Origin of the sequence: Pseudorhodoferax sp., from assembly GCF_047601025.1 — a bacterium.
Lineage (GTDB): Bacteria > Pseudomonadota > Gammaproteobacteria > Burkholderiales > Burkholderiaceae_C > Pseudorhodoferax.
This window is the reverse complement of sequence record NZ_JASGJZ010000001.1, coordinates 1676070-1732917: the sequence shown is the minus strand read 5'-3', so window position 1 is coordinate 1732917 and position 56848 is coordinate 1676070. Positions and strand designations below refer to the sequence as shown.

Genomic DNA, 56848 nt, shown 5'->3' with positions numbered 1-56848 from the left:
GGCCTCGAATCCCTTGACCAGCTCGGCGCGCAGCATGGGGTAGCCGTCGAGCCCGATCGCGCGGGCGAACCGGTTGGCCGTCGCTACCGACACGCCCACCGCCGCGGCCAGCTCGTCGATGGGCATGGTCGCGGCCTGCAGCGGGTGCCGCAGCACGTAGTCCGCCACCTGCACGTGCGAGCGCGTGAGCTGCGGGCGGGCGCGGGCGATGCGCGCGGCGATGGGAAGCGGCTTGCGTTCTCCGCCGGGCGGGGGTGTTCTGGCGGGGGGCGACACGCGGATGATATGAAAGTTCCCGCCAGTCTATGTCAATGAAAATTTTTCATCAAGACACGCGCGCGCCGCCCCCCGGAAACGGCGACGGCCGCGAGAACGCGGCCGTCGTGCCCCAGGGCGATGGGCGGATCAGCTGAACTTCGGCAGGTTGAACTGCGGCGGCACGCCCATGCGCCGGTTGATCAGCCATTGCTGGGCGATCGACAGGATGTTGTTCGTGATCCAGTACAGCACCAGGCCGGACGGGAAGAAGAAGAACATCACCGAGAACGCCAGCGGCATGATCCACATCAGCTTGGCCTGCATCGGGTCCGGCGGGGCCGGGTTCAGCGCGGTCTGCAGCAGCGTGGTCAGCGTCATGATGACCGGCAGCAGGTACCAAGGGTCGGGCGCGGACAGGTCCTTGATCCAGCCGATCCACGGCGCGCCGCGCATCTCCACGCTGGACAGCAGCACCCAGTACAGCGCGATGAACACCGGGATCTGGATCATGATCGGCAGGCAGCCGCCCAGCGGATTGATCTTCTCCTCGCGGTAGATCTTCATCATCTCCTGCTGCATCTGCTGCGGCTTGTCCTTCAGCCGCTCGCGCATTTCCGTGATGCGCGGGTTGATGGCCTTCATCTTGGCCATGCTGGCGTAGGCCTTGGCGTTGAGCCAGTAGAAGGCCACCTTCAGCAGCACCACCAGCGCCACGATGGACCAGCCCCAGTTGTGGATCACCGCGTACAGCTTCTCCAGCAGCCAGTACAGCGGCTTGGCCAGGATGTGCACCCAGCCGTAGTCCTTCACGCGCTCCAGGCCCGGGTAGACCCGCTCCATCATGGTCTCGATCTGCGGGCCGACGAACAGGCGCGACTCGACGGCCTGCGTCGCGCCCGGCGCCAGCGGCGCCAGCGTGCTGATCATGCCGATCGCGTACAGGTTGGTGCCGACCTTGCGCGCGAAGATGTCGCGCGCGGTGCCGTCGCCCAGCAGCCAGGCGCTGGCGAAGTAGTGCTGCACCATGGCCACGTAGCCGTCGCTCGCGCTCTTGACGAACTTGGCGTCGTTTTCCTCGATGTGCTTGAAGTCCACCTTCTGGAACTTGCCCTCCTCGGTGTAGACCGCCGGGCCGGTGAAGGTGAAGTAGAACGAGGACTCGCCGGGCGGCTTGTTGCCGTCGCGCACCAGCTGCATGTACAGCTGCGGCGTGACCGTGGTGCTGCCGGCGTTGACGACCTCGTGCTTCACGCCGATCGTGTAGGAGCCGCGCTCGAGCACGTAGGTCTTGACCAGCTTCACGCCGCCCTGCACCGGCGACTCGAACTGCACCTCCAGCCGGTCCGTGCCGTCGGCCAGCGCGCGCGGGCCGGGCACGGGCTGCATCGGCGTCGTGTGGTTGGGCAGGTCCGGCGCGCCGATCAGGCCGGTCTGCGCCAGGTAGACGCGCTCGGCGCTCTGGTCCAGCAGCACCAGGTGGCGGTGCGGGTCGGTCAGGTCGGCGTTCTTCAGCAGCTCGGCCCTCACCAGCGAGCCGCCGGCGCTGTCGAAGCTGAGCTTGTAGACGTCGGTCGTGACCTCGACCAGCTCCTGCGCGGCCGGCGCCGCGGCGGTTGCGGAGGCCGGGGCGCCCGGCACCTGGCCGGCACCCGCCGCCGAGGCCGGCGTGGCGACCGCCGGCGGAACGCCGGTGCCGGCCGGCGCCGAGGCGGCCCCTTCGGCCGGCGCGGCGGCCACCGTCGGCGTCGGGAAGAAGGTGGCGGGGTGTCCGTTGTGGACCTGCCACTTGTCCCACAGCATCACCAGGGAGAACCCAAAGATCACCCAGAGGATGGTTCGGCGAATGTCGTTCATGGAAGACTAGTCGGAGGAAAACGGGAACAGCCGCCGGCCGAAGAGGCGGGGCCGCTGCGCAGGCACGGGGTCGTGCCCGCCATCGCACCAGGGATGGCAGCGCGCGAGCCGGCGCAGTGTAAGGTAGCTGCCCGGGCCGGCCCCGTGGCGCGACAGCGCCTCGATCGCGTACAGCGAGCAGGTCGGCTCGAAGCGGCAGGCCGAGCCCAGCCAGGGGCTCAGCAGCAGCCGGTAGCCGCGCACCAGCCCGATCAGCAGGCGGCGCATCATGCGGCGGTGGCGGCGCGGCGCATCAGCTGCTCCAGCTCGCTGCGCACGGCCTGCTTGAGCCGGTCGGAACTGGCGCTGACGAACTGCTGCCGGTCGAAGCCCGTGCGCAGCCGCACCACGTGCGCCGCGCGCGGCAGCGCCGCCGCGTGCGCACCGGCCACGGCGTAGATCTGGCGCCGGATCGCATTGCGCGTGACGGCGCGGCGCGCCCAGCGCTTGGGCAGCACGGCGCCGATCCAGACGTCCTCGGCCGCGAACAGCGGGCGCGCACCGGCCTGCGCAGTGGCAGCCGGCGGCGGCAACGCGATGCGGTGCAAGGCGAAGTGGGCGGTCCGGGAGACGGGAGCGCCGGCCATCACGGCCTGGAACTGCGCGCGCGTCCTGAGTCGCTGCACAGCGGCGCTGGAAAGAGGGGTGTGGCCATCGGGCGCGCCGGCATGGCGCGGCGCGCCCGCCGGGAACTCAGACCGACAGGCGCTTGCGGCCCTTGGCGCGGCGCGCGTTGATGACGGCGCGGCCGCCGCGCGTCTTCATGCGGGCCAGGAAACCATGCACGCGCGCGCGACGGATCTTGGAGGGCTGGTAGGTGCGTTTCATGTCAGTTCCTTGGAAATCGGTTCGGCGGGCGGCGCCCGCAAGCAGTGGGCCGGTCCGCTGCCGCGGCCTGCCCCAAATCCTCACCCGGGCGCCTGCGGCATCCGCGGCGCCACGCCCTGGCGTCCATGGTGCCGGGTAGGCCAAACCCCGGAGAACCCGCGATTATCGCCAAAAATCGATGGAGGACAAGCCATTGCACGCGCCGGGGCGTTCGGCGCCATGCCGCGCGCAGTGCCCCGCCATCCCGTGCGAGCTTGTGGACAACTATCCCCGCAACTAGAATGCGGGGTGCTTCAAGAAACCTTTTATCCACAGGAGCGGGGCGGCGCATGATGGAGGGGAGCCACGCCAGCGGCGCTGCCGGCGACAGCCTGTGGCAGGCCTGCATCGAGCAGCTCGCCCAGGAACTTCCCGAACAGCAGTTCAACACCTGGATCAAGCCGCTCGTCGCGCAGGTGAGCCCCGACTTCAGCAAGGTCACGGTGTACGTGGCCAACCGCTTCAAGCTCGACTGGATCCGCGCCCAGTATGCCGGGCGCATCACCCAGATGCTGGAGAGCCTGTACGGCCAGGCCATCGTGCTCGAGCTGGCGATCACCCCGCGCGAAGCCGTTGCCCGGGTGACGCCCCTGCAGCTCGCGCGCGAAATGGCCGCGCAGGCCGAACCCGCCGCCGAGCTGGCCGAGGAGAACGGCGCCGGCCCGCACAAGAGCCGCCTCAACCCCGCGCTGACCTTCGCCAGCCTGGTCGAGGGCACGGCCAACCGCATGGCGCGCGCCGCCGCCATGCACGTGGCCGGCTCGCCGGGGCAGCTGTACAACCCGCTGTTCATCTACGGCGGCGTCGGCCTGGGCAAGACCCACCTGATGCACGCCGTGGGCAATCGCCTGCTCGAAGAACGCCCCGGCGCCAAAGTTCTCTACATCCATGCCGAGCAGTTCGTCTCGGATGTGGTCAAGTCCTACCAGCGCAAGACCTTCGACGCGTTCAAGGAGCGCTATCACTCGCTCGACCTGCTGCTGATCGACGACGTGCAGTTCTTCGCCAACAAGGACCGCACGCAGGAGGAGTTCTTCAACGCCTTCGAAGCCCTGCTGGCCAAGAAGTCGCATATCGTGATGACTTCCGACACCTACCCCAAGGGCCTGCCGGACATCCACGAGCGCCTGGTCTCGCGCTTCGACTCTGGGCTCACGGTGGCGATCGAGCCGCCCGAGCTGGAGATGCGCGTGGCGATCCTGATCAACAAGGCGCAGTCCGAGGGCACCGAGATGCCCGAGGAAGTGGCCTTCTTCGTCGCCAAGAACGTGCGTTCCAACGTGCGCGAGCTCGAAGGCGCGCTGCGCAAGATCCTGGCCTACTCGCGCTTCAACCAGAAGGAGATCTCGATCCAGCTGGCGCGCGAGGCGCTGCGCGACCTGCTGTCGATCCAGAACCGGCAGATCAGCGTCGAGAACATCCAGAAGACGGTGGCCGACTACTACAAGATCAAGGTCGCCGACATGTACAGCAAGAAGCGCCCGGCCAGCATCGCGCGGCCGCGCCAGATCGCGATGTACCTGGCCAAGGAACTGACGCAGAAGAGCCTGCCCGAGATCGGCGAGCTGTTCGGCGGGCGCGACCACACGACCGTGCTGCACGCCGTGCGCAAGATCGGCGGCGAACGCCAGCAACTGGCCGAACTGAACCAGCAGCTGCACGTGCTGGAGCAGACGCTGAAGGGATGAGGCCGGCGCCGCCCCCGCCCCGTGCGCCGCACGGGGCGGTCATCCGATTGGGCGAGAATGCAACACTTTTGCATCCGTTCCGCACAAGAACCATCGAGAAGAGGTTGACATGATCGTCCTGAAGGCTCCCCAGAGCACCGTGCTGTCGGTTCTGCAGTCGGTGTCGGGCATCGTCGAGCGCCGGCACACGCTGCCGATCCTGGCCAACGTGATGCTGCGCAAGGCCGGCGGCAGCGTGCAGTTCACGACCAGCGACCTGGAGATCCAGATCCGCACCACGGCCGAGCTGGGCGGCGACGAGGGCGGCTTCACGACCACCGTGGGCGCGCGCAAGCTGATCGACATCCTGCGCACCATGCCGGCGGACCAGACCGTCTCGCTCGAATCCAGCCAGAACAAGCTGATCCTCAAGGGCGGCAAGAGCCGCTTCACGCTGCAGACGCTGCCGGCCGAGGACTTCCCGCTGGTGCAGGAGTCCGCCGACTTCGGCCCCGCCTTCAGCGTGCCGCAGAAGACGCTGAAGGAGCTGCTCGGCCAGGTCGCCTTCGCCATGGCCGTGCACGACATCCGCTACTACCTGAACGGCATCCTGTTCGTGGCCGAGGGCAAGCAGCTGAGCCTGGTCGCCACCGACGGCCACCGCCTGGCGTTCGCCAGCGCCACGCTGGACGTGGAAGTGCCCCGCCAGGAAGTGATCCTGCCGCGCAAGACCGTGCTGGAGTTGCAGCGCCTGCTGTCCGACGCCGGCGGCGAGGAGCAGCCCATGATCGAGCTGCAGTTCGCCAACAACCAGGCGCGCTTTCGCTTCGGCGGCATGGAGTTCGTCACCAAGCTGGTCGAGGGCAAGTTCCCCGACTACAACCGCGTGATCCCCAAGAACCACAAGAACGCCGTCACGCTGGGCCGCCAGGCCCTGCTGGCCAGCCTGCAGCGCACCGCCATCCTGACCAGCGAGAAATTCAAGGGCGTGCGCCTGAACCTGGACCCCGGCAGCCTGCGCGTGGCCTCCAGCAACGCCGAGCAGGAAGAGGCCCAGGACGAGCTGGACATCGACTACGGCGGCGACAGCATCGAGATCGGCTTCAACGTCACCTACCTGATCGACGCGCTGGCCAACATGCAGCAGGACATGGTCAAGATCGAGCTGTCCGACGGCAACAGCTCGGCCCTGATCACCATCCCCGAGAACAACAGCTTCAAGTACGTCGTGATGCCGATGCGCATCTGACCCTGCCAGCGCGGCGCCCGCGCCGCCTGCCGCGACCCGCGCCCGCCGCGCGGGTTCGCCGTTTCCGAGTTTGACGAAAGTACGCCATGACCGACGAAAGCCTGCCCGTTCCGCCGAACGCCAACGACGGCGCGCAGACGCCCCGCACCGCCGCGGCCAACGCCAGCGAAGGCTATGGCGAAGGCGCCATCCAGATCCTCGAAGGCCTGGAGGCCGTGCGCAAGCGCCCCGGCATGTACATCGGCGACACCAGCGACGGCACCGGCCTGCACCACCTGGTGTTCGAGGTCGTGGACAACTCCATCGACGAGGCCCTGGCCGGCTACTGCGACGAGATCCTCGTCACCATCCACACCGACAACTCCATCAGCGTCGTCGACAACGGCCGCGGCATCCCCACCGGCGTGAAGATGGACGACAAGCACGAGCCCAAGCGCTCGGCCGCCGAGATCGCGCTGACCGAGCTGCACGCCGGCGGCAAGTTCAACCAGAACAGCTACAAGGTCTCCGGCGGCCTGCACGGCGTCGGCGTCTCCTGCGTGAACGCGCTCAGCAAGTGGCTGCGCCTGACCGTGCGGCGCGACGGCAAGACCCACGCGCTGGAGTTCTCGCGCGGCGTGGTGCAGAACCGCATCGTCGAGACCGCCAACGGCGCCGAGGTCTCGCCCATGAAGATCCTCGGCGACACCGAGAAGCGCGGCACCGAGGTGCACTTCCTGCCCGACGTGGAGATCTTCAAGGAGAACAGCGACTTCCACTACGAGATCCTGTCCAAGCGGCTGCGCGAGCTCTCCTTCCTGAACAACGGCGTGAACATCAAGCTCAAGGACGAGCGCACCGGCAAGGAAGACGACTTCTCCGGCGCCGGCGGCGTCAAGGGCTTCGTGGACTTCATCAACAAGGGCAAGACCGTGCTGCACCCCAACGTGTTCTACGCGTCGGGCGAGCGCGCGGCCGAGACCTACGGCGGCATCGCCGGCACGCAGATCGGCGTGGAAGTCGCCATGCAGTGGAACAGCGGCTACAACGAGCAGGTGCTGTGCTTCACCAACAACATCCCGCAGCGCGACGGCGGTACTCACCTCACCGGCCTGCGCGCGGCGATGACGCGTGTGATCAACAAGTACATCGAGGAGAACGAACTGGCCAAGAAGGCCAAGGTCGAGATCAGCGGCGACGACATGCGCGAAGGCCTGACCTGCGTGCTCTCCGTCAAGGTGCCCGAGCCCAAGTTCAGCAGCCAGACCAAGGACAAGCTCGTCTCCAGCGAAGTGCGCGCCCCGGTGGAAGACATCGTCGGCCGCCTGTTGTCCGACTACCTGCAGGAGCGCCCGAACGACGCCAAGACCATCTGCGGCAAGATCGTCGAGGCCGCCCGCGCGCGCGAGGCCGCGCGCAAGGCCCGCGAGATGACGCGCCGCAAGGGCGTGCTCGACGGCATGGGCCTGCCCGGCAAGCTCGCCGACTGCCAGGAGAAGGACCCGGCGCTGTGCGAGATCTACATCGTCGAGGGCGACTCCGCCGGCGGCAGCGCCAAGCAGGGCCGCGACCGCAAGTTCCAGGCGATCCTGCCGCTGCGCGGCAAGATCCTGAACGTGGAGAAGGCGCGCTACGAGAAGCTGCTGACCAGCAACGAGATCGTCACGCTGATCACCGCGCTGGGCACCGGCATCGGCAAGGCCGGCGGCAGCAACGGCGCCGACGACTTCGACGCCGCCAAGCTGCGCTACCACCGCATCATCATCATGACCGACGCCGACGTCGACGGCGCCCACATCCGCACCCTGCTGCTGACCTTCTTCTACCGCCAGATGCCCGAGCTGGTCGAGCGCGGCCACGTCTACATCGCGCAGCCGCCGCTGTACAAGGTCAAGTCCGGCAAGGAAGAGCTGTACCTGAAGGACGCCGCCGCGCTGGACGCCTTCCTGCTGCGCATCGCGCTGGTCAACGCCGCCGTGCACACCGGCGGCGAGCACGGCACCACGATCGCCGGCGACACGCTGGCCGAGCTGGCGCGCAAGCACCAGATGGCCGAATCCGTGATCGGCCGCCTGTCCGCCTTCATGGACGCCGAGGCGCTGCGCGCCATCGCCGACGGCGTCGCGCTGGACCTGGACACCGTGGCCGAGGCCGAGCAGTCCGCCGTGGCGCTGCAGCAGCGCCTGCGCCTGCTGGGCAGCGGCGCCGAGGTCGCCGGCGAATTCGACGTGCGCACCGACAAGCCCGTGCTGCGCATCAGCCGCCGCCACCACGGCAACGTCAAGAGCAGCGTGATCACGCAGGACTTCGTGCACGGCGCCGACTACGCCGCGCTGGCCGAAGCCGCCGAGACCTTCCGCGGCCTGCTGAGCGATGGCGCCCGCGTCATGCGCGGCGAGGGCGAGCGGCAGAAGGAAGAGCGCGTCGCCGACTTTCGCCAGGCCATGCGCTGGCTGATCTCCGAGGCCGAGCGCACCACCAGCCGCCAGCGCTACAAGGGCCTGGGCGAGATGAACCCCGAGCAGCTGTGGGAAACCACGATGGACCCCGAGGTGCGGCGCCTGCTGAAGGTGCAGATCGACGACGCGATCGAGGCCGACCGGGTGTTCACCATGCTGATGGGCGACGAGGTGGAGCCGCGGCGGGACTTCATCGAGACGAATGCGCTGCGGGCGGGGAATATCGACGTCTGACGGATGTAGAGCGAGGCATAAGACGCGAAACGGAGGCCCATAAGGATAGCGATCCGTGGGGCTTACTCACCCTAGGGAAGCGCTGAACAATGCCCAACATGAGCGGCTAACTCGTATGTCAGGAGATGCGGGCGTGAGAACCCGGCCGATTCGAGCCTGACGAGCAGCGCCGCGCGCTCGTTTGCGGCCCTTTCCAGGCCGATTTGCTCGATCAAGACGCACCTCGGGCTTGGATGTCCAACAACGATCGCTTGGCAATCACCAGATTAGCCAAGCCGAACAGCGTGAACAGCTGCCCCTGGTTCTTGGCCAGCCCCTTGTAGCGAACCTTGCGATGGCCGAACAGGTTCTTCATCACATGGAACGGGTGCTCGACCTTGGCGCGCACGCTGGCCTTCAGTTGCTCGGCCTGCTCCAGCAACCGCGCCCACTTCCTCTTCAGTTCCAGCGCCCGGCGCTTGCCGGGCTGCATGGCAACGAACCAGACCGGCCCTTTGGCCTCGGGCCGCTTGTCCACGCCGCGGTAGCCGGCGTCACCGAAGGCCGAGGCCTCTTGCCCGTGCAGCAGTGCTCCGGCCTGCGTCACGTCGTTGACGTTGGCTGCCGTGGCGATGACCGTGTGCACCAAGCCCGACTCGGCATCCACCCCGATGTGCGCTTTCATACCGAAGTGCCACTGGTTGCCCTTCTTCGTCTGGTGCATCTGCGGGTCGCGCTCACCCTTGGCGTTCTTCGTCGAACTGGGCGCGGCGATGATGGTGGCGTCCACGATGGTGCCCGCGCGCATCAGCAAGCCTTGCTCGCCCAGGTGGGCGTTGATCTCGTCGAAAAGCGTCCTTGTCAGGTCGTTGGCCAGCAGCAGGCGTCGGAACTTCAGCAGCGTCGTGGCGTCGGGCACCGACTCGCGCGACAGGTCGATGCCCACGAAGTCGCGCATGGACTGGCTGTCGTACAGCGTGTCCTCCAGCGCCTCGTCGGCCAGGCCATACCACTGCTGCAAGCAGTACATGCGCAGCATCTTGGCCACGCCGATGGGCGGGCGGCCTACCCGGCCGCCGCGCGGGTACGAACGCGCAATGGCTGCTTCCAGACGGGCCCAAGGCACGAGGCGCTCCATCTCGTCGAGAAACCTCTCTCGCCTCGTGCGCTTCTTCTTCAAGGCGTACTCGGCGCTGGCAAAGCTGCGTTGGTTCATACCCTGATGCTGCCTTCGTGGTGTCAATCTCGCATCGCGGTCAGCACGGATAAATCAGCGCCTCCCTAGCTTCAAGCTGGCTGTACCAGTGGGTTGCTCTGAGAGTTCTTAGGAAGAGAAATGGCAAGCTTTGCGGCAGAGTTTCCGATTGATCCCCAGCGCTCCACTCACGACGTTATCCGCCTTGCGTGCCAGTGGATCACTGGTAGCCCCCATTCCGCTTTCGAGCATGACGCCTTGATCGGCCTCCCTCACAGCGGGGAGCAATCGGTAAGCGTGGGCGCGGAGCAAGTGACTCTTGCTCATTCGCCAACGTTGGATGGGGAGGTTGGAGGGCTTCGCTATGAACGCTCCGAAGAGTCTCTGGCATGGACCACGACCATCGTCTCGTTGAAGTCGAGCGGGAAGCACATCCTCCGCATGGAGGTGGTTTGTGAGGCACTTTCAACTCTCGCACGGCTGCCACCACCAAAGAAACCATACTTCATTAAACAGGCTCTCTCAGAACTCGGCGGTGGTAACGATGGGGAGATTCCAGTTACCGACCAACCCTTCCGACTCTCTGCTGGAGAAGAGTCAGCAGCCGCTAAATTGATCCTAGGAACTGCTCACAACTCTCTGCCGATTGTGTACGTAAGCGCAGGTTTTGGGGATCAATATCTTGTGGACCCTGCCGAGCTGGCTCGATTTGTTGGTGGCTTGGCACATGTCATTGTCGAACCGAACCGCGCATTTTCGCATATTGTCAAACGACTAACCAGGTCTCGAAACGTCTTCGGGGGCGCAATCGGTGTTTACTGGCCGAATTCGGAAAAGAGAATATCCTACTTCGGGGAAGAGAGCGCCAGAGCAGGTAAGGCGCTTGCCATCAAGATTGCTAAGGATATCCGAGTAGCACTCTCGAACAGACGACAGCGATCCAACTGCACCTGGGCTCATCTTAAAGAGGCTGTGGCAAAGAGTCGCTACGAGCAACTTAAAGCCGACGGTTCGACCGAGCTGAATCAATACGTCTCGGCGTTCGACGATGAGATTGCTGCGAAACAACAGGTCGTCATCGAACGCGATCAGGAGATTGCGCGTCTCAACTCGGAGATACGCCGTTTGAGCAGCATCGAGCAAGCGGCACAGGGTGGCCTAATTGAGCTCGGTGAAGAGCAGGATCTCTACCAAGGCGAAGTGCGCGACATAATTATTTCGGCACTACAGGATGCGGTAGGGCGAGTGGTGAAAAACAGCAGGCGGGAACATGTTCTCAGCGATCTGTTGAATACAAATGTCCCTGGCGGACGGGCCGAGGCAATGAGCGAAGAAATCAAAGCTCTTCTGAGGGACTACCGCAGCATGGATGCCAAAACACGGACTGCCCTGACTCGGCTTGGCTTTGAGCTTTCCGAAGATGGCAAGCACTGGAAGGCGATTTTCCAGGGAGACTCGCGTTATACGTTCTCATTCCCGAAGACCGGAGGTGACTATCGTGGTGGTCTCAATACGGTCAGGGACATCAACAATGCTTTGTTCTGAGGTTGTGCGGTTTCACGCTTCATGCGCGCGTATTTATCACCTTATGGCTGCCAGCCGGCTGTAAGCCGTTGATGCATGAAATAGAGGTTCTGCACTTTATAGGTCGCCCTACAACGGAGCGCCGGGTAGCGCCCGAGACCCTGGGCTCGGCGTTGTGGAGACGAGCGCCCAACCGCTGGCAGCCTGCCGCGCGGTTAAGGAGGCCTTAAGCAAAGAGGCAGAAGCTGGCCTCTCATGTCGATCACGTTTCGCAGGGGCGGCCCCGGTGGGCCTGCTCCTCTGGCTGCCGCCTGCTTCTCCGGTTTTCCAAGGGTCGCGGCCGACACAGGCTGCGCGGCCTGGCCCGGCCGTTCGGCCACGGGCGCGTGCGGCACGGCCGATGAAACGGCGCCCGCGCTGGGGGGGGGGCGTCCACGCCCGTCCGGCGCACGGCCCAGGTACCCTCTTCCTTGTGGCCCGGTGATGGCAGGAACGTCCATGGGCCCGGCCCGGTCCATCGAGAAACGGGCCCCGCTGTTCGGCGAAGGCAATCGGTTCGCCTGGTTGCTGGTGTGCCTTCTCGTCGCGGGCTTTGCCCTGCTCACCTCCGAAGTCCGCGAAGCCCTGGCGGGCGGGCAGGAGTGGATCGGCACCATCGACCAGCGGTTGCTCGCCTTCGTCGTCGAGCACCGCACGCGGTCCTTCAATCGGATCGCCGTCGATCTCACGGCCCTGGGCTCGGGTTCCGTCCTGTCGATCGTGACCGTGCTGTTTTGCGCCTTCTTCCTGCTCGATGGAAAACGGCTGCTGGCCCTGCATGCGCTGCTGGCCGCCGTGGGCGCCACGTGCCTGACGGGCGCCCTCAAGTCCGGGTTTGAGCGGTCGCGGCCCGACGTCGCGCTGCGGCTCGTGGACGCGCATGGGTTTTCCTACCCCAGCGGCCACTCGCTGGGCGCGGCCGCCATCTATTTCACCTGCGCGGTCCTCGTCGCCAGGCAGTTGCGCGGCGTCTCGTCGCGGTCCGCCATGTGGGTGTTCTTCTCGGCCGTGGTCGGCCTGGTCGGGTTCAGCCGCATCTACCTGGGCGTCCATTACTTCAGCGACGTCGTCGCTGGCATCCTGATCGGACTGGCCTGGGCTGCGCTGCTGGAGATTGCCATGGGGCATTTGGGCGGAAGAGTCCGGCGGGCGGCAGAGACCTGAATTTCTGGTGCCGCTTCGGTCGGCTTACGCTCGATGGCATCGGCATCGCGGAAAGAGAAGCGGCCAATACCACTGCCGACAATGATTTCGCCGGTCTCAACACTGTCTCCGCCGGCTCCTCCTGCCGGTACTTGTGGTGATTGAGCGGCGGTTTCACCATCACCTACAGTTGGGCCTGCATGGCTTCTCTCGCGTCGCTTGTTGTGTGGCCGCTTCAGGCTGGTCAGAGTCATTCGCACCGACAGGCTGAGCGACCGCTGCAATCATCAGCGGCCGTTCGTCATCGGCCACCTGGCCACTGCAGCGTCTCGGCCATACCGTGCGCCTGATGGCACTAAGGTTCGTCATTCCTTACCTCGCATTGGGGTGGTGGCCACCGCTGCGCCCCTGCCTGAACTAAGGTTTGGCCTGACCGGATGCCACAGTATGGGCGCTCCAGCCGGCCCACTGCCTAGCACGTTGCAACCGGCCGCCGGTGCCGGCCTTGGCTATCGCAGGAAGCTGACGCAGGTGGCCGCCACCTACAATCTAGGACAGTTTCCAGCTGGATGGCTATGGCAGACGACGGGCAACTTTTTGTCTTGTGCGACACCAATGTGGGCGCGCGCGATGCCCACCTTTTTCGCAAGAAGGGTGGGCCGCTTCTCATTGACATGCTCCGCGCCAAGAAGGCAAAGCTCTTGGTGCCCGATATCCTGCGCATCGAGTACATCAAGCAGTTCACCATCGCTGGCGACGAAGCTTTGCAGAAGATGGTGAAAGAGGTCGATAGGTTGAAAACGCTTTGCGGATTCGACCTATTCGGGTTGCTGCCAAAGTTGCAGTTTGGAGACGCTCAGGCCCGTGAGATATTGGATCAGCTTGAGGACGTCATCCATGTCGTATCCATGACGGATGCACTCAAGCTCGCCGCGTCCGACCGCTCCATGGAGGGTAGGCGGCCGACGTCGAAGTCCGACCACGGTTACAAGGATTGCCTCATCTGGGAGAGCGTTCTGACGCTGCCCCCGGGTTCCGAAGTGATGTTTGTGACTCGCGATGAGGTTGGCTTCTTCGAAAATGGTGTGCTCGCCCCCAGCCTTGCCAAGGAGGCCGTGGCCAAGGGGCTGAAGCTGACTGCGTTCAGAACTACCGAGGCGAATGGCGTGTCGCCAGTCGTCGATGCACTGAAGACTCGATTTGCAGACCTGGCTTCCATGCGCACTGCTGACGTGTTGATGGGAGACCATCCCATAGTCCAGGCGTACATGAGAAATGAGCGCGCCGCACCAGTTCTGCAGGTGCCGGCTGCCGTGGTGGTGCCGCAGCCGGAGGTCCAGCCCGGCGAGCTGGAGGCTTTGCTGACAGCTCATACGAGGCACCTGACCCTTCTGGACATCAAGGCCCTTGGGTTCGTCGGTTTTTTGGACCGGGCAGGTAAGCAGCAAGCCATCGACCTGCTCGTGCAGTCTGGCGCCACCGCAGACGCGGCGCGCAACGCGCTGGAACGCTTGGCGTTGGCCGGCCTGATACGGGACACCGGGCACAACTACTTGGCCGTCAAGGGCGAGCTGCTGGAGAAGGCTGTGCAGCAGGCTGAGGCTGAAATGATTGAGCTCACGGGCTTCGGAGGCTGAAGTGGTGGAGTCCTCTACCCGCATAAAAGTCCTTGAGCGCTTGGCTCGATCGACTACCCCTGCTGCCGATGAGGCGATCAAGCGCGCATGCGAGCAGGCAATTGCCAGCCTCGTAGACGGCGTCGACTACGAAGCTCTTGAGTTCAGTCTTGATGTGCTGCTCACGGTGGGATTTCGGCACAGCAAGGAAGTCGTAGTCGCCGCGGACGGCTTCCTGCGCACGGTTGAGAGCCGGGCGTTGGTGAATTCAGATGAGCATGGGGCACAGCTGGAGGCGCTATCCCAATATCGCAACGCTCATAGGTTGATGACCAAAGCCATCGACTTGCTCAACGCCTTGCGATACCTGGAGACACCAACTGTTGTGGACAGCCTGCTGTGGGCATCGAGGCATGATGAAGAATCGGTGCGCAAAGCTGCGCTCTCAGACCTGACGGGCCTGGCCAAGTACAACATCTCCGTGTACTTCGGCGACGGGGCAGCCAAAGGTATCGGCTCACGGCCTCAATTTCTAGTCATTGAGACCCTGGAGAACAAGTGTGACGACTACCTGAGACAATACTTGCGTGGCGTGCTGACGCTCTTAGAGGGCCTTCTGTCGACATCCATGGAATCGACGAAGTGGTCGTCTACCGGCGTGACGTTGTCTCAAGCAGTAGCTCCTGCTCACAAGGGTGTAGTCGAGGTCCGCACACGAAGCATTTCTCTGGTGAAGAAGCTCTACCGGCTCGTTGAAAGCAAGTCGCAGAAGCTGTCTGTCATCAGAGCGATGAATACAGCAGCCCGAGGTGATGGCAGGGGGGCTTTCGACAAAGATTTTGCAGAGATGATTTCCGTGAACGCTCAGGAGGTCCTGGGGTTCTTTGGCGATGTCGCCAAAGAGGAAGACGATCTGCAGATCATTCAGAAGGTCGAGCATGACAGCTACTGGATTCACTACCACACTGCATCGGTGGAGGTGAAGGCGACTGCGCTTGAGGTTAAGGCAATCATCGACGCTAACGCAGAGTACAGCGTCTACAAGACGCTCGTTGGCTTCGAAGGGATATTTGGCGATTGGGCGAAGGAGCATAGAGACGAGTCCTTCACGCTTGGTTCTCAGGAATCTAGAGCTAGACAGTCCAAGATTCTGGCCGCACAGGTTCCAGCTGATGGCTTTGATGTGTGGCGCGCTCGAATCTTGAGGTTCTCTCAGACCGAGTCCAACGACCTGGCCACTTTTCCCGTCTTCTATGAGTTCCTGGCCGAGGTTGCGGCGTCGTACCCCGACTTCGGCCTTGAACTGCTCACCGAGCACGCCGAAGCACTGTCTCAGTTCCTCATACCTTTGCTTCGGGGTGTCTGGGACGGAGACAAGAGGGCGCAGCTCCTCCCTCTGATGACAAAGTGGATAGACGAGGCTTCGGAGAAGGAGACTTCATTCCTGAGCGCCTGCGCAAAGGTCTTCCTGTCGACCAAGGATGTCGACTTCGAAATCCTCGAGAAGATTCTCGAAAAGGCGACTCGCCTTCGCGACGTTTTCGTTATCCGCCAAGTTGCAACGGTGGCCGTCGGTAGGTCCGATTCGGGAGCCTGGAAGGCGGATCTGAAGAAGCTCTTCCTGCGTGCCTTGCCGCGCTTGACCGAGCTTGGGGATGCGGGCTGGGTTCGAGAGATTTGGTACAGGGAAGAGGCGACGGAGATGGTCGGCGAGTTCTCTCCTGATGAGCGCCGTGAGGTGCTGAAGAACCTGCGCCTCTTGCCACAGATCGACTACCAGGCCGAGGACGTGCTGGCAGCTATTGCCGAGCGAGAGCCCAGTTTGGTTGTTGAGTACCTGTGCGACCGACTCTATGACCCCAATGTAGCTGTCGCGGCAGTTGCTGAAAAGGCGGGCTACGACTACGAAGAGCTGCCGTACCAGTTCCACACACTACAGGACAGCCTTTCCAGGGACCCAAAGGCGGTTGTCGCCGAGGTTCTGGACCGCTACTCAGCCGATGATTCGCTCTTTGAGTTCAGGGGTGCAAAGCTGCTGCAGGCCATCTTTCCTCAGTTCTCTGAGGGCTTCCAGGCAGAACTTGTTCGCCTCATTCGAGATGGCGGCGAAAAGGGTCTTGAATTTGTTGCTGGAGTGCTGCGAGCCTACGGCGGAGAGGCTTTCATCCAGCCTGTTGCCAAGGAACTCATCAAGCGGTTGCCCCGGAGCAGCCCGCTCATCAACGAGGTAGAGATTGCGCTGATGAGCACAGGTGTGGTGTCAGGCGAGTACGGGATGGCGGAGGCCTACGACAGGAAGCGTAGCGAGGTCCTTGACTGGCTTCAGGATCCCGATGAACGCGTCCGTACTTTTTCTGCTAAGTACGTTAACGAGCTCCAGGCTATGAGTGAGAGTGAGCGTCGTCGCGCAGACGAGTCCATTGCCGTTCGGAAGTTTGAGTACGGCGAAGAGTAGGAGTGGCGAGCGGCCGCCAAGCCACTTGGCCGGCTGCTTCACTCTCGACAACGGTCATCGCTGCCAGCGCAGAGACAGGCATGCCAATGACGGCTTCATGCCCCGGAGCGTGGATCCGGCAACTTGCAGCGGAAGACCGCACCCGCTGCGTAGCAGCCTTCAATGTAGCGCGCGCTCCTCGACCGCAGAGCCCAGATCCGGCTAGCGCTTTCTAGATAGACGGTTGCTTGGCAAAGCACCCACCGCACACCAGCACACAGTCAAACCGGACCAATCCCACAGCACTAAGCCCCCCGCCGCACCGCCTCCCAGCTCAGCCCAAACCTCAGCAAGTACTTCCGCAACCGATCCGCATCATTGACCACCGCGCGCTGGGTGCGCGAGCGGTCGAACAGCCGGCGGCCGGCTTCGGAGAGCGTCGACGACTCCCGGCAAACCCGGACCACGGCTTCGAGCTGCAGGCGGTCGAACAGGTCCAGTGTGGCCGCGGCATCCGCCGGCAGCAGAACGTCTGGCGCGGCGGTGTCGCGCGCCTGCGCCTCCGCCGCCTCCCCGGCCGGCTGCCACAGCCACTGCAGCCGCTGGATCTCGGCGTCGACCAGGTCCGTCGAGATGCGGCCGCCTTCGGACAGCGTCGCCATGCGCGTGATGCTGGCCGAGAGGTCGCGGAAGTTGCCGCTCCAGCGGGCTTCCGTCGACCGGGCGAACTGCAGGTAGCGCGCCTTGGCCTCGGCGTTGAAGCGCATGGCGCGGCCGGACTCCGCCGCGGCCCGCGCCAGCAGGTGGTCGACGTTGGGCTCGATGTCCTCGGGCCGCTGCGCCAGGCCCGGCAGCGTGTAGGCCCACAGGTTGATGCGCGCGAACAGGTCTTCGCGGAAGCGGCCCTGCGCCACGTCGATCCGCAGGTCGCGGTGGGTGCCGGCGATCAGCTGGAAGTCGCTGCTGACCTCGCGGTCGCTGCCCATCGGCAGGAAGCGCTTTTCCTCCACGGCCTTGAGCAGCATGGCCTGCTCGTCCAGGCCCAGCTCGCCGATCTCGTCGAGGAACAGCACGCCCTGGTGCGCCGTGCGCAGCAGGCCGGCCCGGTCGGCCGCCGCGCCGGTGAAGGCGCCTTTCTTGTGGCCGAACAGGGTGGAGGCCGCGCCGTCGCCGCGCAGCGTGGCGCAGTTGACCTCGACGAAGTCGCCCTGCACCTGGTGGCGCGATTTCTTGAGCTCGAACATCCGCCGCGCCAGGTGCGACTTGCCGGCGCCGGTGGGGCCGGTCAGGAGCACGGGGGCGCGCGAGCGCACCGCGACGCGCTCGATCTCCTCGATCAGCGCGTTGAAGCGCGGGTTGCGGGTCGGGATGCCGCTCTTCAGGAACTCCAGCGCGTCCGCGCGGGCCTGCCCGAAGCGCCGGGCCAGCACGTCGTAGCGCGAGAGGTCGAGGTCGATCAGCGTGTAGCTGCCCGGGTTGCCGCGCGCCTGTTTCTTCGGCGGCGAGGTCTGCAGTAGCACGCCGGGGATGAAGCGCGCCTCCACCAGCAGGAACAGGCAGATCTGCGCCACGTGGGTGCCGGTGGTGATGTGCGTCCAGTACTGCTCGCGGGCGGGGTCGAAGCGGTAGCTGCGCGCCCAGTCGTAGAGGGCCGCGTACATCTCGCCGAAGTCCCAGGGGTCGGCGACTTCCATGGGCACCAGGTTCACCGCCGTGTCGGGCGAGACGTTGGCGATGTCCCGCGCCAGGACCTGGGCCAGCGCCTCGTGCTTGCGCGCGTGGAACAGTTCCAGCCGGTCGATCAGCGTGTCCTCGTGCTGGACCAGCGAGATGGTCGGCCGCCACTTCTCCCAGCGGCCCGCGCCCTGGCCGGCGTCCAGCTGGGAGCCCAGGAAACCGATGACGACGTTCTTGCGGGTCATATCTGTTTGGATAGTTGGCTAGCGGAAATTCTAGTTTCGCGGCGACCCTTCCGCAGGGACCAGCCCACCGGAAAAGAGATTTATCCAGATGAATCAATGCATTGCGGTCGATTTCGCCAGCGGCGGCCCGGCTGGCACACCGGTTGCAAAGTGAAAGCACGAACGACAAGCCGAAGAAGACGACGAGGAGAACCCCATGGCCAACGCCCAGCTCTTTCCCACGATGCCGCGCACCCCGCTGCCCGCCGCCATGGCGCGCAACGCCGAGCAGGCGCCGGCCTACGCGTTCAGCGCCCGGCACCAGCTGGCCCAGCTGGCGATGACGGGCTGCCTGAGCCGCACCTTCTATGCCGATGCGCAGGACCAGCTCGACCAGGTGCTGGCGCTGGTCCGGCAGCTGGAGCCGGCCTTCGTCGCCAAGGCGGCGATCCACGGCCGCGAGGCCGGCCACATGAAGGACATGCCCGCGCTGCTGGCCGCCAGCCTGGCGGTGCGCGACGTCGCCCTGCTGGGCCAGGTGTTCTCCCGCGTCGTCGACAACGGCCGGATGCTGCGCAACTTCGTGCAGATCCTGCGCAGCGGCGCCGTGGGCCGCCGGTCGCTGGGAACGCGGCCGAAGAGGCTGGTGCAGCACTGGCTGCTGACGGCCACCGAGCAGCAGCTGCTGCACGCCGCCGTGGGCAACACGCCGTCGCTGGCCGACGTGGTCAGGATGGTGCATCCCAAGCCGGCCGAGGCCTGGCGCGCGGCCTGGTTCGCCTGGCTGATCGGCCGGCCGTTCGACGAGGCGGCGCTGCCGCCCGTCACCCAGGCGTTCGAGCGCTTCAAGCGCGACAGCGCCCGGGGCGAGGCGGTGGCGGTGCCCGCGGTGCCGTTCCAGATGCTGACCGCGTTGGCGCTGAGTCTGGCCCAATGGGCGCAGATCGCCCGCACCGGCTCGTGGCAGATGGTGCGCCAGAACCTGAACACCTTCGCCCGGCACGGCGTGTTCGGCCTGCCCGGCATGGCCGAGGTGGTGGCCGCCAGGCTGGCCGATGCGCAGGCGGTGGCCCGGGCGCGGGTGATGCCGTACCAGTTGCTGGCCGCCTACAAGGCGGCCGGCGAGGCGGTGCCCGCGCCGGTGCGCGCTGCGCTGCAGGAGGCGATGGAGCTGTCGCTGGCCAACGTGCCCCGCCTGGCGGGGCGGGTGGTGGTGTGCCCGGACGTGTCGGGCTCGATGGGCATGGCGGTGACCGGCCATCGCGGTTCGGCCACGTCCAGTGTGCGCTGCATCGACGTGGCCGCGCTGGTGGCTGCGGCGGTGCTCCGCAGCAACCCGCAGGCGCGCGTGCTGCCGTTCGAGCAGGACGTGGTGACGCTGCGGCTGAACGCCCGCGATTCGGTGCTGGCCAACGCCCAGGCGCTGGCCGGCATCGGTGGCGGCGGCACCAACTGCAGCGCGCCGCTGGCGTTGCTGAACCGGGAACGGGCGGCGGTGGACCTGGTGATCCTGGTCTCGGACAACGAGTCCTGGGTCGATGCCAACCGGCGCGGCGCGACGCAGACCCTGCGCGAGTGGGAAGCGCTGAAGCAGCGCAACCCGCAGGCGCGCCTGGTGTGCATCGACATCCAGCCGACCGCGACCACGCAGGCGGCGGAGCGGCACGACATCCTGAACGTCGGTGGCTTCTCGGATGCGGTGTTCGCCATGCTGGCGGCGTTTGCCGACGGCACGATGGACGCCGGGCACTGGGTGGGAGAAATCGAAAAGCTGTCGCTGGCCACGCAGTAGGGCCACGACGCACACCGTTGGATGGTGTCCCGGGCGAATGCCTGCAGGAGTACAGCACCTTTGGCCGCGCGGGCCGGCAAGCCCGCAACGGAGAACCCGTAGGCCGCTCTTGCAACCTTCGTCGCCCGGGGCACCGGCCTCCGACACGACATGCGTCGCCGCGCGGCGAATGCCGGTGGGACTACATCCGTAGAACGTGTCTCACCATCGTTTGTCGCCACGCGGGGGCATCCGGTTTTTGCGCGAATGCTGGCAGGACTACATCCGGAACGCCGGGGGGTTCGAGTCCCCAGCTGGGAAACCAGCATGGCGATGTCTTGCCGTCCCTCGTCGCGCAGTTTGTTTTTTGGAGAGGCCCTGCTGCGAATGCCGGTGGAACTACAGCCTGCAACGCTCGTGGACGCGGGTTCGAATCCCGCCGGTCCCGCCGATGGGGGACCGTAGCTCAGTGGCAGAGCACGATGTTTCACCAATACTCGCGCAGCGGGGCATCCCCTCTTTGTCGACAGATGAGAAGGAGAAGAAGCACATGTCGGACCTGAACTACGAGGTCGAAGAAGTCGCCGGCGGCGTGCCGGTGAAGATGTGGACCAAGGGCGTCCCGGTCGAGGCGGAGGCGCGCCAGCAGCTGGCCAACGCCGCCCGCCTGCCCATCGTCTTCAGGCACGTCGCGGCCATGCCGGACGTGCACCTGGGCATCGGCGCCACCATCGGCTCGGTGATCCCGACGCGCAAGGCCATCATCCCGGCCGCCGTGGGCGTGGACATCGGCTGCGGCATGATGGCCGCCAGGACCACGCTGCGCGCCGGGGACCTGCCCGACAACCTGGGCCCGCTGCGCGCCGCCATCGAGCAGGCCGTGCCGCACGGCTCCGCGCCCCGGCACCGCGGCCGCGACCCGGGCAGCTGGGAGAACCCGCCCGAGACGGTGGACCAGGCCTGGGCCACGCTGGCCGACGAGTTCGACGCGCTGTGCCAGCTGCACCCGCGCCTGAAGAACACCAACAACCGCAAGCACCTGGGCACGCTGGGCACCGGCAACCACTTCATCGAGGTCTGCCTGGACGAGGCCGGCTTCGTCTGGTTCATGCTGCACTCGGGCTCGCGCGGCGTGGGCAATGCCATCGGCACGCACTTCATCGAGCTGGCCAGGAAAGACGCCGAGCGCCACCAGCGCAACCTGCCCGACAAGGACCTGGCCTACTTCGAGGAAGGCGCCCAGTACTTCGGCGACTACGTGCGCGGCGTGTCCTGGGCGCAGAAGTTCGCGATGAAGAACCGCGCGGTGATGATGGCCAACCTGGTTGCCACGGTGCGCTCGGTCATCCCCAAGCCGTTCGAGGCGCAGGTGGAGGCCGTCAATTGCCACCACAACTACGTGCAGCAGGAGCGCCACTTCGGCGAGGACGTGTTCGTGACCCGCAAGGGCGCGGTGAGCGCGCGGCGTGGCGAGATGGGCATCATCCCGGGCAGCATGGGCGCGCGCAGCTACATCGTGCGCGGCCTGGGCAACCCGGAGAGCTTCGAGAGCTGCAGCCACGGTGCCGGCCGGGTGATGAGCCGGACCAAGGCCAGGAAGACGTTCACGGTCCGGGACCAGATCGAGGCCACGGCCGGCGTCGAATGCCGCAAGGACGCCGACGTCATCGACGAGATCCCGATGGCCTACAAGGACATCGATGCCGTGATGGCCGCGCAGAAAGACCTGGTCGAGGTGGTGCACACGCTGAAGCAGGTGGTGTGCGTGAAGGGCTGAACGGATGGATGGGCGCCCCCTGGCGCCTGCCCGTTCGCGACGGGATGAATGGAGGGAGGAAGAACATGCAGGAAGAAGCGGTGCTGAGCGCGCACCCCGTGTCTGACGGGATGCGCGCCACCGTGTGCGAGCATCTCGCCGCGCTGGAGCGGCGGCACCAGGTCAAGGTGCTGTTCGCCTGCGAATCCGGCAGCCGGGGCTGGGGCTTCGCCTCGCCTGACAGCGACTACGACGTGCGCTTCGTCTACGTCCACCGGCTGCCCTGGTACCTGGCGGTCGAGCCTGGCCGCGACGTCATCGAACAGCCCATCCGCAGCGACCTGGACATCAACGGCTGGGAGCTGCGCAAGACGCTGCAGTTGCTGCGCGCGTCCAACCCGACGCTGCTCGAATGGCTGCGCTCGCCCATCGTCTACCGGCAGGAGGCGCCGTGGGCGCAACGCCTGCGGGCGCTGGCCGAGGACGGCTTCTCGCCGGTGCGGGGCTACCACCACTACGTGTCGATGGCCAGGAAGAACCTGCGCGAGCACCTGTACGGCGACGTCGTGCGCTACAAGAAGTACCTGTACGTCCTGCGCCCCTTGCTGGCGGCGCGCTGGATACGCGAGGGGCGCGGCGTTCCGCCGATGCGCTTCGCCGCGCTGGCCGGCGCGACGCTGACGGACCCCGCGGTGCGGGCGGAAGTCAACGCGCTGCTGGAGGTCAAGATGCGCGCGGGCGAGGCGGCGACGAGCCCGCGCTGGGCGGGCATCCACGCCTTCATCGAGGCCGAGCTGGCCGCGGCGACGGCGCACGCCCCCGGCCCCGGGCCGCAGGCGGACGGGCGCCTGCTCGACCAGTACCTGCACGACGCCGTGCTGCACTTCGACCCGCCGGCCCGGCCCGCGGGAGGCGGACCATGATCGAGATCGACGGCTCCGCCGGCGAGGGCGGCGGGCAAGTGCTGCGCACCGCGCTGGCCCTGTCCATGTGCACCGGCCAGCCCTTCGCGCTGACCCGCATCCGCGCCGGCCGCGCCAAGCCCGGCCTGATGCGCCAGCACCTGACCTGCGTGCAGGCGGCCGCCCAGGTCTGCGGCGCCGCGGTCCAGGGCGCCGCGCTGAACGCGCACGCGCTGGCCTTCGCGCCGGGGCCGGTGCGCGCGGGCGACTATGCCTTCAGCGTCGGCACGGCGGGCAGCTGCACGCTGGTGCTGCAGACCGTGTGGCCGGCCCTGCTGATGGCCGATGCGCCGAGCCGCCTGAAGCTCGCCGGCGGAACGCACAACCCCATGGCGCCGCCGTTCCACTTCCTGGCGCGCAGCTACGCGCCGCTGGTGCGCCGGCTGGGCGCCGGCGTCGAACTCCAGCTGCGCCGGCTGGGCTTCTACCCGGCCGGCGGTGGCGAGATCGAGGCGACGATCCAGCCCGCCCCGGGCCCGCTGCAGCCCTTCGACCTGCATGAGCGCGGCGCCCGGGTGGACGGCTTCGCCGAATGCTTCGCGCCGGCGCTGCCCCGCGCCGTGGTCCGGCGCGAGCTCGAACTGCTGGGCGCCGCCCTCGGCTGGAACGGCCCCCAGCTGCGCGAGGCGCCCGGCCGCCAGAACGAAGGGCCCGGCAATGCCCTGCTGGCGACCCTGGCGTACCAGAACGTGTGCGAGGTGTTCACCGCCTTCGGCGAGAAGGGCGTCAGCGCCGAGACGGTGGTGCGCGACCTCGTGCGCGAGGTGCGCGCGTACCAGGTCGGCACGGCGGCGCTGGGCCCGCACCTGGCCGACCAGTGGGCCCTGCCGCTGGCCCTGGCCGTGTGGCAGAGCGGGCGCGAGGCCGCCTACACCTGCACCGAACTGACGCCGCACGCGAAGACCAACTTCGACGTGATCGAGCGCTTCCTGCCGCTGCGGTTCTCGACCGCGGGGGCGGACGGCTGCTGGACGGTACGGGTCCGGGGCGCGTAGGCCGTGGCGTGGGTCGCTCAGATGGGCTGGGCGGCCGGACCGGAGGGCGCGGCTGCCGGATCGGGACGCTCCGGCACCGTGTCGACCAGCGCCTCCCGGAGATGCCGGCTGAGGGTTCCGTCGGGCTCGCGGCCTGGCAATGCCACGAGCACCAGCCGCCAGATCTGGTCGCCGCTCTTGAAGAGGGTGGCATGTACCCGTCGGGTGGCGTTGCGCGCCATCGCTCCGTGGACCTGCAGCGTTTCCCGGCCGTGGACGGCGGCGGCGACCACGCGCTCGTCCATCAGCATGTCGGGCTGCACGGCCGCGGCCCAGATGCTCTGGTACTCCTGCAACGTCAGGTGGCCCATGCCTTCTTCCATCGCGAAGATGGCGACGACGCCGATCTTGTCCGAACTGAAGGTGTAGACGCTGTCGCCGGTATCGTTCTTCTGTTCGGCGTACAGCCAGCCCGGCGGGATGGCCGCGCTGGCGCCACTGACCGGGTTGCGCCAGCTGAAGCCCGCGTTGTAGTCGCGCCGGTCGGCGCGGATCTGCTGCATCAGCACCTGCTGGGTGAAGAACGCGGCAGCCACGACGGCCACCGCGCCCGTCATCCGCAGCCGGCCCAGCGGCAGCGCGTGGACCTGGAACGCCCCGCGGTCATAGCCCGTCGCGCGTCCGGCCTTCAGGTGCCGGTACTGGCGCCACATGGTGAACAGGTTGACGAGCGGCACGCCCATGGCCAGCGCCGACCAGTACAGGCCGAACAGGCGGCGCAGGTGCTGCTCGAAGGTCGGGCGCGCACCCGCCAGGGTGGCCACCTGCAGGCCCAGCAGCTTCTTGGCCGGCGTCGTGCCGAACAGTCCGGCGACCACGGCTTCCAGCGCCAGCGCGAACGGAAGCACGAACACGCCCAGGACGGGGCCGGCATTCGGCGAGCGCAGCCACATCGCGAATGCCGGGGACGCCCATTCCGCGACGGTGTGCATCACGTATCCGCCCACGACGCTGAAGAGGAGCAGGTCCGCGCCTCGCGCGAAGAAACGCCGCCACGGGCCGGCCAGGGGCAGCGTGGGCGCCGCCAGGGGAGGCGCACTTTCGGCGGCTGCAAATGGGGTGGCGGGCCCCGGGCCGCCGTCAAGCCGTGCGGGATCGGCGGCGCAGGCGCGCTCCGGCGGCGCGGCGAAGTCGGCCACCGCGTGCAGCGGCACCCACTCGGCGGCGGGGTCCGGCCCCGCGGAGCGCGCGATGGGCGTGGCCGGGCCGATGACGCCTTCGCGCAGCAGCGCCTGCATCTGCGCTGTGCTGAACGGGCCTCGTTGCTCTTGGTCTCGGCCGTACCACCACGCTTGGTCCATCGACTTCCCTTGGCTGCTGTGCGCCGGGGAATATAGCAACGCGGCCATGCGCTCCGGCTCCCGGCGGGGGCGCCATTTCGGTGGTGCTGCGGGCGCATGGCGTGCCGGCCGTCCCGCCGGTCTTCCGCCCGGCCCTGCGGGCCCGCGCGTGTCGGACAACGCCGCGTTCTGGCCGCGCCTGGCCGGTTCCGGCCGGGCGGCTGGCTATATTGGCTCGTTCCCCACCCGACGACACATGTCCACACTGGCACACACGCCCGCGCAGCCGCTTTCACCGTTCAGCGAAGAGGCGCGCTACCGGCTGCTGGTGGAGGCCGTCACGGACTATGCGATCTACATGCTTGATCCGCAGGGCCTGGTCGTCAGCTGGAATTCCGGCGCGCAGCGGCTCAAGGGCTATGCGCCGGCGGAGATCCTGGGCCGCAGCTTCGCCAGCTTCTACACCCCGGGCGACCGGGACGCCGGCGTGCCGCAGCGCGCGCTGGCGCAGTCGGCCGAGCACGGCCGCTTCGAGGCCGAGGGCTGGCGCGTGCGCAAGGACGGCAGCGAGTTCTGGGCGCACGTGGTGATCGACCCGATCCGCGGCGAGGACGGCCGCATCCTGGGCTATGCCAAGGTCACGCGCGACCTGACCGACCGGCGCCGCATCCAGCAGGAGCTGGAGCGCGCGCGCGAGGCCCTGTTCCAGGCGCAGAAGCTCGACGCCATCGGCCAGCTGACCGGCGGCGTGGCGCACGACTTCAACAACCTGCTGATGGTGATCCTGTCCAGCCTGACGCTGGCCCGCAAGCGCCTGCCCGACGACGACAAGCTGCGCCAGCTGGTGGACAACGGCCTGAACGCCGCGCGCCGCGGCGCCACGCTGACGCAGCGCATGCTGGCGTTCGCGCGCCGGCAGGAGCTCAAGCCCACGGTCGTGCACCTGCCGGCGCTGGTGCGCGGCATGGCCGACCTGCTGGCGCGCAGCCTGGGCAGCGCGGTGCAGGTGCACACGGAATTCCCGATCGCGCTGCCGCCGGTGCGGGTGGATGCCAACCAACTGGAACTGGCGCTGCTGAACCTGGCGGTGAACGCGCGCGACGCCATGCCGGACGGCGGCCGGCTGCTGATCCGCGCGCAGGAAGAGGCGGTGCCGGCCGGCCGCAGCGGGCTGCTGGCGCCGGGGCGCTATGTGCGCCTGTCCGTGGTCGACAGCGGCATGGGCATGGACGCCGCGACGCTGGCGCGCGCGACCGAGCCGTTCTTTACCACCAAGGGCTCGGGCAAGGGCACCGGCCTGGGCGTGCCCATGGTGCACGGGCTGGCCGCCCAGTCCGGCGGGCGCTTCGTGCTGGACAGCCGGCCGGGCGCCGGCACCACGGCCACGCTGTGGCTGCCGGTCGCCGACGCGGCGCCGCCGCAGCAGGCCGGGGACGGCGCGGCGCCGGCGCCGCAGGCCGCGCCGGGCGCGAACCTGCCGCGGCTGCGGGTGCTGGTGGTGGACGACGACCCGCTGGTGCTGTCCAGCACCAGCGCGCTGCTGGAGGAGCTGGGCCACAAGGCGCTGCAGGCCGGCTCGGCCGAGGAGGCGCTGCGCACGCTGCGCGGCGGTGCCGCCGTCGACCTGCTGCTGACCGACCACGTGATGCCGCGCCGCACCGGCGCGCAGCTGATCGCGGCCGTGGCGGCGCAGTTTCCGCTGCTGCCGGCGGTGCTGGCCACCGGCTACGCCGAGCTGCCGACCAGCCTGCCGGCCAGCGCCGTGCGGCTGGCCAAGCCCTTCGACCAGCCGGCGCTGGCCCAGGCGCTGGCCGAGGCGCTGCAGTGCAAGGGGCTGCTCCGGGGCTGATGCGGCGCTCCGGCGCCGTCCTACGCCCGGCCGCGGCGAATCTCGGCGCGCGGCGGGCCGCGGCCCGGCCAGGATGGTGGCCATGGAACGCAGCATGGCAGGTCCCGCGGCGCCCCTCGCCGCGTTTCTGGTCGAAGACAACGCGCTGATCCGCGAGCAGCTGATCCTGACGCTGGAGGAACTGGTCGACCTGCGCGTGGCCGCCTGGGCCGACAGCGAGGAGGACGCCGCCCGGTGGCTGCGCCAGCATCCCGACGGCTGGGAGCTGGCGGTGATCGACCTGTTCCTGCGCGAGGGCTCGGGCCTGGGCGTGCTGGCGGCCTGCCGCCGGCGCCGGCCGCGCCAGCGCGCCGTGGTGCTGACCAACTACGCCGACCCCGGCATCCGCGGCCGCTGCCTGGCGATGGGCGCCGACGCGGTGTTCGACAAGTCCACCGAGCTGGAAGCCTTCCTGGGGTTCTGCGGCGCCCCGGCAGTCTGAGGACGGGCGTTCAGCGCGGCCGGTCGAACTGCCGCCGCGCGAAGGCCCAGATCAGGCGCGAGGCATCCGGCCCGTGCGGGTCGCTGTAGGCCTCCTTGGCCGGGCCGCCGCTCCAGGCGTGGCCCAGCTGGGCGATCTCCACCAGCGTCGCCACGGTGCGGCGGCGCACCTGGTAGTCGGTGACCTGCATCGCGTAGCGCGTGCCGCGCTGCACCTGGCGCGGCGGCCGGGGCTGGGCGTCGGCCGCCGCGGCCCACAGCGCCGCGGCGTTGCGGCCGTTGGTGTCCTTCACCACCCGGTCGCTGCCGCCCTGCAGCACCAGCAGGGCCGGCCAGTGGTCGGCCATGGCGGCGGCGTCGGCCTCCAGCGGCGCGGTGCGGCCGCGCCCGTGCATGGCCGACAGCGCACCCAGGCCCGAGCGCGCGCTGCCCGGGGGCACGCCCGAATGCATGGCCAGGGCCTGGAAGCGCTCCGGATGGCGCGTGACCACCAGCGCCGCCATGCTGGCGCCGGCCGACAGGCCGGCGATGGCCACGCGTGTGCGGTCCGCGCGGTACAGCCGGCAGGCCTGCTCCACGGCCTGCATGATCAGGCCGACCTCGGCCTGGGCCCGGCCGTCGCGCGTGGCGAACCAGTTCCAGCAGCCGCTGGCGTTGGCCAGCCGGTCCTGTTCCACGTAGAGCACGGCGAAGCCCTGGCGCGCGCCGAGCTGGTGCATGCGCGTGCTGGCCGCGAAGCGCTCGATGTTCTGGTCGCAGCCGTGCAGCATCACCATCAGCGGCCAGCGCTGTCCTGCTGCGCGCCCGGCCGGCAGGAACAGCCGGTAGTGCCGCATGCCGGCCGGCCCGGCGGCCGCGCCGCGCACCCAGCGGCCGCCGGTGGCCGGGGTTGTCTTGGCGGCTCCGGTCGTCCTGGTGGTCTTCTTGGCGGCGGCTTTGGCGGCCCGTGCGGGGGCGCGCGCCGGCGCCGCCTTGGGCTTGCTGGCCTTGGCGCGGCGCGGCTTGGCCGGCAGCAGTGGCGCCAGGCTTTGCGACCACAGCCGGGTCAGGTTCTTCAATGTCTTGCGTCGGAGCATGCGGGCGGGCCGTGCAGGGGGCGTGCCAGGAAGGCGCCCAGTGTGCCAGCCGGCGCGCCCGCGCTGTCCTGCGGCTCCGCCGCCGTTCAGAAGCTGGGAAGGGATCGACCGTGCCCGCGACGGGAAGCGTCGGGCCCCAGGCACCGGCACAGGCCGCCACCCTGGCGGGTGCCAGGGCGAGGACTGCGACGCCCGCATGCGGCCTGCCGTGTCCCGGCCCGAAGGGCGCGGCCCCGGGCACGGCGGCGGCGATGTCCGAGTTCGCTTGTCAGGGGCCTCGCGTGGGTGCGAGGGATGCGTTCACCGCTTCTCAGGGCAGGCGCTGCTGCGTGCCCGCGTCGAACAGGTGCATCCGCGCGGGATCGATCGCCAGCTCGACCGCGTCGCCGGGCGCGACTGCCGTGCGGTCGTGCACCAGCACCTGCACGGCGTGGCCGGCCGCCTCGCAGGCCAGCAGCGTGTCGGCGCCGCTGAATTCGACGACCTTGACCTCGGCCCGCAGGCCGCCGCCGGCCTGCACGCGCAGGTGCTCGGGGCGCAGGCCCAGCAGCACCTCGCGGCCGTCGTGCGCGGCGGCCGGCGCCGGCAGCGCCAGGCGGCTGCCGCCGGCCAGCACGGCCTGGCCGTCCTGCAGCCGGGCCGGCAGCAGGTTCATCGCCGGCGAGCCGATGAAGGTCGCGACGAAGGCGTTGCCCGGCTGGTCGTACAGCGCCACCGGCGTGCCGACCTGCTCGACCCGGCCGTCGCGCAGCACCACGATGCGGTCGGCCATGGTCATGGCCTCGACCTGGTCGTGCGTCACGTAGATCGAGGTGGTCCCGAGCCGCTGGTGCAGCGCGCGGATCTCGGTGCGCATCTGCACGCGCAGCTTGGCGTCGAGGTTGGACAGCGGCTCGTCGAACAGGAACACCTTGGGGTCGCGCACCATCGCGCGGCCCATGGCCACGCGCTGGCGCTGGCCGCCGGACAGCTGGCGCGGCAGCCGGTCCAGCAGCGCGTCCAGGCCCAGCATGCGCGCGGCGCCGGCCACCCGGGCGGCGATCGCGTCGGCCGCGGTGCCGGCGATCATCAGGCCGAAGCCCATGTTCTGGCGCACCGTCATGTGCGGGTACAGCGCATAGGTCTGGAACACCATGGAGACCTCGCGCTGCTTGGGCGGCAGGTCGTTCACCACGGTCTCGCCGATGCGGATCTCGCCGGCGGTCGGCGCGTCCAGCCCGGCGATCATGCGCAGCAGCGTGGACTTGCCGCAGCCGCTGGGGCCGACGAAGACCGCGAACTCGCCGTCGCCGATGGCGATGTCGACGCCCTTGATGACCTGCGTGTCGCCGAAGGATTTGGTGATGCCCGAGAGGGTGACTGAAGCCATATCAACGATCGATGGCGCAGCACGCCAGTTGGACGAGACGGGAAGCCGCAGGGCGCGGCGCGGAGCCGGGGGGCGCGGAGCCGGCCAGGCCGGTGCGCCCGCGGCGTTGGCGCTGCCAGGCCGCTGGAGGCGCCCTTCTCGCGCAGCGCAGGGGGCGTGGCGGAGCGCGCCGCGCGGAAGCGGGGAGATTCACGGTGTCATCCACCCTTGACGCCGCCGGCCGTCAGGCCGCCGACGATCTCCTTCTGGATCACCAGCGTCAGCACCAGCACCGGCAGCGTGACCAGCAGCGCCGCGGCCGCCAGCGGCCCCCAGGCGATCTGCTCGAAGGTCAGCACGTTGTAGATCGCCACCGGCAGCGTGCGCGTCTCGCGCCCGGCCAGCACGGCGCCGAAGATGAAGTTGTTCCACGAGAAGATGAAGGCCAGGATGGCCGCCACCGTGATGCCCGGCCGCGCCAGCGGCAGCGCGATGTGGCGGAAGCGCTGCCAGGGCGAGCAGCCGTCCATCACCGCGGCCTCGTCCAGCTCCAGCGGCAGCGTCTCGAAGTAGCCGGCCACGATGTAGACCATGATCGGCACCGTGATCACCAGGTGCGTGATGACCACCGGCGCCAGCGTGCCGGTGAGGCCCAGCGCCTGGAACAGCGTGAACAGCGGGATCAGGAAGCTGATGGCCGGCGTCATGCGCGCGATCAGGATGGTCAGCAGCAGCTTCTTCGCCTTCAGCCGCGCGATGCCGTAGCCGGCCGGCACGCCGATGGCGAGCGCCAGCAGCGTGGCCAGCCCCGAGACCACGACGCTGTTGACGAAGTAGCGGAAGAACGGCCCGCTGTCGAACACCGCGTGGAAGTTGGCCAGCGTCGGCGGGCTGGGGATGAACACCGGCGGGTAGGCCAGGTTGTCGACTTCGTTCTTGAACGCCAGCGACAGCATCCACAGGAAGAAGCCGATCGCCGGCGAGACCAGCAGGAACACGCACAGCGCCAGCAGCGCCTTGTCCACGAGCCTACGCATCGTATTTGGACCGCTCGCGCAGCCAGAAGAGGAGCAGGCTCAAGGCCACCACCAGCACGAAGAACACCACGACCACCGCGGAGGCCTTGCCGATCTGGTAGAAGGAAAACGCCTGCAGGTACAGGTACAGGTTGATGGTCTCCGAGGCCGTACCCGGCCCGCCCTGCGTGATCACGTAGATGGTGTCGAAGGTCTTCAGCGCGTCGATCAGCCGCACCACGGCCGCGACCATGATGAAGGGCATCAGGAGCGGCAGCGTCACGTGGCGCAGCGTCTGCCAGCGCGTGGCGCCCTCCATGGTCGCTGCCTCGAACGGCTCGGTCGGCAGCGAGGCCAGGCCGCCCAGCACGATCAGCATGACCAGCGGCGTCCACTGCCAGATGTCCACCAGCACCAGGCAGGGGATGGCCAGCCGCGGCGAGTAGACCCATTCGCTCGGCGGGATCCCGACCAGCGACAGCAGGTAGTTCAGCACGCCCTGCTGCGGGTGGAACATCATGACCCAGACCAGCGCGATGGCCACCGGCGTGGCCATCATCGGCAGCACGAAGGCGCCGCGCCAGAAGCCGCGCCCGGCGAACTTGTGGTGGAACACCAGCGCCGCCGCCGTGCCCAGCACCAGCGGCAGCACGACGGCCAGCGCGGTGAACAGCAGCGTGTGCAGGATGGCTTCGAGGAAGCGCTGGTTGGTCGCCAGCTCCGCGTAGTTGGCCAGGCCGGCGAACACTGGCGCGGAGCCGATCTTCCAGTCGAACAGGCTCATCCACAGCGTGAACGCCCATGGGAACACGATGACCGCCAGCACCACCAGCACGGCCGGCAGGATGAACCACAGGAACGGCGAGACGCGGCGCTGCATCAAGCCATCCCGGTGTTCCACGGCGCTGGCGCGCCGCCCGCAGGGCATGCAACCGGGCCGCAGGCGGCGGCGCCGACGGCCGCGGAGCGGGCCATGCCCGCGCCCCCGCGGAACTGGCCTGGCCGGGCCACCGGGGACGCCCCCCGGTGGCGGGGATGGGATGTCCCCGCGCCGCGGGGGCATCCGGACGGCGGGCGTTCCATGCCTAGCCTTCGGACTTGGCCAGCACCGGGGCGAACTCGGCCGTCGCCTTCTTCAGCTCGGCCGCCACGTCGGCGCCGGTCAGCATGTTGTTCAGCGCGATGCCGTAGACGTCGCGGAACTCGGTCACCGGCTCGATGATGGGCAGGCCGGGCTTGGCGATGCGCAGCGACTCGGCCACGGCCGTGAGCCATTCGGCGGGCACCTTCAGGTTCGCGATCGCCTCCTTGTTCGAATAGGCCGACAGCCGCGTCGGCGCGCCCGAGCCGGTGGCCAGCATGCGCGCCTGCATGGCCTTGTTGGTGGCCCAGACGATGTACAGCCAGGCGGCCTCCTTCTTGCGGGAGTACGAGGAGATGCCGATGCCGTCGCCGAAGGTGGCCGAGACCTGGGCCTTGGGGCCGGGCGGCATCACGCCGTAGCCGACCTTGCCGACGACCTTGGACTTGGTGGGGTCCTCCAGCGGCGGCGCGAAGCCCGAGCCGTCGATCCACATCGCCGCCTTGCCCTGCAGGAACAGGCTCTGCGCCTCGTTCCAGTTGTAGCCGGCCACGCCGGCCGGGCCGGTGGCCTTGAGCAGGTCGCGGTACAGCGTGGCCGAGGCCACCGCTTCGGGCGTCTCGGTGGCGAGCTTGCCGTTGGCGTCGAAGAACTGCCCGCCCCAGCCGAGGAAGAAGCCGGTCCACAGCGGCACGTTGGCGTTCTTCAGCCCGCGGCCGACGAAGCCGGCGACGCCGCTGGCCGGGTCGTGCAGCTTCTTCGCGGCCTCCAGGATCTCGGCGTAGGTCTTGGGATAGGCCACGCCCTTGGCCGCGAACAGCTCCTTGTTGTAGTAGAGGATCCAGGGGTCCAGGTTCAGCGGCAGGCTGTCGATGCGGCCGTCGCTCTGCGTCGCGTAGAACATGCCGCCGGCCGAGTAGTCCTTCTGGTCGAAGTCCGGCGGCGCGGCATTGGCGAACAGGGGCCGCAGGTCCTCCATCCACTTGCCCTTGGCGAACTGGCGCTTCTGTACGTGGTAGGAGAGGTGCACCACGTCGAAGCTGGTGCGGCCGGAGTTGAACTCGATCACCGTCTTCTGGCGCGACTGCTGCTCGGGCATCTGCTCGGCGCCGACCTTGATGCCGGTGAGCTCCTCGAATTCCTTCTGGTGGCGCTGCAGCAGGTCGCCGCGCGGGCTCTTGATCAGGTGCACCTCGATGCTCTGGCCGGCGTGGCGCTTCCAGTCGAAGCCGCCCTGGGCGAAGGAGGCGGGCAGCGTGCCCAGCGCGGTGGCGCCGGCGGCGGCCTGCAGCAGGCCGCGGCGCTTGAAGAAGGGGGGATGCATGGGATGTCTCCGGGGAAAGGGTTGTCGGGTGCGGGCGAAGCCGTGGCCGAGCGCACGATACGCGCAGCGCCGGTCCCGCGCTTCGGTGTTATCCAGGGGCGCGGCCGCGGCGGCACCGGCAGTGTGCCGCGGCCGCGCGGCGCGCGGTCACTTCAGGACGCCCTTCTTGAGCAGGATGTTCGCGTAGGTGCGTGTGTCGCCCGTGGCCACCACCGCGAAGGCCTTGGCCGCCCGGTCGTAGAAGGCCTGGCGCTCCAGCGCGCCGGGCGCGCCGTGGCCGTACCGGGCCAGCACCTCGGTGAACTGCGCGACGGCCGGCGGCACCTCGGCCACGTTGCCAACCACCTGCATCGTGCAGCTGGGCTGGGGCACGAAGTCGTCCAGCGGCAGCACGGACAGCACGGCGTCCAGCGCCGCGTCGGCGGCGATGCCGGGCAGCCGCACCAGGCGCTGGGCCAGCGCCGCGGCGGGGAAGTAGGCGTCGGCCAGCACGATCTCGTCGCCATGGCCCATGGAGGCCAGCGCGTGCAGCAGGTCGGGCGAGAGCAGCGGCGAGAGGTTCTTCAGCATGGCGGGGCGCGATGCTGCGCGCCGGCCGCCGGGCCGTCATCGGCAGATGCCCGGTTGACGCGGGCGGCATGCCGGCCCTAGGGTCGGCGGTCTTTCGGTTCCAGGAGGAGACATGCCGATGTTCCCCGGCTGCGGCGACGGCGCGCGCCTGGCCCTGGGCGGTGCGCCGCTGGGCAACCTGTTCCAGGCCGTGCCCGAGGCGCAGGCGCAGGCCGTGCTGGCGGCGGCGCTGGCCGACGGCTGCCGCAGCTTCGACACCGCGCCGCACTACGGCAACGGGCTGTCTGAGCACCGCTTCGGCCAGGCGCTGCGCGCGCTGCCGCGCGCAGTGTTCTGCCTGTCGACCAAGGTCGGCCGCGTGCTGGCGCCCGACGCGCGGGCGCCGCGCGCGCAGCACGGCTACGTGCAGGTGCTGCCGTTCGTACAGCGCTGGGATTATTCGGGCGCCGGCACGCGCCGCAGCGTGGAGGACAGCCTGCAGCGCCTGGGCCTGGCGCGGCTGGACATGGCCTACGTGCACGACTGCGACGCCGCCACGCACGGCGAGGCCGCGCCGCGCGTGCTGGCCCAGGTGCTGGACGAGACGCTGCCCACGCTGCGCGCGCTGCAGCGCGAGGGCCTGGTCGGCGCCGTCGGGCTGGGCGTGAACGACGTGCGCATCTGCCTGGACGTGCTGGCCCGGGCGGACCTGGACTGCCTGCTGCTGGCCGGCCGCTACAGCCTGATCGACCACGCGGCGCTGGACGAACTGCTGCCGCTGTGCGCGGCGCGCGGCGTGCGCATCGCGCTGGGCGGGGTGTTCAACTCCGGCATCCTGGCCACCGGCGTGGGCGGCGGCGCCGAGCCGCGCTTCGACTACGCGCGTGCGCCGCAGGCCTGGGTCGCGCGCACGGCGGCGGTCGAGCGCGTCTGCGCCGCGCACGGCGTGCCGCTGCGCGCGGCGGCGCTGCAGTTCCCGCTGGCGCACCCGGCGGTCGACATCGTCGTCGCCGGCGCGCAGAGCGTGGCGCAGTGGCGCGACAGCCGCGCGATGCTGGCCCATCCCATCCCCGCGGCGTTCTGGCAGGCGCTGCGCGACGAACGCCTGCTGCCGCCGCAGGCGCCCACGCCGTGATCGACGCCCACTTCCACATCTGGCAGCTGGCGCGCGGCGACTACGGCTGGCTCACGCCCGCGCTCGGCCCCATCCACCGCGACGTGGCCCTGGCCGACTGGCGCGCCGTGGCCGGCCCCTGCGGCGTGCAGGGCGGCGTGCTGGTGCAGGCCGCGCCGACCGAGGCCGAGACCGACTTCCTGCTGCGCGCGGCCGCGCCATGCCCCGAGGTGCTGGGCGTCGTCGGCTGGGCCGACCTGCTGGCGCCGGACGCGCCGGCGCGCATCGAGGCGCTGGCGCGCCGACCCAAGCTGCGCGGCCTGCGCCCGATGCTGCAGGACATCGCCGATCCGGACTGGGTCCTGCAGGACGCGCTCCGGCCGGCGCTCGCGGCGATGGCGCGCTGCGGCCTGGCGTTCGACGCGCTGGTCCAGCCCCGGCACCTGCCGCGCCTGCTGCGGCTGGCCGCGCGCCATCCGGACCTGGTCCTGGTGATCGACCACGGCGCCAAGCCGGCGATCCCGGGCGACGCCGCGGGCTGGGCCGCCTGGACCGACGGGCTGGCGCGGCTGGCGCGCGAGACGGCGGCCTTCTGCAAGCTCTCGGGCCTGTGGACCGAGGCCGCCGCCGGCGCGCCGGTCGAGGCCCTGGAGCGCCATGCGCGCTGGCTGCTCGGCACCTTCGGCCCCGCGCGCTGCCTGTGGGGCAGCGACTGGCCGGTGCTGGAGCTGGCCGGCCGCTACCCGGCCTGGCTGGCCGCGGCGCGGGGCTGGGTCGCGCCGGCGGACCGGGCGGCCGTGTTCGAGGGCACGGCGCGCCGGGCCTACGGCATCGGCGCGGCGGCGCCCTGACGCTGCCGGTCGTCCGACAGGCGGACGCTCTCGCGGATGGCGCGCCCGGCCCGGTGCGGGGGCTAGAAACGAGGGGCTTGCCCGTCACCAGGAGAGGCCCATGAACGCGTCCACCACCCCTTCCCCCGCCGTCCCGGCCACCGACCCCGACCTCGCCGAGCAGGCCCGGCCGGGCCATGGCGTGCCCTCGCAGGACCCCTCGCCCGACGCGCAGTACGCGCTGCGGCCGGAAGAGGCCGCGCGCGAAGCCGGCTCGGCGCTGGTCGGCGGCGGCGCGATGGCCGGTGCGGCGGCCGGCGCCGCGGTCGGCGTGGCGGTGGCCGGGCCGGTCGGCGTGGTGGTGGGCGGCGTCATCGGCGGCGTGGCCGGCGCGCTGGGCGGTGCGGCCGCCGGCGCGGCGGTCCGCCCGGGCGCGGCCGACGGCCCGGTGCGCCTGCACGTGGAGGACGGCGGCGGCAGCGGCCGGCCGGTCGTGCTGATCCACGGCTGGCCCCTGTCCGGCCAGGCCTGGTCGCAGCAGACGCAGGTGCTGCAGGCGGCCGGCTGCCGCGTCGTGGTGTACGACCGGCGCGGCTTCGGCCGCTCCGACAAGCCGCCGCAGGGCTACGACTACGACACGCTGGCCGACGACCTGGCGCGCGTGCTCGACCAGTGCGGCCTGCAGGACGCCACGCTGGTCGGCTTCTCGATGGGCGGTGGCGAGGTGGCGCGCTACATCGCCCGCCACGGCGAAGCGCGGCTGCGCGGCGTGGTGTTCGCCGCCGCCGTGCCGCCGTACCTGCTGCAGGGGCCGGACAATCCGGAGGGCCCGCTGACGCCGGCCCAGGCGGGGCAGATGAAGTCTGCGCTGCAGGCGGACCGCGGCGCGTTCTTCGAGCAGTTCACCCACGGCTTCTTCTCGGCCCACGGCGTGCTGCAGGTCGGCGAGGAGCAGCGCAGCGAGGCCGTCGGCCTGTGCCACCAGTCGGCCCAGCACGCGGCGCTGGCCTGCATGGATGCCTTCGGCGGCACCGACTTCCGCGAGGACCTGCGCAGGATCACCGTGCCCACGCTGGTGCTCCACGGCGATGCCGATGCCATCGTGCCGATCGAGGGCTCCGGCCTGCGCACCCACCGGGCCGTCGCGCACAGCCGCCTGGTCACCATCGCCGGCGCGCCGCACGGGCTCAACGTGTCGCACTCCGAGGCCTTCAACGACGCCCTGCTGGCTTTCCTGCGGGAATGAGGCGCGGCCGTGGCCGGCGGGGGCGGGCTGTGATGCAATCGGCTTCTTTGCGCCCGCAGGAGCCCTTGCCATGAATGCCCGCGTCCCCGCCTCCGTGCTCGATGCCGCCGCCGCGCTGACCCACGTCACCCGCGCCTGGGACGACGACATCGTCCGCCAGCTGACCGACTACATCGCGATCCCGGCCAAGTCGCCCGCGTTCGACGCCGACTGGGCCCGGCACGGCCACATCGACGCCGTGCTGCGCAACGCCGCGGCCTGGGTCGAGGCGCAGAAGGTGCCCGGCCTGCAGCTGGAGATCGTGCGGCTGGAGGGCCGCACGCCGGTGCTGTTCTTCGAGATCGCGGCCAGCGGCAGCGCGGCCGCCGGCACCGCGCTGATGTACGGCCACCTGGACAAGCAGCCCGAGTTCGATGGCTGGCGCCGCGACCTCGGCCCCTGGACGCCCAAGTACGAGGACGGCCGGCTCTACGGCCGCGGCGGCGCCGACGACGGCTACGCGGTCTACGCCAGCATCGCCGCCGTGCAGGCGCTGAAGGCCCAGAACGCCCCGCACCCGCGCATCGTCGGCCTGATCGAGACCTGCGAGGAAAGCGGTTCGTACGACCTGCTGCCCTACGTGGATGCCCTGCGCGCGCGCCTGGGCGAGGTGGCGCTGGTGGTCTGCCTGGACTCCGGCGCCGGCAACTACGACCAGCTCTGGCTCACGACCAGCCTGCGCGGCCTGGCCGGCGGCGTGCTGAAGGTCGAGGTGCTGACCGAGGGCATCCACTCGGGCGACGCCTCGGGCCTGGTGCCGTCCAGCTTCCGCATCATGCGCCAGGTGCTGGACCGGCTGGAGGACAGCGCCACCGGCCGCCTGCTGCCCGCCAGCTTCTACTGCGAGGTGCCGGCCGAACGGCTGGCGCAGGCGCAGGCCACCGCCGCCATCCTGGGCGAGGAGATCTACAAGCGCTTTCCGTGGGCGCACCACGACTGCGGCGGCGCCGTGCAGACCGCGCTGCCCACGACGACGGACCCGGTGCAGGCGCTGCTGAACCGCACCTGGCTGCCGGCGCTGTCGGTCACCGGCGCCGAGGGGCTGCCCGCGCTGAAGAACGCCGGCAACGTGCTGCGCCCCTACACCGCGTTCAAGCTCTCGCTGCGGTTGCCGCCGCTGGTCGACGCGGCGCGGGCGGTGCAGCAGCTCAAGGCGCTGCTGGAGGACGACGCCCCCTACCAGGCGCGCGTGACCTTCGAGGGCGAGGGCGCGGCCACCGGCTGGAACGCGCCGGCCACGGCGCCGTGGTTCGAGGCGGCGCTGAACGCCGCCTCGCAGGCGCATTTCGGCGCGCCCTGCGGCTACATCGGCCAGGGCGGCACGATCCCGCTGATGAACATGCTGTCCGAAGGGTTCCCGAAGGCGCAGATGATGGTCTGCGGCGTGCTGGGCCCGCGCAGCAACGCGCACGGGCCCAACGAGTTCCTGCACGTGCCGTACGCCAAGCGGCTCACGGCCGCGGTCGCGCAGGTGATCGCGGCATTCCCGGCGGGCTGAGCCGCCCGCCGGCGGACCGGCGGTTCGGGCTCAGCGCCGCTGCCCGAACGCTTCCAGCATGCCGAACAGGCCCTCGTTGCCGGCGGCGCCCTCGCCGGGCTGCGGCAGCTGGCCCTGCGGCGTCATCTGGTCGACCAGGTGCGGCAGGATCTGCGTCAGCTCGCTCGCCAGGTCCTGGCCGCCCATACCCAGCTGGGCGCCCAGCTCCGACAGCCGGTCCTGGCCGAATACCTGGCCGAGCTGCTCGGCCGAGATCGCCTGGTTCTGGCCGGTGCCGACCCACGAGCCCAGTACGTCGCCCAGGCCGGCCTGCTGGAACTGCTCGAACAGCCCGCCGAGCGGGCCACCGGCGCTGCTGCCGCCGCCGGCCTGCGCCGAGCGCGTCTGGCCGCCCATCAGCAGGCCCATCAGCACCTGCAGCAGCTGCGGGTTGCTGGCCAGCGCGCCAAGCAGGCCGCCGAGGCCGCCCTGCTGCGCGGCCGGCGCTTGTTGGGGGGATTGGCCGCCGTTCAGGACGGAGCCCAGGATGGAGTCGAGCAGGCCCATGGTGATACCTCGCTGTAAAAGGGAACAGGGCAGGCATTGTGCGCTCCGCGGATGTTCCGAAATGTGAGGCGCGTGATCGATTTCTCGCAATGCCGGACCGAAACGCCCGGTTGCAGGCGCGCTGCTCAGGCCGCCAGGGCCAGCAGGCCGGCCAGGGCGGCCAGCGGGGCGGTTTCGGCGCGCAGCACGCGCGCACCCAGCGTGGTGGGCAGGAAGCCGGCGGCGCGTGCGGCGGCTTCCTCCTGCGCGGTCAGCCCGCCCTCGGGCCCGCCCAGCACGGTGACGGCGGCGCCGTGCGCCGCCGGCGGCAGGCGCAGCGGCCGGGCGTCCGGCGCGAAGGCCAGCAGCAGCCCGTGCCGGCCGGCTGGCTGGCCGGCCAGCCAGGCCGCCAGCGGCTGCACCGCGTGGACCGTGGGCACGCGGTTGCGGCCGCACTGCTCGCAGGCCGCGGCGGCCACGGCCTGCCAGTGCGCCTGCTTCTTCTGCGCGCGCTCGCCGGCCAGGCGCAGCACGCCGTGCGCGGTTTCCAGCGGCTGGATGCTGGCCGCGCCCAGCTCGGCGGCCTTTTCCACCAGCCAGTCCATGCGCTCGTTGGCCGGCATGCCGACGGCCAGGTGCACGGCCAGCGGCGGCTCGCGCTCGACCGCGTGGTGGGCGCCGACCTCGGCCCGCACCTCGCTGCGGCCCATGCGGACGATGCGGGCGTCGTACTCGCCGCCGCGGCCGTCGAACAGCGTCAGCGCGTCGCCGGGCTGCAGCCGCAGCACCTGCACGTGGCGCGCGGCGTTGGGCGGCAGGTCGATCAGCGCGCCGCTGGCCAGCGGCGCCGGGCAGTGGATGCGCGGCACGTGCCCTGGCTCACATCCGCCCGTAGGCGTAGCCGGTGACGGGCTGCGTGCCCTCGATCTGGTCCACGAGGCGCAGCAGCGGCGCCAGCTCGCAGTAGCGGCCGGCCGTGGAGCGGATGTAGGCGATGAAGCGCGGCGTGTCTTCCAGGTAGCGCGGCTTGCCGTCGCGCAGCGTCAGCCGCGCGAAGATGCCGGCCACCTTCAGGTGCCGCTGCAGGCCCATCCATTCGACGGCGCGGTAGAAGTCGCCGAAGTCCTCGCCCCAGCCGTGCGCGCTGGCGGCACCCAGCAGCCCGGCCTTGCGGGCCTGCTGCCAGTAGCGCACGGTGACGTCGAGCACGAAGTCCTCGTCCCAGCTCAGGAAGGCGTCGCGCATCAGGCTGGCGATGTCGTAGGTGACCGGGCCGTACAGCGCGTCCTGGAAGTCCAGCACCCCCAGGCGCGTGGCGTCGTCCGGCAGCAGCATCAGGTTGCGCGGCATGAAGTCGCGGTGCACGTAGACGGCGGGCGCGGCCAGGTTCTCGGCGACGATGGCGGCGAAGGCCTGGTCCAGCGTGGCGCGCTGCGCATCGGTGAGCCGCACGCCGCGGTGGCGCGCCAGGTACCAGTCCGGGAACAGCGCCAGCTCGCGCTCCAGCACGGCGCGGTCGTAGGGCGGCAGCACCCCGGGGCGCGAGGCCAGCTGCCAGGCGACCAGCGCGTCGATGGCCTGCCCGTAGCGGGCCGCGTTGGGCTCGGGCCGGGTGGGGTCCATGCCCTGCATCATGGTCTGCGTGCCCAGGTCGGTCAGCAGCAGGAAGCCGTCCTCGCGCTGCCATTCCAACACCTCGGGCACGACCAGCCCGGCGGTGCGCATCAGCGCGGCGATGCGCACGAAGGGCTCGCTGTTCTCCTTGTCGGGCGGCGCGTCCATGACGATGCGGGTGCCGCCGCCGGCGGTGGCGATGCGCAGGTAGCGGCGGAAGCTCGCGTCGGCCGAGGCCAGGCGCAGGCTGTCGGGCTGCAGCCCGTGGCGCGGCGCGACGGCGGCGAGCCAGCGGCCGAAGGCGGCCTCGCGCTCGGGGTCGGCCCAGGCCACGGGGCGTGCGGGGCGGGTGGCGGGGGCGGGATGCGGGCTCATGGATAATTGATTCTACGAAGCCGGGTTGCCGGCGAGCCCTGGGGTACGAGGCCGCCGCGCGGCCGTGCCACCGACCCGACCGTTGACCGCGCTCCCGGATGTCCGGACCGTCCCTGATCCCTTCGATGCCTCCCGCGAATTTTCTTGCGCCGCCGGGCCCGGGCCCCGCGGCCCGCCGTCCTGCGCTGCGCGAGGTGGCCGGCGCCTGCGCCGCCCTGGTCCTGGCGCTGGGCGCCGCCGACGGGCGGGCGCAGGCGGGCGCGGCCGCCGAGCCGCTGGCGCTGCGGCCCAGCGAGATGCTGCAGGAAAACCTGCCGCGCGAACTGCGCGGGCAACTGCCCACCTTCTTCTCCGGCCAGCGCAGCTCCGGCCGGCCCGACCTGGAGACGGTGCTCGAGGGCGACGCGATGATCCGCCGCGGCGACACCGTGATCCAGGCCGACCGGCTGGAGTACGACCAGGCCACGGACCTGGCCAAGGGCACCGGCAACGTGCGCATCAACCGCGCCGGCAACGTCTACGAAGGCCCGGCGCTGGAACTCAAGCTCGACGCCTTCGAGGGTTTCTTCCAGAGCCCGCGCTACCAGCTGCTGCGCGCCGGCGCCCATGGCCAGGCCAGCCGCGTGGACTTCCTGGACGAGCAGCGCTCGGTGCTGCACGACGCGAGCTACACCACCTGCCGGCGCCAGCCCGGCCCGAGCTGGCTGCCCGACTGGGTGCTGACGGCCACCACGCTGAACGTCGACAGCGAGGAGGACGTCGGCCGCGCCCGGGGCGGCGTGCTGCGCTTCAAGGACGTGCCGATCCTGGCGCTGCCCAGCTTCAGCTTCCCGCTGAGCGAGCGGCGCAAGTCCGGCTTCCTGCCGCCGACCGTGGCGCTGGACAACCTGGCCGGCCTGGAGCTGACGCTGCCCTACTACTGGAACATCGCGCCCAACCGCGATGCCACGCTGTACCCCACGGTCATGAGCAAGCGCGGCGTGCTGCTGGGCGGCGAGTTCCGCTACCTGGAGCCGACGTACCAGGGGCAGGTGCGTCTGGACTACATGCCCGACGACCGGCTGCGCGACCGCCAGCGCTGGTCCTACGAGGCCAAGCACGTCGGCGTGATCTCCACCGGCCTGCCGGTCCTGGGCAACCTCGGCTTCTCGCTGAACGCCAACCGCGTCAGCGACAACAACTACTGGCGCGACTTCACCAAGTCCACCACCGAGCTGACCGAGCGCCTGCGCACCACCGATGCCAACCTGAGCTGGGCACGGGGCGACTTCTCGGCCAACCTGCGGGCGCTGAAGTACCAGACGCTGCAGGACCTCAGCGCGCCGATCGTGCCGCCGTACGACCGGCTGCCGCAGCTCACCGGCCGCTATGCCCGCTACGACGTGGGTGGCTTCGACTTCTCGGTCGATGCCGACTACACGCAGTTCTCGGCCGACCGCAGCCTGACGCTGCAGCCCAACGCCAAGCGCAGCTACCTGCTGGGCCAGATCAGCCGGCCCTGGGTGCGCCCGGGCTGGTTCGTCACGCCCAAGCTGCAGCTGCACGCCGCGCACTACACGTTCGACGCGCCGCTGGCCGGCGGCCGCACCAGCGCCAGCCGCACGGTGCCGACCTTCAGCCTGGACAGCGGCCTGATCTTCGAGCGCGACGCGAACCTCTTCGGCCGCGCCTGGCGCCAGACGCTGGAGCCGCGCGCGTTCTACGTCAACACGCCGTACCGCGACCAGAACTACCTGCCGAACTACGACTCGAGCACGACCGACTTCAATTTCGCGAGCATCTACAGCGAGAACGCCTACGTCGGCAACGACCGCATCTCCGACAGCAACGTGCTGACGCTGGGCGTCACCACGCGCCTGCTGGAGCCGGACACCGGCGGCGAGGTCGCGCGCTTCGGGGTGGCGCAGCGGCTGCGCTTCAAGGACCAGCGGGTGTTCCTGCCCGGCGGCGCGGTCGTGGACGACCGCGTCAGCGACTTCCTGGCCGGCGCCTCGGTCAACTGGGCGCCGACCTGGTCGACCGACACCATGGTCCAGTACAACCCGAAGACGCAGCGCTCCGAACGCTTCACGCTGGGCGGGCGCTACAGTCCCGGCAACTACCGCGTGGTCAGCGCGGCCTACCGCATGCAGCGCGCCAGCAGCGGGCTGCCGCAGAGCGAGCAGATCGACCTGGGCTGGCAGTGGCCGCTGAACGACCTGTGGGGCGACCGCGGCAAGGACCTCGGCGCCGGGCTGGGCCAGGGGCCGGGCCGCTGGTACAGCGTGGGCCGGCTGATCTACAGCCTGGAGGACCGCAAGTTCGTGGACTCCATCATGGGCATGGAATACGACGGCGGCTGCTGGATCGGCCGCTTCGTCGTGCAGCGCGTGCAGCGCTCCGATGCCTCGGCCAACACCAAGTTCATGTTCCAGATCGAGTTCATCGGCCTGGCCCGGCTGGGCTCCAGTCCGTTGCGCACGCTGCGCGACAGCATTCCCCGCTACCAGTTCCTGCGCGAGCAGGTCACCACTTCGAGCCGCTTCGGCTCCTACGACTGATGTCCGAGTTCCCGCACCCCGGCCCCCGGGCCGCTTCCGTTCTGTCCGCCATGGCGCTGGCGCTGGCCGGCTGGTGCGCGGTGCCGGCCGCCGCCCTGGCGCAGCCGGCGGCCGCCGGCGCGCCGCAGCCGTCGGACTACATCGTGGCCGTCGTCAACTCCGAGCCCATCACCAACCAGGACGTGCAGCGCCGCCTGGTGCGCGCCGTGCAGCAGCTGCGCCAGCAGGGCGTGCAGGCGCCGCCGCACGCCGAGCTGGTGCGCCAGGTGCTGGAGAGTCTGGTCATCGAGCACGCCCAGCTGCAGCAGGCGCGCGAGCAGGGCATCAAGGTGGACGACGCCGCGGTGAACCTGGGCGAGCAGAACGTGGCGCGGCAGAACGGCATCGACGTGCCCGAGCTGCACCGCCGGCTGGCGCAGGACGGCCTCAGCCCGGCGCAGTTCCGCGACGAGATCCGCAACCAGATCATGATCTCGCGCCTGCGCGAGCGCGAGCTGCAGTCGCGCGTCAGCGTGACCGACGCCGAGGTCGAGCAATACCTGCGCGAGCGGGCCAGCACCGCGCCGGCCGCCCAGCCCAGCGAGATCAACCTGGCCCAGGTGCTGGTGGCCGTGCCCGAGGGCGCCTCGCCGCAGCAGGTGGCCGAGCGCGAGGCGCGCGCGCAGGAGGTCGAGCGCCGTGCCCGCGCCGGCGAGGATTTCGCGGCGCTGGCGCGGGCCTTCTCCGATGCGCCCGATGCCGCCGCCAGCGGCGGCGAGATGGGCCTGCGCAGCCCGGACCGCTATCCCGAGCTGTTCCTGCAGGCCACGGCCCAGCTGCCGGCCGGCGGCGTCAGCGCCCCGGTCCGCTCCGGCGCCGGCTTCCACGTGCTCAAGGTGGTCGAGAAGCGCCAGGCCGGCGGCGCGCTGCAGACCGTCACCCAGCAGCATGCGCGCCACATCCTGCTGCGCGTGAGCCCGCAGCTGACCGAGGCCCAGGCGCGCGAGCGGCTGGCCGCGATCAAGCGCCGGATCGAGGCCGGCCAGGCCGACTTCGCCGCGATGGCGCGCGCCAGCTCGCAGGACGGCAGCGCGGCCGAGGGCGGCGACCTGGGCTGGTCCAATCCCGGCCAGTTCGTGCCCGAGTTCGAGGAGGTGCTGGAGGCGTTGCGCCCCGGCGAGATCTCCGAGCCCATCGTCTCGCGCTTCGGCGTGCACCTGATCCAGCTGCTCGAGCGCCGGCAGTACCGGCTCAACCCGCGCGAGCAGCGCGAGGTCGCGCGCGCCATGGTGCGCGAGCGCAAGATGGAAGAGGCCTACCGCGCCTGGCTGCAGGAACTGCGCGCCAACGCCTACGTCGAGTTCCGCGAACCGCCGCAATGAAGCACGTCGCGCGCAAGCGCTTCGGCCAGCACTTCCTGTCCGATCCCGGCGTGGTCGACGCCATCGTCCGCGCGATCGCGCCGCAGCCGGGCGAGCCGATGGTGGAGATCGGCCCCGGCCTGGCCGCGCTGACGCAGCCGCTGGTCGAGCGCCTGGGCCGGCTGACGGTCGTCGAGCTGGACCGCGACCTGGCCGCGCGGCTGCGCGGCCATCCGCAGCTCACGGTGGTCGAGGCCGACGTGCTGAAGGTCGATTTCCGCGCGCTGGCGCCGCCGGGCCGGCGGCTGCGCGTGGTTGGCAACCTGCCCTACAACATCTCCACGCCCATCCTGTTCCGCCTGCTGGAGCAGGTGGACGTGGTGCAGGACCAGCACTTCATGCTGCAGAAGGAGGTCGTCGACCGCATGGTCGCCGCGCCGGCCACGGCGGCGTACGGCCGCCTGAGCGTGATGCTGCAGTGGCGCTATGCGATGGAGAACGTGCTGTTCGTGCCGCCCGCCAGCTTCGATCCGCCGCCGCGGGTGGACAGCGCCGTCGTGCGCATGGAGCCGCTGGCCGCGCCGCCGGCGCTCGATGCCGCCCTGCTGGGCGAGCTGGTGCAGGCCGCCTTCGGCCAGCGCCGCAAGCTGCTGCGCCACGGCCTGGGCCGCTGGCTGGACGCGCGCGGCTTCCAGGGCGGCTTCGACCTGCAGCGCCGGGCCGAGGAGGTGCCGGTGGCCGAATACGTGGCGCTGGCGCAGGCGCTGGTGCCATGAGAAACGCCCGTCGCGGGACGGGCGTCGTCGGGCGCAGCGCCGGGCGGGCCGTTCAGGCGGCCGTGAGCCAGTAGCCGGCGTTGAAGGGGCTGCTCATGCGCAGCGCCAGCGGCGACACGTCGACCAACTTGTCGGTCGGCATCTTCTCGCCCGTGTCCGTCGTGATGTCGATGCCCGACACGGCATCGCCCTGAGCCTCGTTCGCCCGTTCCGCTTGGCTGGTGTGTGCGGAACGGGCTACAGAAAAGAATAGAAACAGCGGAACGGTATTTTCCGGTCGCCCCAGTAGTCCGCCGCGTCGCGGAAGATGTCCAGCAGCTGCTCGCGCGCTTCCTTGTCGAACTTCGCGTTGGCCGGGATCTGCTCCAGCACGACGATGAAGCCGGGCTGCGGGCCCGACTTGTGCAGCGGGTCCGTCATGCAGTCGTACAGCGCGTCGAAGTTCTTGCCGAAATGCGTCGGGAACGTGAACTGCTGCGCGATCAGGTCCAGCACGTCCTGCTTGCTTTGCGCATTGGCCAGGTTGGCGTACAGGAAGTGGTGGCCCATGGCCTTGGCGGCTTCCTGCAGGTCGTGCACGCGGAACGCCCGGATCGACTGGACGATGTTGGTTCGCACCGTACGGAGCGGCGTATCCGGCTCCGCATTAACGTTGGTCATCAAGATACCTCGGTCTCACAAAAACAAATGCACCGCCGCCCTTACGGGGCGATCTTCCGAAAACTGGCGTAGTGGTCGCTGGTGTAGTAGCAACCGTCCGGCGCCGTGGGCTGCAGGCCGCCGCAGACGATGCGCCGGGCGCCGCGGCTGCGGGCGCCGGTCCGCGCCACGGTGTACTCGCGGTAGTAGCCGCGCTGCATCGGCGGCAGCAGGCGCTCGCGGTTGAAGAACACCACGCCGTCCTTCTCGAACGGAAACGGGCCGCCCCGCAGGATGCGCGCATAGGCGGTGCGGCCGTCGGCCGGCAGTTCCGCCAGCGCGATGGCCGCCGCGTCCGTGGACTGCCGGGCCTGTGCCGCCGGCAGGTTGCCCGCCAGCAGCGCCAGCGCCGCCATGCTCCGCACCACGCCCCGCGAGAGGCCGGCCAGCAGGGATCTGCCGGAAAGGTATTGGGTGGTGGGCGACATGGGAATGGGCTTGGCGCGCAGGCCCGCGGGTGTGTTGCGCGGACTCCGGGTTAACCCCCGGATCAAAGCGCGCTAGTGTGCCCCAAGGGGTCCGGAAAGGCAAGGCCCATGCCCAAAAAACGGGCATGGGCCAAGGGGTCTGTCGCGTATTTTGGGGCGGCGCCTGCCCGGGCGTGGCAGGCGCCGCTGCTTCAGCGCACCGCGTTGGCGTCGGCCACGGTCAGCGCGGTCATGTTCACGATGCGCCGCACCGTGGCGCTGGCCGTGAGGATGTGCACCGGCTTGGCCGCGCCCAGCAGCACCGGGCCGATCGCGATGTTGCCGCCGGCCGCGGTCTTGAGCAGGTTGTAGGCGATGTTGGCCGAATCGATGTTGGGCAGCACCAACAGGTTCGCGTCGCCGGCCAGCGTGGAGTGCGGCATCTGGCGGGCGCGCTGGCGGCCGTCCAGCGCCACGTCGCCGTGCATCTCGCCGTCGACCTCGAGCCACGGCGCCTGCTCGCGCAGCAGGGCCAGCGTGCGGCGCATCTTGACGGCGCTGGGATGCTCGCTGGTGCCGAAGTTGGAGTGCGACAGCAGCGCCGCCTTGGGCTTGAGGCCGAAGCGCATCATCTCCTCGGCCGCCATGGTCGTGATCTCGGCCAGCTCCTCGGCGGTCGGGTCGTAGTTGACGTGGGTGTCGACCAGGAACACCTGCCGGCCCGGCAGCATCAGCCCGTTCATGCAGGCGTAGATCGGCACGTCCTGCGGCGTGCTGTCGCTGCCGCCGGGGCGCTTGCCGATGACCTGGTCGATGTAGTGCAGGTGGTTCTGCGTGGTGCCCCAGGTGCCGCAGATCAGCCCGTCGACCTCGCCCTTGTGCAGCAGCATGGCGCCGATCAGCGTCAGCCGCCGGCGCATCTCGATCTTGGCGACCTGCTGGGTGATGCCCTTGCGCTCGGTCATGCGGTGGTAGGTCTGCCAGAAGTCGCGGTAGCGCGCGTCGAAGTCGGTGTCCACCACGTCGTAGTCGCGGTCCTGCTGCAGGCGCAGGCCGAACTTCTCGACGCGCTGGGCGATGATGGCCGGCCGGCCGATCAGCGTGGGCCGGGCGATGCCTTCGTCCACCACGATCTGGCAGGCGCGCAGCACGCGCTCTTCCTCGCCCTCGGAGAACGCCACGCGCTTGCGGGCGGCGTTCTTGGCGGCCGTGAAGATCGGCTTCATCGTCGTGCCCGAGGCGTAGACGAAGCTCTGCAGCCGGTCGCGGTAGGCGTCCATGTCGGCGATCGGGCGCAGCGCCACGCCGCTGGCGGCGGCGGCCGCGGCCACGGCCGGCGCGATCTTCATCATCAGCCGCGGGTCGAACGGCTTGGGGATCAGGTACTCGGGGCCGAAGGCCAGCTGCTCGCCGGCATAGGCCGCGGCCACCACTTCGCTCTGCTCGGCCCGGGCCAGGTCGGCGATGGCATGCACCGCGGCGATCTCCATCTCGTCGGTGATGGTGGTCGCGCCGCAGTCCAGCGCGCCGCGGAAGATGTACGGGAAGCACAGGACGTTGTTGACCTGGTTCGGGTAGTCCGTGCGGCCGGTGGCCATGACCACGTCGTCGCGCACCGAGCGGGCGTCCTCCGGCGTGATCTCGGGATTCGGGTTCGCCAGCGCGAAGATCACCGGCCGCGGCGCCATGGTGGCCACCATGGCCGGCTTGAGCACGCCGCCGGCCGACAGGCCCAGGAACACGTCGGCGCCGGCGATGACCTCGGCCAGCGTGCGCAGCTCGGTCGGCTGCGCGAACTGGGCCTTGTCATCGTCCATCAGCTCGGTGCGGCCCTGGTAGACCACGCCGGCCAGGTCGGTCACCCAGACGTTCTCGCGCTTGAGGCCCACCTTCAGCAGCAGGTTCAGGCAGGCCAGCGCCGCCGCGCCGGCGCCCGAGGCCACCAGCTTGACCTCGGCGATGTTCTTGCCCACGACCTGCAGGCCGTTCAGCATCGCGGCGGCCACGGTGATGGCCGTGCCGTGCTGGTCGTCGTGGAACACCGGGATCTTCATGCGCTTGCGCAACTCGCGCTCGACGTAGAAGCAGTCCGGGGCCTTGATGTCCTCCAGGTTGATCGCGCCGAAGGTCGGCTCCAGCGCGGCGATCACGTCGACCAGCTTCTTCGGGTCCTTCTCGTCGATCTCGATGTCGAACACGTCGACGCCGGCGAACTTCTTGAACAGCACGCCCTTGCCTTCCATGACCGGCTTGGACGCCAGCGGGCCGATGTCGCCCAGGCCCAGCACCGCCGTGCCGTTGGAAATCACGGCCACCAGGTTGCCGCGCGAGGTGTAGCGGAAGGCCGCGTTCGGATCCTTGACGATCTCCTCGCAGGGCGCGGCCACGCCGGGCGAGTAGGCCAGCGCCAGGTCGCGCTGGTTGACCAGCTGCTTGGTCGCGGCGACCGCGACCTTGCCGGGGGTCGGGAACTCGTGGTATTCGAGCGCTGCCTGGCGCAGTTCAGCGCGCTTGTCCGCGGTACCGGCGGAAGTGGAAGGGGGGGCCATGCGAGTCTCCTCAGGCGCGAGCGTCCGGCCTCGTCGCTCGGCGGAGCCCGCTGGTGCTTTTCAAGGGAGCGCGATTGTAGGCCGGGCGCGCGAGGCGATGCACGGGCCCGCGGTGCAGGCAGCCGGGCCCCAGGAGGTGCCGGCTGCGGGGCGTCGACGGCCTGTGGGAACATCCCGCCCATGGACGTGCCCCTTCTGGACATCGCCGGCCCCGTCGCCACCCTGACGCTGCGCCGCCCCGAGCAGGCCAACCGCCTGGAGCCGCAGGACCTGGACGTGCTGGCCGGCCACATCGCCACCGTGAACGCCCGGCCCGAGGTGCTGGTGCTGCGCCTGGCCTCCACCGGCCGCTACTTCTGCAGCGGCTTCGACATCGGCCGGATCGACCCGGCCCAGCCGCGCGCGTTCGAGGCGCTGGCCAACGCGCTGGAGGAGGCGCGCCCGGTGACGCTGGCGCTGCTGCAGGGCGGCGTCTACGGCGGCGCGACCGACCTCGCGCTGGCCTGCGACTTCCGGCTCGGCGCGCAGGGCATCGACCTGTTCATGCCGGCTGCGCGGCTGGGCCTGCACTTCTACGCGCGCGGGATGGAGCGCTACGTCAGCCGCCTGGGCCTGGACCAGGCCAAGCGCCTGTGCCTGACGGCCGAGCGCATCGGCGCCGAGGAGATGCGCGCGATCGGCTTCCTGACGCACCTGGTCGCACCCGAGGCGCTGGCGGCCGAGGCCGATGCGCTGACCGCGCGCCTGGCCGCGATGGCGCCGCTGGCCCTGCTGGGCATGAAGAAGCACCTGAACCGCATCGCGCGCGGCGCGGTCGACGCCCGGGCGCTGGAGGCCGACATCGCCCGCGCCGCCGCCTCGGCCGACCTGCAGGAAGGGCTGGCGGCCTGGGCCGGCAAGCGCGCGCCGCGGTTCAGCGGCCGCTGAGCCGCGCGCGGGCCGTCGCGGGCCGGCGCCGCGCCGCCCGCGTCACTTGGCTGTCGGCATCACGAACTCGGCACCCTTGCCGATGCTCTCCGGCCAGCGCTGCATGATGGACTTCTGCTTGGTGTAGAAGCGCACGCCCTCCTCGCCGTAGGCGTGCATGTCGCCGAACAGGCTCTTCTTCCAGCCGCCGAAGCCGTGCCAGGCCATCGGCACCGGGATCGGCACGTTGATGCCGACCATGCCGACCTGGATGCGCCGCGCGAACTCGCGCGCCACGTTGCCGTCGCGCGTGAAGCAGGCCGTGCCGTTGCCGAACTCGTGCCGGTTGATCAGGTCCACCGCCGCCGCGAAGTCGGGCACGCGCACGCAGGCCAGCACCGGGCCGAAGATCTCTTCCCTGTAGATGCGCATCTCGGGCGTCACCTTGTCGAACAGCGTGCCACCCGTGAAGAAGCCCTGCGCGTGGCCCGGCACCTGGAAGTTGCGGCCGTCCACCACCAGCTCGGCGCCTTCCTCGACGCCGGTCGCGATGTAGCCCTCGATGCGCTCCAGCGCCTGCCGGGTCACGATCGGGCCCATCTCGGCGTCCAGCTCCATGCCGTTCTTGACGACCAGCTTCTTCGCGCGCTCGGCCAGCAGCGGCACCACCTTGTCGGCCGCGTCGCCGACCAGCACCGCGACCGAGATCGCCATGCAGCGCTCGCCGGCCGAGCCGTAGCCGGCGCCGACCAGCGCGTCCACGGCCTGGTCGATGTCGGCGTCGGGCATCACCACCATGTGGTTCTTGGCGCCGCCCAGGGCCTGCACGCGCTTGCCGTGGCGCGCGCCGGTCTCGTAGATGTATTGCGCGATCGGCGTGGAGCCGACGAAGCTGACGGCCTTGACGTCCGGGTGCTCCAGCAGCGCGTCGACGGCGACCTTGTCGCCCTGCACCACGTTGAACACGCCGTCCGGCAGGCCGGCCTGCTGCAGCAGCTGCGCGATGAACAGCGAGGGCGAGGGGTCGCGCTCGCTGGGCTTGAGCACGAAGGTGTTGCCCGCGGCGATGGCCACCGGGAACATCCACATCGGCACCATCACCGGGAAGTTGAACGGCGTGATGCCGGCCACCACGCCCAGCGGCTGGCGCAGCGTCCAGTTGTCGATGCCGGTGGAGACCTGGTCGGTGAAGTCGCCCTTGAGCAGCTGCGGCACGCCGCAGGCGAACTCGATGATGTCGATGCCGCGCGAGACCTCGCCCTGCGCGTCGGTGAACACCTTGCCGTGCTCGGCCGTGATCATCGCGGCCAGTTCGTCCTTGCGCTGGTTGACCAGCTCCAGGAACTTCAGCAGCACGCGCGCGCGGCGGATCGGCGGCGTGTCGGCCCAGGCCGGGAAGGCGGCCTGGGCCGCCGCGACGGCGGCGTCCACGTCGGCGCGCTCGGCCAGGCGCAGGCGGCGCGCCTCGGTGCCGAGGGCCGGGTTGAACACGGCCTGCGTGCGCTGGCCCACGCCGGGGGTGGGCTGGCCGGCGATGAAGTGCGCCACTTCGGCGCTGTCGGTGTAGGCGGGGGTGGCGGGCAGGTCGCGCTGCATGGGTGTCTCGCTCGAAGGGGATGAGGCCGGCAGTCTAGGAACACGCGCCGGCCTTGTACAGCCAAGCGGCCTGAACTGATTGTTCGTCATGGTGAACAATGCATCCCATGCAATCCGAAAAAGCCGACGCGCTCTGGAGCACGCTGCACGCGCTGGCGGTGCTGGGCGAGCATGGCAGCTTCACCGCCGCCGCGGCGCGGCTGGGCATCAGCAAGGCCGCGATGAGCCAGCGCATCGCCGAGCTGGAGCGCGCCGCCGGCGTGCCGCTGGTGCAGCGCACCACCCGCAGCGTGCGGCTGACCGAGGCCGGCCAGCGCCTGGCCGACGGCACGCGCGGCGCCTTCGCGCAGATCCAGCAGAGCTTCGCCGCCGTGCGCGACCTGGCGGACGCGCCGCAGGGCCTGCTGCGCGTGACGGCGCCGGTGGCCTTCGCGCGCCAGCAGCTGGTGCCGCGCCTGCCCGACTTCCTGCGCGCGCACCCGCAGGTGCGGCTGGAGCTCGATCTCTCCGACGGCCTGCGCACGCTGGCCGTGGAAGGCTTCGACCTCGCCGTGCGCCACACCGCCGCACCGCCCGAGACGCACGTGGCCTGGCGGCTGGCGCCCACGCGTTCGCTGCTGGTGGCCAGCCGCGCCTACCTGCGCCGGCGCGGCGTGCCGGCCGATCCGGATGTGCTGCGCGCGCACGACTGCCTGCACTATCCGCGCGCCGGCCAGGTGGCGGGCTGGACGCTGCTGCGCGGCGGCGCGCGCGTGGTGGTGCCGGTGGCCGGCGCCTTCGCGGCCAACAACAGCGAGGCGCTGCGCGACGCCGCGCTGGCCGGCCTGGGCATCGCGCTGGTGCCCGATTTCAGCGCCCAGGCCGCGTTGCGCGCCGGCCAGCTGCAGCAGGTGCTGCCGGACTGGAAGGTCGAGGGCCCCTTCAGCGAGACGCTCTACGCGATCCGGCCCTACGCGCCCTACGTTCCGCGCGCGGTGGAAGCCTTCGTGGCTTACCTGCGGCAGGCCTTCGCCGACGGCTTCGGCGCCTGACGCAGCCTGGCGGTCCTCAACGGGGCGCCTGCGGGCGGCTCCAGGTCACCGGCGTGACCGGCGCAGCCCCGCGGCCGCGGCCAGTGCCAATGCCAGCAGCGCGATGCTCTGCGGCTCGGGCACGGCGGTTGGGCGAACCAGGAAGATGCCGCCCACGGTGATCGGGCTGCTGGCGTTGTGGTCGTTCACGGTGGTGGTGTCGGCGATCTCCAGCAACTCCGCCACCGGGAGGCTGGTGATGAACTCGCTGCCCGGCTCCACATTGCCGCAGGCGGCGCCGTTCTGCGGGTAGCGGTCGACGCCGATGCCGGCCAGGCCGTGGGAGGCCGGCGGTCCGGCGGTGCCGGGCTCGGCGATGCCTTCCAGTACCAGGACGCAGCCCACGCCCGCCACGTCGTCCACCTGGCCGTTGAACAGCGCGACCAGGTTGTCGAATGCATCCTGCGCCGCCGATCCGGTCAGGCCGACCAGGCCGGCATGGGCCACCATCGCGTTCACTTCGGTGCGCGTGGCCACGCGCCAGCCCTCGAACGTGCCGCCGGCGCTCATCAGGGTGCTGATGCCGTCGTAGGAGTAGGCGCTGGTCAGGCCCAGGTCCAGCCACTCCAGCCCGGTGATGCTGTCGCGTGTGACGGTTTCGCTGCCGAAGCTGGAATCGGCATTGCCGAGCGAGCCCAGGCTGATCGGCGCGGCCTGCACCGTGCCGGCCAGTGCCAGCGCGGCAATGGCGCTGCGCGCCGAGAACCTCTTGAAAACTGACATGCGTGCCTCCTGTGGTCTGTGCCTGGGTGATGCGCCGGGCCGTGCGGTACATCCCGCAGTGGCCCGTTCACCCGTGACAGCATAGACCGTCCACCGTGAATTTTTCGCTGTTTTTGCCAAGCACATCCGGCGGTGCCCGCGGCGAGGACGCGCGGGTTGGGGGCGTGATGCGCTGCCTATTGCCTGACGGCCATGGCCGGCGCCGCGCCAGCGTCGGGTCGGGGGCTCAATGCCCCCACACCTGCTCCAGCGCCTGCCAGGCCGCCTGCACCACGGCCTCGTCCCGCCGCTGCGCCAGGCACACGAACTGCAGCTCGCAGGCGATGCGCACCCGGTCGGCCACGGCCAGGCCGTGCGTCTGGCTCTCGCGGATGGCGATGGCGTCGCGCACCAGGGACAGCCCCACGCCGGACTTGACCAGGTCCAGCATCGAGGCCTCCTGGTCCACCAGGGCCGCGCGCGGCGGCGCCAGGCCGCGCGGGCCGAACACGCCCTGCAGCAGGCGGTGGTGCGCCGATTCCGGCGGCGTCTCCACCCAGGGCAGCGTAGCCAGTCCCTCCCAGTCGCGCCCCGTCACCTGCGGGCCCCAGCCGGCGGGCGCCACCACGCGGTAGTCGAAGCGCGTGAGCGTGCGCGCGGCCAGCGCGGGCCGCAGCGCCTCGGTCGCCGCCAAGCCGGGGCTCAGGTAGAAGCACACGTCGAGCCGGTCCTGCTGCAGCTGTGCCAGCACGCTGCCGCTGATGCCGTGGCGCAGCTCGGTGTCGACCTGCGGCGCCATGCGCACCAGCGCGCCCAGCCAGTCGCCCAGCCGCAGGAACGTGGGGTCGAGGATGGTGCCGATGCGCAGCAGGCCGCGCGTGCTGCCGTGCAGCCGCTCCACCGCGCGCGCGAAGTCGTCGGCCGCGGCCAGCGCGCGTTCGGCCAGCTGCAGCAGCGCGGCGCCGTCGGCCGACAGCGCCATGCCGTGCGCGCCGCGCTGGAACAGCACCAGCCCGGTGGCCTCGGCCAGCTTGCGCAGCTGCAGGCTCAGCGCCGGCTGCGTGCGGTGCAGCCGCGCGGCCGCCCGCGACACGCTGCCCTCGCGCGCCACGGTGACGAAGGCGCGCAGGGCCGGCAGGTCGAGCAGGGCGGGGTTCATATTTGCCGCGCTTATACCAGCGGGCGCAGAACTCATTGGCACCCGGCGCCCTGCGGCGCGACACTGCGCGCCGCAGGAGACAGATGCATGGGCAGCGGCGACACCACCTTCGACTACATCGTGATCGGCGCCGGCACGGCCGGCAGCCTGATGGCCAACCGGCTGAGCCGGGACCCTTCCCGGCGCGTGCTGCTGGTCGAGGCCGGCGGCAAGGACGACTACCACTGGATCCACATCCCCGTGGGCTACCTGTACTGCATCGGCAACCCGCGCACCGACTGGCTCTACCAGACCGAACCCGACGCCGGCCTGAACGGCCGCACGCTGCGCTACCCGCGCGGCAAGACGCTGGGCGGCTGCTCGTCCATCAACGGCATGATCTACATGCGCGGCCAGGCGCGCGACTACGAGGGCTGGGCCGCCGCCACCGGCGACGACACCTGGCGCTGGCAGAACGTGCTGCCGGCCTTCCGTCAGCACGAGGACCACTACCTGGGCGCCGACGAGCTCCATGGCGCCGGCGGCGAGTGGCGCGTGGAGAAGCAGCGCCTGCGCTGGGACATCCTGGATGCGTTCGCGGCCGCCGCCCAGCAGGCCGGCATCCCGCATTCGGCCGACTTCAACCGCGGCGACAACGAGGGCGTGGGCTACTTCCAGGTCAACCAGAAGGCCGGCTGGCGCTGGAACACGGCCAAGGCCTTCCTGCGGCCGACCTGCTACGGCCGGCCGAACTTCGAGCTGTGGACCGGCGGCCAGGTGGCGCGGCTGCTGCTGGAGCGCCAGGGCGACGGCCGCCTGCGCTGCACCGGCGCCGAGGTCTGGACCGGCGGCGAGCTGGTCACCGCCCGCGCCACGCGCGAGGTGCTGCTGTGCGCCGGCAGCATCGGCTCGCCGCAGCTGCTGCAGCTGTCGGGCATCGGGCCCGGCGCGCTGCTGCAGCGGCACGGCATCGCGGTGCAGGCCGACCTGCCCGGTGTCGGCGAGAACCTGCAGGACCACCTGCAGATCCGCGCCGTCTACAAGATCGCCGGCGCGCCCACGCTGAACGTGCTGGCCTCCTCGCTGCTGGGCAAGGCGCGCATCGGGCTGGAGTACCTGCTGTCGCGCAGCGGCCCGATGAGCATGGCGCCCTCGCAGCTCGGCGCGTTCACGCGCAGCGACCCCGGCCGGCCGCACGCCAACATCCAGTACCACGTGCAGCCGCTGTCGCTGGACGCCTTCGGCGAGCCGCTGCACAGCTTCCCGGCGTTCACCGCCAGCGTCTGCAACCTGAACCCCACGAGCCGCGGCAGCGTGCGCATCAGGAGCCCGCGCTTCGCCGACGCGCCGGCCATCGCGCCCAACTACCTGAGCACCGAGGAGGACCGCCGGGTCGCCGCCGATTCGCTGCGCGTCACGCGCCGCATCGCGGCCCAGCCGGCGCTGGCCAAGTACCGGCCCGAGGAATTCAAGCCCGGCCCGCAGTACCAGAGCGACGAAGACCTGGCGCGCCTGGCCGGCGACATCGCGACGACGATCTTCCACCCGGTCGGCACGACCGCGATGGGCGGCGACGGCGACCCGCAGGCCGTGCTCGACAGCCGGCTGCGCGTGCGCGACGGCCGCGGCGGCCGGGTCGCGGGCCTGCGCGTGGTCGACGCCGGCGCCATGCCGGCGATCACCAGCGGCAACACCAACAGCCCGACGCTGATGATCGCGGAGAAGGCCGCGGCCTGGGTGCGGGAGGCGGCCGCCTAGGCTGGCCGCGCCGGCGTCCGCAACATGGGGGATGCCGGTGCGCGCGGCGCTTGCGGCGGGCCCCGCTGCGGCCTAAGTTGGGGAAGGCCGGCGACCGCCCGCGCCAGGAGAACCCCATGCGTCCACCCCCCATGCACCGGCGTGCCGCGCTGCACCGGCTCGG

At 70.1% G+C, this 56848-nt stretch carries 48 protein-coding genes (2 of these 48 only partly in view); 24 read left to right on the top strand and 24 right to left on the bottom strand.

Translation table 11 applies throughout. The annotated features are described in order from the left end of the window. From QM782_RS08045 to rpmH, 5 genes are all read right to left on the bottom strand, one after another. A protein-coding gene (locus tag QM782_RS08045; protein ID WP_415202393.1) for a MurR/RpiR family transcriptional regulator crosses the window boundary here: on the bottom strand, positions 1 to 276 show its 5' portion. Its footprint begins 684 nt before the window's first position; 276 of the gene's 960 nt are visible here — the first part of the coding sequence; it begins with the start codon at positions 274 to 276; its stop codon lies beyond the left edge, outside the window. A 129-nt stretch (positions 277 to 405) separates the two neighbouring features. Then, entirely contained in the window at positions 406 to 2112 is a 1707-nt protein-coding gene (yidC, locus tag QM782_RS08040) for a membrane protein insertase YidC (RefSeq protein ID WP_415202392.1), read from the bottom strand. 6 nt (positions 2113 to 2118) lie between these two features. Further along, the gene (gene yidD, locus QM782_RS08035; RefSeq protein WP_415202391.1) at positions 2119 to 2382 is read right to left on the bottom strand and encodes a membrane protein insertion efficiency factor YidD; all 264 of its coding nucleotides are present in this window, start codon (positions 2380 to 2382) and stop codon (positions 2119 to 2121) included. After that, positions 2379 to 2777 carry a ribonuclease P protein component gene (locus QM782_RS08030; protein ID WP_415202390.1) on the bottom strand — a complete coding sequence of 133 codons (399 nt, stop codon included), beginning with the start codon at positions 2775 to 2777 and terminating at the stop codon, positions 2379 to 2381. The genes yidD and QM782_RS08030 overlap by 4 nt, the downstream gene beginning before the upstream one ends. Positions 2778 to 2844: 67 nt before the next feature. Continuing rightward, positions 2845 to 2979, bottom strand: a complete 135-nt coding sequence (gene rpmH, locus QM782_RS08025) for a 50S ribosomal protein L34 (RefSeq protein WP_415202389.1) — start codon at positions 2977 to 2979, stop codon at positions 2845 to 2847. Positions 2980 to 3308: 329 nt separating this feature from the next. Between rpmH and dnaA the strand changes: the two genes are divergently transcribed. The 3 genes from dnaA (at position 3309) to gyrB (ending at position 8606) form a co-directional block, all read left to right on the top strand. Further along, complete coding sequence (gene dnaA / locus QM782_RS08020) at positions 3309 to 4706, top strand: chromosomal replication initiator protein DnaA (protein WP_415202388.1); 1398 nt, start codon at positions 3309 to 3311, stop codon at positions 4704 to 4706. A 109-nt stretch (positions 4707 to 4815) separates the two neighbouring features. After that, positions 4816 to 5934: a DNA polymerase III subunit beta gene (dnaN, locus tag QM782_RS08015; RefSeq protein ID WP_415202387.1), complete on the top strand. Its 1119-nt coding sequence runs from the start codon at positions 4816 to 4818 to the stop codon at positions 5932 to 5934. 86 nt (positions 5935 to 6020) lie between these two features. Then, positions 6021 to 8606, top strand: a complete 2586-nt coding sequence (gene gyrB, locus QM782_RS08010; protein WP_415202386.1) for a DNA topoisomerase (ATP-hydrolyzing) subunit B — start codon at positions 6021 to 6023, stop codon at positions 8604 to 8606. Positions 8607 to 8817: 211 nt separating this feature from the next. Here gyrB and QM782_RS08005 read toward each other — a convergent pair whose 3' ends face one another. Next, entirely contained in the window at positions 8818 to 9801 is a 984-nt protein-coding gene (locus QM782_RS08005; protein WP_415202385.1) for an IS5 family transposase, read from the bottom strand. Positions 9802 to 9921: 120 nt separating this feature from the next. Between QM782_RS08005 and QM782_RS08000 the strand changes: the two genes are divergently transcribed. From QM782_RS08000 to QM782_RS07985, 4 genes are all read left to right on the top strand, one after another. Further along, on the top strand, positions 9922 to 11325 hold the full coding sequence (locus tag QM782_RS08000; RefSeq protein ID WP_415202384.1) for a hypothetical protein: 1404 nt from the start codon (positions 9922 to 9924) through the stop codon (positions 11323 to 11325). A gap of 477 nt (positions 11326 to 11802) precedes the next feature. Next, the gene (locus tag QM782_RS07995; protein ID WP_415202383.1) at positions 11803 to 12507 is read left to right on the top strand and encodes a phosphatase PAP2 family protein; all 705 of its coding nucleotides are present in this window, start codon (positions 11803 to 11805) and stop codon (positions 12505 to 12507) included. Between the two features lie 554 nt (positions 12508 to 13061). Beyond that, complete coding sequence (locus QM782_RS07990) at positions 13062 to 14123, top strand: PIN domain-containing protein (RefSeq protein WP_415202382.1); 1062 nt, start codon at positions 13062 to 13064, stop codon at positions 14121 to 14123. Between the two features lie 4 nt (positions 14124 to 14127). Then, positions 14128 to 16557: a hypothetical protein gene (locus QM782_RS07985; protein WP_415202381.1), complete on the top strand. Its 2430-nt coding sequence runs from the start codon at positions 14128 to 14130 to the stop codon at positions 16555 to 16557. A 284-nt stretch (positions 16558 to 16841) separates the two neighbouring features. On the opposite strand, the gene rtcR is transcribed toward QM782_RS07985, so the two are convergent. Continuing rightward, positions 16842 to 18458 carry an RNA repair transcriptional activator RtcR gene (gene rtcR / locus QM782_RS07980; protein WP_415202380.1) on the bottom strand — a complete coding sequence of 539 codons (1617 nt, stop codon included), beginning with the start codon at positions 18456 to 18458 and terminating at the stop codon, positions 16842 to 16844. Positions 18459 to 18654: 196 nt separating this feature from the next. Between rtcR and QM782_RS07975 the strand changes: the two genes are divergently transcribed. From QM782_RS07975 to rtcA, 4 genes are all read left to right on the top strand, one after another. Next, positions 18655 to 20229 (top strand): vWA domain-containing protein, encoded by a 1575-nt coding sequence (locus QM782_RS07975; protein ID WP_415202379.1) that lies wholly within the window; start codon positions 18655 to 18657, stop codon positions 20227 to 20229. Between the two features lie 529 nt (positions 20230 to 20758). Next, a complete protein-coding gene (locus tag QM782_RS07970; RefSeq protein ID WP_415202378.1) occupies positions 20759 to 21985 on the top strand; it encodes an RtcB family protein in 1227 nt (408 codons plus the stop codon). A 65-nt stretch (positions 21986 to 22050) separates the two neighbouring features. Next, positions 22051 to 22887, top strand: coding sequence for a nucleotidyltransferase domain-containing protein (locus QM782_RS07965; RefSeq protein WP_415202377.1), 837 nt, complete (start codon positions 22051 to 22053; stop codon positions 22885 to 22887). Beyond that, complete coding sequence (rtcA, locus tag QM782_RS07960; protein WP_415202376.1) at positions 22884 to 23921, top strand: RNA 3'-terminal phosphate cyclase; 1038 nt, start codon at positions 22884 to 22886, stop codon at positions 23919 to 23921. Before QM782_RS07965 ends, rtcA begins: the two co-directional genes overlap by 4 nt. Before the next feature lie 17 nt (positions 23922 to 23938). Here the strand turns inward: rtcA and QM782_RS07955 are convergent, their stop codons facing one another. Beyond that, the gene (locus tag QM782_RS07955; RefSeq protein WP_415202375.1) at positions 23939 to 25420 is read right to left on the bottom strand and encodes an RDD family protein; all 1482 of its coding nucleotides are present in this window, start codon (positions 25418 to 25420) and stop codon (positions 23939 to 23941) included. Positions 25421 to 25496: 76 nt separating this feature from the next. Between QM782_RS07955 and QM782_RS07950 the strand changes: the two genes are divergently transcribed. Continuing rightward, a complete protein-coding gene (locus QM782_RS07950) occupies positions 25497 to 27089 on the top strand; it encodes a PAS domain S-box protein (protein WP_415202374.1) in 1593 nt (530 codons plus the stop codon). 94 nt (positions 27090 to 27183) lie between these two features. Beyond that, positions 27184 to 27570, top strand: coding sequence for a response regulator (locus QM782_RS07945; protein ID WP_415202373.1), 387 nt, complete (start codon positions 27184 to 27186; stop codon positions 27568 to 27570). Between the two features lie 10 nt (positions 27571 to 27580). On the opposite strand, the gene QM782_RS07940 is transcribed toward QM782_RS07945, so the two are convergent. The 6 genes from QM782_RS07940 to QM782_RS07915 form a co-directional block, all read right to left on the bottom strand. After that, the gene (locus QM782_RS07940) at positions 27581 to 28645 is read right to left on the bottom strand and encodes an alpha/beta hydrolase family esterase (protein WP_415202372.1); all 1065 of its coding nucleotides are present in this window, start codon (positions 28643 to 28645) and stop codon (positions 27581 to 27583) included. Between the two features lie 310 nt (positions 28646 to 28955). Continuing rightward, complete coding sequence (locus tag QM782_RS07935; protein WP_415202371.1) at positions 28956 to 30014, bottom strand: ABC transporter ATP-binding protein; 1059 nt, start codon at positions 30012 to 30014, stop codon at positions 28956 to 28958. Between the two features lie 197 nt (positions 30015 to 30211). Beyond that, complete coding sequence (locus QM782_RS07930) at positions 30212 to 31030, bottom strand: carbohydrate ABC transporter permease (protein WP_415202370.1); 819 nt, start codon at positions 31028 to 31030, stop codon at positions 30212 to 30214. Next, positions 31023 to 31889 (bottom strand): carbohydrate ABC transporter permease, encoded by an 867-nt coding sequence (locus tag QM782_RS07925; protein ID WP_415202369.1) that lies wholly within the window; start codon positions 31887 to 31889, stop codon positions 31023 to 31025. Before QM782_RS07925 ends, QM782_RS07930 begins: the two co-directional genes overlap by 8 nt. 205 nt (positions 31890 to 32094) lie before the next feature. Further along, on the bottom strand, positions 32095 to 33414 hold the full coding sequence (locus QM782_RS07920) for an ABC transporter substrate-binding protein (protein ID WP_415202368.1): 1320 nt from the start codon (positions 33412 to 33414) through the stop codon (positions 32095 to 32097). A gap of 147 nt (positions 33415 to 33561) precedes the next feature. Next, positions 33562 to 33984 carry an RbsD/FucU family protein gene (locus QM782_RS07915; protein ID WP_415202367.1) on the bottom strand — a complete coding sequence of 141 codons (423 nt, stop codon included), beginning with the start codon at positions 33982 to 33984 and terminating at the stop codon, positions 33562 to 33564. Positions 33985 to 34096: 112 nt separating this feature from the next. On the opposite strand from QM782_RS07915, the gene QM782_RS07910 reads away from it, so the two are divergent. The 4 genes from QM782_RS07910 to QM782_RS07895 all read left to right on the top strand — a co-directional run bounded on the left by QM782_RS07910 (position 34097) and on the right by QM782_RS07895 (position 38690). Next, the gene (locus QM782_RS07910; protein ID WP_415202366.1) at positions 34097 to 35098 is read left to right on the top strand and encodes an aldo/keto reductase; all 1002 of its coding nucleotides are present in this window, start codon (positions 34097 to 34099) and stop codon (positions 35096 to 35098) included. Continuing rightward, positions 35095 to 35928, top strand: a complete 834-nt coding sequence (locus QM782_RS07905; protein WP_415202365.1) for an amidohydrolase family protein — start codon at positions 35095 to 35097, stop codon at positions 35926 to 35928. The genes QM782_RS07910 and QM782_RS07905 overlap by 4 nt, the downstream gene beginning before the upstream one ends. Positions 35929 to 36028: 100 nt before the next feature. Beyond that, on the top strand, positions 36029 to 37153 hold the full coding sequence (locus QM782_RS07900) for an alpha/beta fold hydrolase (RefSeq protein WP_415202364.1): 1125 nt from the start codon (positions 36029 to 36031) through the stop codon (positions 37151 to 37153). Positions 37154 to 37223: 70 nt separating this feature from the next. After that, positions 37224 to 38690 (top strand): M20 family metallopeptidase, encoded by a 1467-nt coding sequence (locus QM782_RS07895; RefSeq protein ID WP_415202363.1) that lies wholly within the window; start codon positions 37224 to 37226, stop codon positions 38688 to 38690. Between the two features lie 30 nt (positions 38691 to 38720). On the opposite strand, the gene QM782_RS07890 is transcribed toward QM782_RS07895, so the two are convergent. The 3 genes from QM782_RS07890 to QM782_RS07880 form a co-directional block, all read right to left on the bottom strand. Beyond that, a complete protein-coding gene (locus tag QM782_RS07890; RefSeq protein WP_415202362.1) occupies positions 38721 to 39236 on the bottom strand; it encodes a YidB family protein in 516 nt (171 codons plus the stop codon). A 125-nt stretch (positions 39237 to 39361) separates the two neighbouring features. Further along, the gene (locus QM782_RS07885) at positions 39362 to 40084 is read right to left on the bottom strand and encodes a 16S rRNA (uracil(1498)-N(3))-methyltransferase (RefSeq protein ID WP_415202361.1); all 723 of its coding nucleotides are present in this window, start codon (positions 40082 to 40084) and stop codon (positions 39362 to 39364) included. 10 nt (positions 40085 to 40094) lie between these two features. After that, positions 40095 to 41204: an aminoglycoside phosphotransferase family protein gene (locus QM782_RS07880; RefSeq protein WP_415202360.1), complete on the bottom strand. Its 1110-nt coding sequence runs from the start codon at positions 41202 to 41204 to the stop codon at positions 40095 to 40097. A 125-nt stretch (positions 41205 to 41329) separates the two neighbouring features. On the opposite strand from QM782_RS07880, the gene QM782_RS07875 reads away from it, so the two are divergent. The 3 genes from QM782_RS07875 to rsmA are packed head-to-tail and all read left to right on the top strand — an operon-like array spanning position 41330 to position 45860. Beyond that, entirely contained in the window at positions 41330 to 43744 is a 2415-nt protein-coding gene (locus tag QM782_RS07875; protein ID WP_415202359.1) for an LPS-assembly protein LptD, read from the top strand. Further along, on the top strand, positions 43744 to 45105 hold the full coding sequence (locus QM782_RS07870) for a peptidylprolyl isomerase (RefSeq protein ID WP_415202358.1): 1362 nt from the start codon (positions 43744 to 43746) through the stop codon (positions 45103 to 45105). The genes QM782_RS07875 and QM782_RS07870 overlap by 1 nt, the downstream gene beginning before the upstream one ends. Further along, the gene (gene rsmA, locus QM782_RS07865) at positions 45102 to 45860 is read left to right on the top strand and encodes a 16S rRNA (adenine(1518)-N(6)/adenine(1519)-N(6))-dimethyltransferase RsmA (protein ID WP_415202357.1); all 759 of its coding nucleotides are present in this window, start codon (positions 45102 to 45104) and stop codon (positions 45858 to 45860) included. Before QM782_RS07870 ends, rsmA begins: the two co-directional genes overlap by 4 nt. 52 nt (positions 45861 to 45912) lie before the next feature. Here the strand turns inward: rsmA and QM782_RS07860 are convergent, their stop codons facing one another. From QM782_RS07860 to QM782_RS07845, 4 genes are all read right to left on the bottom strand, one after another. Further along, positions 45913 to 46041: a hypothetical protein gene (locus QM782_RS07860; RefSeq protein WP_415202356.1), complete on the bottom strand. Its 129-nt coding sequence runs from the start codon at positions 46039 to 46041 to the stop codon at positions 45913 to 45915. Positions 46042 to 46097: 56 nt separating this feature from the next. Then, positions 46098 to 46520, bottom strand: coding sequence for a barstar family protein (locus tag QM782_RS07855; RefSeq protein ID WP_415202355.1), 423 nt, complete (start codon positions 46518 to 46520; stop codon positions 46098 to 46100). A 41-nt stretch (positions 46521 to 46561) separates the two neighbouring features. Beyond that, complete coding sequence (locus QM782_RS07850; RefSeq protein WP_415202354.1) at positions 46562 to 46987, bottom strand: ribonuclease domain-containing protein; 426 nt, start codon at positions 46985 to 46987, stop codon at positions 46562 to 46564. 191 nt (positions 46988 to 47178) lie between these two features. Next, positions 47179 to 49515, bottom strand: coding sequence for an NADP-dependent malic enzyme (locus tag QM782_RS07845; RefSeq protein ID WP_415202353.1), 2337 nt, complete (start codon positions 49513 to 49515; stop codon positions 47179 to 47181). A gap of 180 nt (positions 49516 to 49695) precedes the next feature. Here QM782_RS07845 and QM782_RS07840 point away from each other — a divergent pair, with 180 nt between their 5' ends. After that, complete coding sequence (locus QM782_RS07840; protein WP_415202352.1) at positions 49696 to 50442, top strand: enoyl-CoA hydratase/isomerase family protein; 747 nt, start codon at positions 49696 to 49698, stop codon at positions 50440 to 50442. Between the two features lie 42 nt (positions 50443 to 50484). Here QM782_RS07840 and QM782_RS07835 read toward each other — a convergent pair whose 3' ends face one another. Next, entirely contained in the window at positions 50485 to 52017 is a 1533-nt protein-coding gene (locus tag QM782_RS07835) for a CoA-acylating methylmalonate-semialdehyde dehydrogenase (RefSeq protein WP_415202351.1), read from the bottom strand. Positions 52018 to 52124: 107 nt separating this feature from the next. Between QM782_RS07835 and QM782_RS07830 the strand changes: the two genes are divergently transcribed. Then, positions 52125 to 53048, top strand: a complete 924-nt coding sequence (locus tag QM782_RS07830) for a LysR family transcriptional regulator (protein ID WP_415202350.1) — start codon at positions 52125 to 52127, stop codon at positions 53046 to 53048. A gap of 45 nt (positions 53049 to 53093) precedes the next feature. Here the strand turns inward: QM782_RS07830 and QM782_RS07825 are convergent, their stop codons facing one another. Then, on the bottom strand, positions 53094 to 53810 hold the full coding sequence (locus QM782_RS07825; protein ID WP_415202349.1) for a PEP-CTERM sorting domain-containing protein: 717 nt from the start codon (positions 53808 to 53810) through the stop codon (positions 53094 to 53096). Positions 53811 to 54036: 226 nt separating this feature from the next. After that, entirely contained in the window at positions 54037 to 54948 is a 912-nt protein-coding gene (locus QM782_RS07820; protein WP_415202348.1) for a LysR family transcriptional regulator, read from the bottom strand. An 87-nt stretch (positions 54949 to 55035) separates the two neighbouring features. Between QM782_RS07820 and QM782_RS07815 the strand changes: the two genes are divergently transcribed. Both QM782_RS07815 and QM782_RS07810 read left to right on the top strand, forming a co-directional pair. Continuing rightward, the gene (locus tag QM782_RS07815) at positions 55036 to 56685 is read left to right on the top strand and encodes a GMC family oxidoreductase (protein WP_415202347.1); all 1650 of its coding nucleotides are present in this window, start codon (positions 55036 to 55038) and stop codon (positions 56683 to 56685) included. Between the two features lie 116 nt (positions 56686 to 56801). Next, on the top strand, positions 56802 to 56848 hold the 5' end (the start) of the coding sequence (locus QM782_RS07810) for a tyrosinase family protein (RefSeq protein WP_415202346.1). The gene runs 1441 nt beyond the window's last position; only the first 47 of its 1488 coding nucleotides appear in the window; its start codon is at positions 56802 to 56804; its stop codon lies off the right edge, out of view.

Excerpts from the sequence above, each read along its gene's own strand:
- yidC (WP_415202392.1), bottom strand. The coding sequence starts at position 2,112 with ATGAACGACATTCGCCGAACCATCCTCTGGGTGATCTTTGGGTTCTCC.
- yidD (WP_415202391.1), bottom strand. The coding sequence starts at position 2,382 with ATGATGCGCCGCCTGCTGATCGGGCTGGTGCGCGGCTACCGGCTGCTG.
- rpmH (WP_415202389.1), bottom strand. The coding sequence starts at position 2,979 with ATGAAACGCACCTACCAGCCCTCCAAGATCCGTCGCGCGCGCGTGCAT.
- dnaA (WP_415202388.1), top strand. The coding sequence starts at position 3,309 with ATGATGGAGGGGAGCCACGCCAGCGGCGCTGCCGGCGACAGCCTGTGG.
- dnaN (WP_415202387.1), top strand. The coding sequence starts at position 4,816 with ATGATCGTCCTGAAGGCTCCCCAGAGCACCGTGCTGTCGGTTCTGCAG.
- gyrB (WP_415202386.1), top strand. The coding sequence starts at position 6,021 with ATGACCGACGAAAGCCTGCCCGTTCCGCCGAACGCCAACGACGGCGCG.
- QM782_RS08005 (WP_415202385.1), bottom strand. The coding sequence starts at position 9,801 with ATGAACCAACGCAGCTTTGCCAGCGCCGAGTACGCCTTGAAGAAGAAG.
- QM782_RS08000 (WP_415202384.1), top strand. The coding sequence starts at position 9,922 with ATGGCAAGCTTTGCGGCAGAGTTTCCGATTGATCCCCAGCGCTCCACT.
- QM782_RS07995 (WP_415202383.1), top strand. The coding sequence starts at position 11,803 with ATGGGCCCGGCCCGGTCCATCGAGAAACGGGCCCCGCTGTTCGGCGAA.
- QM782_RS07990 (WP_415202382.1), top strand. The coding sequence starts at position 13,062 with ATGGCAGACGACGGGCAACTTTTTGTCTTGTGCGACACCAATGTGGGC.
- rtcR (WP_415202380.1), bottom strand. The coding sequence starts at position 18,458 with ATGACCCGCAAGAACGTCGTCATCGGTTTCCTGGGCTCCCAGCTGGAC.
- QM782_RS07975 (WP_415202379.1), top strand. The coding sequence starts at position 18,655 with ATGGCCAACGCCCAGCTCTTTCCCACGATGCCGCGCACCCCGCTGCCC.
- QM782_RS07970 (WP_415202378.1), top strand. The coding sequence starts at position 20,759 with ATGTCGGACCTGAACTACGAGGTCGAAGAAGTCGCCGGCGGCGTGCCG.
- QM782_RS07965 (WP_415202377.1), top strand. The coding sequence starts at position 22,051 with ATGCAGGAAGAAGCGGTGCTGAGCGCGCACCCCGTGTCTGACGGGATG.
- rtcA (WP_415202376.1), top strand. The coding sequence starts at position 22,884 with ATGATCGAGATCGACGGCTCCGCCGGCGAGGGCGGCGGGCAAGTGCTG.
- QM782_RS07950 (WP_415202374.1), top strand. The coding sequence starts at position 25,497 with ATGTCCACACTGGCACACACGCCCGCGCAGCCGCTTTCACCGTTCAGC.
- QM782_RS07945 (WP_415202373.1), top strand. The coding sequence starts at position 27,184 with ATGGCAGGTCCCGCGGCGCCCCTCGCCGCGTTTCTGGTCGAAGACAAC.
- QM782_RS07940 (WP_415202372.1), bottom strand. The coding sequence starts at position 28,645 with ATGCTCCGACGCAAGACATTGAAGAACCTGACCCGGCTGTGGTCGCAA.
- QM782_RS07935 (WP_415202371.1), bottom strand. The coding sequence starts at position 30,014 with ATGGCTTCAGTCACCCTCTCGGGCATCACCAAATCCTTCGGCGACACG.
- QM782_RS07930 (WP_415202370.1), bottom strand. The coding sequence starts at position 31,030 with ATGCGTAGGCTCGTGGACAAGGCGCTGCTGGCGCTGTGCGTGTTCCTG.
- QM782_RS07925 (WP_415202369.1), bottom strand. The coding sequence starts at position 31,889 with ATGCAGCGCCGCGTCTCGCCGTTCCTGTGGTTCATCCTGCCGGCCGTG.
- QM782_RS07920 (WP_415202368.1), bottom strand. The coding sequence starts at position 33,414 with ATGCATCCCCCCTTCTTCAAGCGCCGCGGCCTGCTGCAGGCCGCCGCC.
- QM782_RS07915 (WP_415202367.1), bottom strand. The coding sequence starts at position 33,984 with ATGCTGAAGAACCTCTCGCCGCTGCTCTCGCCCGACCTGCTGCACGCG.
- QM782_RS07910 (WP_415202366.1), top strand. The coding sequence starts at position 34,097 with ATGCCGATGTTCCCCGGCTGCGGCGACGGCGCGCGCCTGGCCCTGGGC.
- QM782_RS07900 (WP_415202364.1), top strand. The coding sequence starts at position 36,029 with ATGAACGCGTCCACCACCCCTTCCCCCGCCGTCCCGGCCACCGACCCC.
- QM782_RS07895 (WP_415202363.1), top strand. The coding sequence starts at position 37,224 with ATGAATGCCCGCGTCCCCGCCTCCGTGCTCGATGCCGCCGCCGCGCTG.
- QM782_RS07890 (WP_415202362.1), bottom strand. The coding sequence starts at position 39,236 with ATGGGCCTGCTCGACTCCATCCTGGGCTCCGTCCTGAACGGCGGCCAA.
- QM782_RS07880 (WP_415202360.1), bottom strand. The coding sequence starts at position 41,204 with ATGAGCCCGCATCCCGCCCCCGCCACCCGCCCCGCACGCCCCGTGGCC.
- QM782_RS07875 (WP_415202359.1), top strand. The coding sequence starts at position 41,330 with ATGCCTCCCGCGAATTTTCTTGCGCCGCCGGGCCCGGGCCCCGCGGCC.
- QM782_RS07870 (WP_415202358.1), top strand. The coding sequence starts at position 43,744 with ATGTCCGAGTTCCCGCACCCCGGCCCCCGGGCCGCTTCCGTTCTGTCC.
- rsmA (WP_415202357.1), top strand. The coding sequence starts at position 45,102 with ATGAAGCACGTCGCGCGCAAGCGCTTCGGCCAGCACTTCCTGTCCGAT.
- QM782_RS07855 (WP_415202355.1), bottom strand. The coding sequence starts at position 46,520 with ATGACCAACGTTAATGCGGAGCCGGATACGCCGCTCCGTACGGTGCGA.
- QM782_RS07850 (WP_415202354.1), bottom strand. The coding sequence starts at position 46,987 with ATGTCGCCCACCACCCAATACCTTTCCGGCAGATCCCTGCTGGCCGGC.
- QM782_RS07845 (WP_415202353.1), bottom strand. The coding sequence starts at position 49,515 with ATGGCCCCCCCTTCCACTTCCGCCGGTACCGCGGACAAGCGCGCTGAA.
- QM782_RS07840 (WP_415202352.1), top strand. The coding sequence starts at position 49,696 with ATGGACGTGCCCCTTCTGGACATCGCCGGCCCCGTCGCCACCCTGACG.
- QM782_RS07835 (WP_415202351.1), bottom strand. The coding sequence starts at position 52,017 with ATGCAGCGCGACCTGCCCGCCACCCCCGCCTACACCGACAGCGCCGAA.
- QM782_RS07830 (WP_415202350.1), top strand. The coding sequence starts at position 52,125 with ATGCAATCCGAAAAAGCCGACGCGCTCTGGAGCACGCTGCACGCGCTG.
- QM782_RS07825 (WP_415202349.1), bottom strand. The coding sequence starts at position 53,810 with ATGTCAGTTTTCAAGAGGTTCTCGGCGCGCAGCGCCATTGCCGCGCTG.
- QM782_RS07820 (WP_415202348.1), bottom strand. The coding sequence starts at position 54,948 with ATGAACCCCGCCCTGCTCGACCTGCCGGCCCTGCGCGCCTTCGTCACC.
- QM782_RS07815 (WP_415202347.1), top strand. The coding sequence starts at position 55,036 with ATGGGCAGCGGCGACACCACCTTCGACTACATCGTGATCGGCGCCGGC.